Raw genomic sequence first — 57,357 nt, forward strand, 5'->3', positions numbered from 1 at the left:
GCAGCGGCACAGATTGCGCGACAGCTCGCGCCGGATCGTCTCGACGCTCGGGTGCGGGTCGCGATCGAGCAGCGCCTTGGCCGTCATGATCATGCCGTTCAGGCAATAGCCGCATTGCGCGGCCTGTTCTTCGATAAACGCCTGCTGCACCGGATGCAACGCGGCGCGCGTGCCCAGTCCTTCTAGCGTGGTGATTTCGCGGCCCAAGGCGACCTTCGCGGTCGTGACGCACGCGCGCGTCGGCATGCCGTCGAGCAACACGGTGCACGCGCCGCATTCGCCGAGCCCGCAGCCGAATTTCGGACCGTTCAGCGCGAGGTCGTTACGCAGCAGATAGAGCAGCGGCGTGTCGGCGTCGGCGCTGACGAGATGCGTAGCGCCATTCACATGCAGCAGAAGAGGCGCGGGGCGGTTCATGATTGTGCCGGCGTGGCGATGCAACACGTACTCACAGCACCACCGGCACTTCGGTAGCCGGCGGCGTATTGCGGCTGCGCCGGCAGCGGATCAGCCCGTCGATCATCACCAAGCCCACGCCGGGAATATCGCCGAGCTGCACGCTTTCGAGCAGCGTGTCGGCCGCCGTGTGTTGCGCGCGGTCCATGAACACGAGGTCCGCGGGGCGGCCCACTTCGATCAGCCCCTGGCGCAGGTTACGTTGACGCGCGGTGTTGCCCGTCGCGAAGCAGAAGGCGATTTCGGCGGGCACATCGGCAAGACTCGAAATCAGCGCGATCATGCGCAAGATGCCGAGCGGCTGCACGCCGGAGCCCGCCGGACTATCGGTGCCGAGAATGATCCGGTGCGGGCACTTCAGTTCGATCGCATGACGCGCGGTCAGCAAGGCGATCCGTTCGTTGCCGTTGTGGACGATCTCCAGCGCGCGGCTCGACTGCTCGCACAGATCGCAAACATGCCGGTATGAGAGCGACGTATGTCCGCCGTTGATGTGACCGATCACGTCCGCATCGGCGGCGAGCACTACATCGCGATCGATCAGACCCGAGCCGGGAATCGACGGCCCGCCCGTGTGAATCGTGCTCTGAATCCCGTACTTGCGTGCCCATGCGACCATTTGCGCGGCTTCCTCGCCGCCTTTCACGCTGCCGAGGCCGACTTCGCCGAGCAGTTTCACGCCCGCTTCCGAAAGCTCCTTGAAGTCCTCTTCGACCATGCCCTTCTCGATCACCGGCGCGCCCGCCATGACCTTCACGCCGCCGCCGACGCCCGCGCCGCGCATGCCTTCGAACGAACGTTGCGCGGTAATCGCGAGCGCTTTCACACCGAGCACGTCTTTCGGGCGGCCGGGCAAATGCACTTCGCCGGCGGAAATCATCGTGGTGACGCCGCCGTTCAGATTCGATTCGATCCAGCCCATCTGATTCTGGCGCGGCGTCCAGTCGCCGAATACGGGATGCACATGCGAGTCGATCAGGCCGGGCGCGACCGTCGTGCCTTTGCAATCGACCGTCGTGCGCGCGCCTTCGAGATCGCAGTCCTTTTCCTTGCCGACCGCGACGATCACGCCGTCGTCGATCACGAGCGTGTCGGCGTCGAGAATCGGCTGATCGATGTCGCCGGATAACAGCAGCCCGATATTCGTTACCGCGACCTTGCCCGACAAGCCTGTCAACGTTTCTGCTGCCATCTGCCTCTCCTTTCGCAACGACTGCCCGGCGCCCACGAAGTGCCACAGCGTGCACTTCGCGCGCGCCGATGGAAGGAATCACACGCTCAGATAAGCGCGCCTCACTGTTTCGTTCTGTGCGAGTTCGCCGATCGTGCCGGTGAAACGGATCTGCCCTTTTTCGAGCACATATGCGCGGTCGCTGACCAGCTCGGCGAAGTGCAGGTTCTGTTCGGACAACAGAATCGACAGCCCTTCGCGCTTGAGTTCGAGAATCATGTTGGCCATCTGTTCGACGATCACGGGCGCCACGCCTTCGGACGGTTCGTCGAGCAGCACCAGATACGGATTGCCCATCAGCGTGCGCGACACGGTGAGCATCTGCTGTTCGCCGCCGCTCATCTGCCCGCCCGGACGTTGCGGCATTTCGCCGAGGTTGGGAAAGAGGCGGAACAGCTTTTCCGGGGTCCATTGCGGCGCGCCGTCGCGCGGCGGCTGGCGGCCGGTGGCGAGGTTTTCCATCACGGTCAGATCCGCGAACACGCGCCGGTCCTCGGGCACGAAGCCCATGCCCATGCGAGCAATCTTGTACGGCGGCAGCGCCGCGATGTTCTGCCCGCGAAAACTCACTTCGCCCTGACGGCGTGGCAGCAAACCCATCACCGCTTTCATCGTGGTGGATTTGCCCGCGCCGTTGCGGCCCATCAGCGCCACGACTTCGCCGCGCCCGACTTCGAGACCGACGTCGAACAGAATATGCGCGCGGCCATAAAACGCGTTGAGGCCGGAGACTTTCAGCATCGGCTCGCTCATTGCAGCGCCCCTTGTCCCCGTTGGCCACCCGCCGCTTCATGCAGCGGCGCGTGCGGCTGGAAGGTCTTACCGGTGCCGAAATAGACTTCCTGCACGCGCGGGTCGTTGCGGATCGTGTCGGCGTCGCCCTCGGCGATCAGCTTGCCGCGCGCGAGCACGATCAGGCGATCGGCGTAGGCGAATACGACGTCCATGCTGTGCTCGGTAAACAGCACACCGATCTTGTGTTCGGTGACGAGGCGTTTGGTCAGCGCCATCAATTCATTGCGCTCCTTCGGCGCCATGCCGGCGGTCGGTTCGTCCATCAGCAGCAGCTTCGGACGATTGGCCAGCGCGATCGCGAGTTCGACGCGCTTCACATCGCCATAAGCGAGCACGCCGCAAGCGCGATTCGCGTCCGCGGCCATGCCCACCTGGTCGAGCAGCGCGAGGGCTTCATCGGCGTAGCGCGAGCCGGCGGGTTTCCATAGCCCGAAGGTTTTGCGTTCGCGCGAGACCAGCGCCATCTGCACGTTCTCGATCACGGTCATGGAATTGAAGGTCGCGGCGATCTGAAAAGTACGGCCCACGCCCAGACGCCAGATGTCGCGTGGACGCATGCCGACCAGTTCCTGACCGTCGAGACGGATCGAACCCGATGAAGGCGGCAACTGCCCATTGACCATGTTGAAACAGGTCGACTTGCCCGCGCCGTTCGGACCGAGCAAGGCGAGCAATTGGCCGGCTTCGAGATCGAACGAGACATCGTCGACCGCCTTGAGGCCACCGAACGATTTGGAGAGACCGGCGACACGCAGCAAGCTCATAGCCCCTCCTTGATCGCGGCGCGTTGGGAAGGCGAGAGAGCGCTCTTTTCCGCCTGATCGGCGCTGTCGTCGCCGAAGCGCTCGCGAATGAAGCCGACGATCCCCTGCGGAAACGCGATCACCAGCAGCAGGATCGCGAAGCCGAGCAGTGCCTGCCAATAGTCGGTTTGCCGGGCGACGGTGTCTTGCAGCCACGTGAACACGGCCGCGCCGACGATCGGCCCGGTGAGCGTTTGCAAGCCGCCGAGCAGCACCATCACGAGGCCGTCCACGGAACGGCTCACGCTGATCACTTCCGGCGAAATCGTGCCCTTGGAGAAGGCATACAACGACCCGGCAAGCCCGCAGAACAGCGACGCGATCACGAACGCGGCCCACTGCACGCGCTTCGCGTCGATACCGATCGCTTCTGCGCGCAGCACCGAATCACGCGACGCGCGCATCGCGTAACCCAACGGCGAGAACAGCATCTTGCGCAACAGCCATACGCCGACCACGGCGCAGACGAGCGTCACGTAGTAAAAGGCCACTGGCGAGGACAACCAGTTCGACGGCCACAAGCCGAGAATGCCGTTGCTGCCGCCCGTCACGTCGTCCCACTGGAACACGACCGACCAGACGATCTGCGCGAACGCCAACGTCAGCATCGCGAGATACACGCCGGACAGGCGCACGCAGAACCAGCCGAACACCAGCGCGCCGGCTACCGCCAAAAGCGGGCCGAGCAGCAAGGCGGCTTCCATCGGCAGATTCAGTACCTTGAGGAACAGCGCGGCGCCGTATGCGCCCAGCCCGAAGTACGCCGCATGGCCGAACGAGTGCATGCCGCCCGGTCCCATGATGAAGTGCAGGCTCGTGGCGAACAGCACGGCGATCAGGATCTCGACCAGCAGCACCGGCATATACGGAAACGAGTTGGCCGCCAACGGCGCAAGCACGAGCACCAGCAACGCCATCGCGGCCAGACACTTGACGCGCTTGCCCGCCGGACGCAAAGGGGTTTCCGGCGCCGCCATGCCACGCACCGCGGCGCTCGCGCGGCCCAGCAAACCCCACGGACGCACCACCAGTACGACGGCCATCACGACGAATTCAGCCACCAGGGTAAAGCGGCTCAACGACAACCCCACACCGAAGATCGTCACGTGACCGATGCCGATGCACAGCGCCTTGATCTCCGCGATGATCAGCGCGGCGATGAACGCCCCCGGAATCGACCCCATGCCGCCGACCACCACCACGACAAACGCGTTGCCGATCGTCTCCAGATCCAGCGACAGATTCGCCGACATGCGCGGCCCTTGCAACGCGCCGCCAAGACCGGCGAGAAACGCGCCGACGAAAAAAACGCCGGTAAACAACCACGCCTGATTGATGCCGAGCGCGCCGAGCATCTCGCGATCCTGCGTCGCGGCGCGCACCAGCGTGCCCCAGCGCGTGCGCGTCAGCGCATACCAGAGCAGCAGCAACACCACCGGCCCGATCACGATCAACGCGATATCGTAGGTCGGCAACGGATGGCCGAGGAAATCGACCGCGCCCGCCAGATGCGGCGCACGCGGCCCGAACAGGTCTTCCGGGCCCCACAGCCACAGCGCGGCATCGCGAAAAATCAGCACCAGCGCGAAGGTGGCGAGCAGATGAAACAACTCGGGCGCCTGATAGATGCGCCGCAGAACCACCATCTCGACCAGCGCGCCCAGCACCGCGACCGCCAGCGCCGCCGCCAGCACCGACAACCAGAAGCCGCCCGCCGTATGTCCGAAGCGGCTCGCGATGCTGTACGCGACATAGATGCCGAACATATAGAACGAGCCGTGCGCAAAGTTGACAATGCGCGTCACACCGAAGATCAGCGACAAACCGGCGGCGACGAGAAACAGCGTCGACGCGTCGGCGAGTCCGTTGACCAGCTGTACCAGCAAATTCGAAAGCATCGCGACCCTTGGCAGTTTGCCGAACAGCGAAGGCGCGGCTTAGGCGCATTCGACAGGATCGGCAGACATTGCAGCGCGTGCGGCACCATGCGCGCACGCGTCAACGGCAGGACAATACAATACGCCCGAAGAAAATCCCCTCGGGCACCGGCGAAAACGCCGAATGCAAACGCCTCAGCGCAAACCGTCTTCGCCCTTGATCTCGCTCACCTGCAAGCCGCCGATGCGCGGCAGTGGCCGCCCCGACGCCGTCACCGCGACGGCCACAACGATTTCGTTCGCACGCGGTGCGTCCGCTACGCGCGCTTCGATCGCATCGAAATGGCTGCGCACGAAGGCGGCGTCTTTGTGGCCGAGCGGCACGTCGATCGCGGTGCCGAGCGTACCCATCTTTTTCGCCGACGGCACCAGCGCCGCGCCCTTTTCGACTGCGACCCGCAGTGGCGCGCCGAGCTTGGGATGCAGAATCGCCGCCGCGTGTTCCAGTTCGCCCGCCTCGCCGACTATGGCGGCCTTGCCATAGCTTTGCGCCTCGCCCGGCGCGATGCCCAGCGCTTGAACGCACTTGTTGCCGAGCAACGCGCCCAACTCTTCGCCGGCTTCGATCAGCGCGTCGAGTCTGGCTTCATAACGGCCGGCGTAGGGATTATCGATCACCGCAATCGCAACCGCGCGGCGTGCGGGCGGCTCGATGGTCTGGCCCATCTCAATGCGTGTTTCATCCACTTGCACGACCAGCTTGCGAAGCTTGATTGCCATTTCGCTCTCCGAGTTTCGATGCCTGCTCTGCTTCGTTTCAATGCTTCAGCGCAAACCGTCCTTGCCCACGATCGCCTCTTTCGCCAGCCCGCCGACGCGCGCATGCACGCGCTGCCCGGTGCTCATCACGAGGATATACACCAACTCGTCCGCGGCGGGCGCGCCGGGCACGCGCACTTCGATCGCATCGAAATGGCTGCGCACGTAGCTCGCGTTGACATGCGTGAGCGGCACGTCGAGCGCGGTGGAAGGCGCGCCGACTTTCTTCGTCGACGGCACGATTGCGTTGGTGGGCACGCCGTTTTTCTCCAGCAACTCGCGCATCGCATAGCCGCCGGGAACATGCCACAACGCGCCATGCTCGAGTTCGCCGCGTGCGCCGACAATCGCGCCCTTGCCGTAACTCTCGATCGATGCATGCGGCACCGCCATCGCCGCCAGCAGCCGTTGCGCCATATCGAAGCCGATCGGCTTGAGCGCTTCCATCGCATCCTCGATTTTCGCTTCGTAACGGCCGGCGAACGGGTTCGTCATCACTGCGGCAATCGCGCCGCGCCTGAGCGGCTGCGCGGGCGCGGGGCCGAACTCGTGGAAGATATCTTCGACGTGCGTCAGCACGCGACGTATTTCGAACACGGAGCCTCCGTTTTAGTTTGCGCGCTCTGCGAGAGCAGACCGCTTGCGTCATGAATGCCGGCGACGCGCACCCGCCCTTGCAGGAATAGCGCGGCGCCTTCGATCAAGCCTTGGTCGAGCAGACGCCGCGCAGCTTCGACACCACGCGCCAGCGCGAGATCGATCAGAGGTTGCGGCAAGGACGGCACGTCGACTGTGACGAGCATATCGCCCAGGTCGCTGTCGTCTTTCAACGACGAAGCCGGACGCCGCAGAATACCCTCATGATCCAGATTGACCGCGTTGGCGATAACGGTTGCGGCGGCGTCGGCGGCGGCGGCGTTGCGCGCCAGCACCGTGACGCTGTCCGCGATACCGAGGCTGAAACTGCGGCCACGCCAGCCGCTCGTCGCGATGCCGCGAACGGCCAGGCCGGCGTCGAGCGTCAGATTGGCGTCGAGCGCGTGATCGCGCGGCAGCCGCACGGCTGAAAACGACGCCAGGTCCGCGAACACGCCGACGCGGTATTGCTGCCCTTCGGTCAGATACAACGCGATGTCGCCGCCATTGTTGATGAAGGCGCGCGAGATGCCTTCGCGTGCGAATGCGGTGACCAGCTCATCGGCAACACTGCCCGCGACGGCCGCCATCGGCGTGATGTAGCGCGCGCGGTGAGGATGGCACGCCGACCACATACGGCGGGCAACCGGGCCTTGAAATTCCGTATCGTTCAATGCGGCCGGCGGGGGAACAGGCTGCTTGAGCCGCTTCAGTTCACCCACCAGTTCCGACAGCACATCGACAAAGCGCGCCCAGCACGCCTCATACGCGGCCTGCACCGCCTGGGGCGTGCCGTCCGCGCTGAGGATCAGATCGATCGGCCCATGCTGCCAGTGCCAGCGGGTCGCATCGAGTCGGGTGCGGGTGGGGTTCATCGTGTCCGTTGCGTCGGTTTCGGCGTTGGTTTTTGCGTGAGTTGCGTTAGTGCCGTCCGCGTGGTCAGCCGAGCATCGGCGGCATGGCGGGCGGCCACGGGTTGTCGGGATTGCGCGCCAGCGTGCGGCGCGCGAGCGGCGCGCCTTCCGTATGTTCCGGCCCGTTCGCGAGCACGCTCTCCAGCGAACGCACCGCATCGAGATGGCCGCCGAGATCGCGATACGCATCGTACGTCATGGTGAATTCGATCGGCGCGACGATCGCGGGCGTCGGCACCGTGCCGAACGAACGGTCCGGCATGCGCGCGACATCGACCATCACGGTGATCCCGCCGCCCGGCCACACATAAGCCGGCGCGCCGCCGCAGGTCACGTTGACCAGCTTCTGCTTGATCGCGCGCGTAAGCAGCACGGGATTCTCCGTGGCGCCCGCTCGCAGACTGCCGCCCGCGCCGCCGAGAAACAGCACGGTGGCAAGCGACGGCTCGCAGTTCTCGCCGATCCGCTCGACCGTGCGGCGCACCGTATCCGGCATCGCCGCGATGCGCGGCACGAGATTCTGATCCAGTTCGTACCACTGCGCGTGTTCGCCGGTGGTCGACACCATCAATAAGCGCATGCCGGGTTTGGCGACGGCAGGGTCGAAGCCCTCGACAATCGCGAGCGGGTCCTGAATGTCCGTGCCGCCCCAGCCGGTGCCCGGATTCGCCACCTGAAAATAGCGGCCGGGCGTCGACTTGCGTCCGCGAATCTTCACACCTGAGCGCGTCATGCCGAGACACCGCCCGGCCTGATGTTCGGTGAGCACGCCGGTGATGTGGTCGTCGACGACCACCACTTCGTCGGCGTGACCGAACCATTGCTTCGCGAAGATGCCGATGGTCGCCGAGCCGCAGCCCACGCGCATGCGCTGTTCCTCGATGCCGTCGACGATCGGCGCCGCGCCCGCGCGAATCACGAGACTCGCGCCGCCGTCGATGCTCAGTTCCACTGCTTCTTTATTGCCGAGCGCGAGCATCATGTCGCACGTCACGCGGCCTTCCTTCTTGCTGCCGCCGGTCAAATGATGCACGCCGCCGAGACTCAGCATCTGCGAACCGTATTCCGCCGTCGTCACATGGCCGACAATCTCGCCGTGGCATCGCACGTTCGATTGCTCCGGCCCGAGGAAGCGGTCGGTGTCGATCTTCACCTTGAAACTGCAATAGCTGAAAATGCCTTCGGTGACGACCGTGATCATGTCGACGTCGTCGAGCTTCGAGGCGACGATAAAGGGCGCGGGTTTGTAGTCGGGATAAGTGGAGGATGCGCCGACGCCGGTCACGAACAACGCCTGTTCCGCAGCGGCGGGATAGCGCACTTCAGAAGACGCACCAAATTCGACCGCGGCATTCGCTTCTGACGTTGAAGATGAAGACGCGCGCGATAAAAACACCACCGGATCGACGCGAATCAACCGCCCGTCCGCATTCGCGTAACGATCGCACGCGCCGGTGCGCCCGTCGGATATCTGACACAGCACCGGGCAGGCATTGCATTCGATCTTGTTCGACGCCATCCGCTCGCTGCGCGGCGCGGCCTTCTCGAGCACGGTCGGACCCGGCGTCGAGGCGGTTTCGCCGTCGACGCTGTCCGCACCGAAATCGACCTTCGTATGTTCTGTCATGGTGGGGTTCCCATACGACGACATTACAATCGGTCCCGCTCCGGCTGACGAATAGTGCCTGTTTGCAGGTACTTTCGCGTGATCCGCCGATTTCCATGTTGCGGTCACTCACCGTTCGTGTAGTATCCGCTACACCAAACTCGTTAGAAATCTACTCGATCAATTTAGTCTGCGCAACGTGTTTACGGACGTGCGCGCGATTGGTGCAATGCGACATAGCCGCTTTGTTGATAGCTCGTCACGCTTCAATCTACGCCGTAGTGAATGATCGCGCAGCGCAGGCCGCAGCAGTCTGTGCGGGCTGTATGATGAAGGCGTGCTCCCGCCTGGCCGGCCGCGGCGCATGCCGTTCAACCTGACGCTAACAAGAGGTCCGAGACCGCCATGAGTCCCACCGCCGCCCGCAAACCGGGCGCTACCGGCATCCGTGCGAAACAGGCGCAGCACACGCGCGCCAAGATTCTGAAAGCGGCCATCAAGGTCTTTGCCAAGCAAGGCTATGCGAGCGGACGCGTGGAAAGTATTTCGAAGGCCGCGCGCTCGCACGACCGCATGATCTATTACTACTTCGGCAGCAAGGAACAGTTGTTCGTCGAAGTTCTCGAAACGATCTATACGCAATTCAACGAGGCGGAAAGCAAGCTCGATCTCGATCTGGACGATCCCGTGCACGGACTGGAACAGATGGTCGAATTCGTCTGGCAGTATTACCTTGATCATCCCGAGTTCGTCACGTTGCTGTCCAGCGAGAATCTGCACCAAGGCAAGCACGCAAAGAAATCGCTGAAGCTGAAGGAGATTTCCGGCTATGCGATATCGGTGGTGCAGAGGTTACTGGATGCAGGCCAGGCACGACAGGTGTTTCGTGCCGACGTCAAAGCGCGCGACGTGTACCTGATGATCGCGTCGCTCGGCTATTTTTATAACGCCAATCAATACACGCTGGGCGCGTTTCTCGGCGAGCCGTTGATGGACAAGGCATCGCTCGACCATTGGCGCGAGGTTATCAAGGACACGGTGTTGCGCGCGGTGCGGTCGGGTCTCCCGGTGCAGCCGGATGCGGCGGCGCTCGCCGTTGCGTTGAACGAGGCCAGCCACAATAGCGAGGCATGACCGTTCCGCCCCAAGATGGCGCTACACCTGAAAGTGATCTCTCAATACGCTTACGATGCGTTCGGACGCGTGGCCGTCACCGTAAGGCGACACGCCTCGCGCCATACGCTCGTATTCAGCCGGGTCGTCGAGCAGCCGTTGCGTGTTTGAGACGATGTCGGCGTATTCGGTGCCCACGAGCTTGACGACCCCGTGCGCCACCGCCTCCGGGCGCTCTGTCTCGCGCCGCAGCACGAGCACCGGTTTGCCGAGCGCGGGCGCCTCTTCCTGCACGCCACCGGAGTCGGTCAGGATCAGATAGGCCCGCTTCATCGCCGCAACGAACGGCAAATAGTCCAGCGGTTCGCACAGCGTGATCCGGGGATGGTTGTCGAGATGGGCGTATGCCGTCTCACGCACGTTCGGATTGGGGTGAACAGGATAGAGGACGTGAACGGCGGGATTGTTATCGGCGATCGTTTTGATTGCTCGAAGAATGTTCTGAAACGCCTCGCCGAAATTTTCGCGACGGTGCGATGTCACCAGAATCAGACGGCTGTCGCCGTTGAAAGGCGTTGCACCATCGCACCGTCCCGCCACATCCAGCAATGCGTCGATGACCGTGTTGCCGGTGACGAACACGCTCGCTGCATCGATGCCTTCCGTTAGGAGATTCCGTTTTGCGGTTTCCGTCGGTGCGAAATGCCAGCGTGCCAATCGGCTAGCGACCACACGATTCATTTCTTCCGGAAACGGATTCGACAGATCGCCTGTTCTCAGTCCAGCTTCGACATGCCCGACGGGCACGCGCCGGTAAAAGGATGCGAGCGCCGCCGTCAGTACGGTGGTCGTATCGCCCTGCGCGAGCAGCACGTCGGGCTGTTCGGCCGCAAGCACATCGTCGAGCCGAACCATGAGCCGCGAAGTCAGCATGGGTAGCGACTGATTGGGTTGCATGATATCGAGGTCGATATCGGCTTGAATCTCGAACAGATGCAACACCTGATCGAGCATGCCGCGATGCTGCGCCGTTGCCAGCACGCGGCAGTCCGCCCATTCTTCGCGCTGCAACCGTTTGACGAGCGGCGCCATTTTCACCGCTTCAGGACGCGTTCCGATAGTGACGATGATCTTACGTTTTTTCACAGCGTTTTCCGGTATGGGACTTGATAAAGGGTGGGCGACCGCGCGAGATGGCGGGTCTTTGCACGGTCAGGCTCTACCTGCTAACCGGCGGATCGCGCTTCTGAGCCGCCACGTCTTCGAGCGCAGCATGCTGTCCAGTTGCCTTTCGACCCCGTCCGCATGGGCTCGGACTTCGGCCAGCAGCGCCGCGCAATGTTCGCCTTCGATCTTCAATCTTTCGATGCACGCTTGAAGCGAAGCAATCTCCGTGGACAGAGCGCTGCATTCCTGGTTCGCTTTGTCGATTCTCCGGTTGCGTTCGGTGATCGCGCACTTCAATTCGCCGAGTGTCCGGTCCCGCTCGGAGAGCGCCTCTTGCGACCACGTCAGCTTTGCTTTGCCCGCATCGCGTTCTGCACAGACATCCCGCAGCGTCTGTTGTGTCGATTCGAGACGCGCGTTCGTCGCAGCTTGTTCGCTATGGATTTGAGCGAGCTGCGCCGCGAACTGCTCCCTCTCCGAGGCGTGCTGTTGGACAATGACTTGACTGCGCTCTCGCGCGAACGCCTCGTAGGTATCGTCGCCGACAAAGAAGTTGCGCAGATCGGGGCGAATGTCTCCGAGCGCGGGGAGCCGCGCGTAGACGAGCAATATCTGCTTTCCGTTCCAGTAATCGAGATTGATTTTCGCCGCGTCGACCACGCGGCAGGCCACCGCGGCGAATCCGGGCACCGGACAGACGGGGATATTGTCCAGGTCGAACGTGAAGAAATGTTCGGGAATCCGGTCATATTCCTGAAACGGCAGAAGCAGAACCAGAAAGCGCTTCGTATGCTCAGCAAGGCGTGCGACGACATCAAACGGACGGTCGAAATGTTCAAGCGTATTCGACGAAAAAATGACGTCGTAGTCGTCCAGGTTGTCGAAAGACTGTGCTTTGAAACGCCTATGCGGAAAAGAGGCCTGCGCCTTCCCGATCGCCACTTCCGAAATATCGACTCCGGTGATGGAGTTCACGCCAAGCCATTTGCTCAACTCGTCTACGCCCTGGCCCTCCGCACAACCCCAGTCGCAAATCGTCCAATGCTCGCGCAACACCAGGTCCTTGAACCAGTCCGGCATCAGCTTGGCCGCAAGCGTCGCGAAAAAGCGCGTTTGCCCATGTCCGCCGGCGGAGACCCAGTCCGTCGAGAAACGATGGTCCCAGTATTGCTTTGAGTTGATGTCTGTCATTACGCGGCCTGTTGGTCTGCTCATTCCACCGAATGCGCGGGCGTTCTCGATACGGTCAACGATGCCTAGTCGACAGTCAGCGTGCTTTCGATAACTTCGCGCCAGCGGTTTTCCCATTCTTTCTTCGCAAACGCCGCCGAAGAGTGGCGTCCGTGCGCGGCGAGTCTGGCGAGCCGGGTTCGATCGTCGGCCAGTTCTTCGATAGCGGCCGCGAGCTCGATATAGTCCGCACGGATCAGCTTGCCGTTGTAACCGTCAACGACCAGATTCGGCAGTCCGCCGACGTTGGTCGCGATGACCGCGTTATTGGTCGCCAGAGCCTCGATGCAGGACAAGGACGTTCCTTCCGAATACATGGTCGGCACCAGCACGATATGGCTGTCGACATAGGCTTTGTACATGTCCTCCATGTCGTATTCGATCCAGGTCACTCTGTGCGGGTGACGCGCCATGAATGCTTTCACCGCCTCCGCATCGCGGTCGATCGCCTGACCGCACAGAACGAGGCGAATGTCCGAGCGCCGCGAAAACAACAGGTCGAACGCGTTGATGGTCAGATAGAGACCCCGCGCTTCATAAAGCCGGCGCGGCAGGAGAACGCATAACTCCTCTGCCTGGAAGTTCTTCGGACGGCTCCTGAAAGACTCCAGATCGACGTAGTTCGGAACATACGTCAGCGTATTGGCGAGTGCCCAGTCGTAGGTTCGCACCCAGTTGATAAAGTTCGTATCGACACAGACACATCGGTCGCTGTTGCGCAGCGCGCGGAACAGTGTTTCATAACGTCCCCGGTCGAATGTTGCGAGGTTATTGGATGCGCCGTCCCAATGGATGCCGTGGTTGATCGAGATGACGCGCCTGTTTTTTCCGAGCGACGCGGCAAGTTCAGTCGGCGACGCGATAATGAGATCGACATCCGCGCAGAATTCGGCGTATTTGCTCGACATCATGTCGAAATCGAAGTTGTCCGCAGCCTTGATCCCGATGACCTTGACGCCTCGAAAGTCGCGCTCGAACGGCTCCCGCGCGTTCTGCAGCAGACGAACCTCGCACCCCATGCCATGGAGCACGACGGCGAGGTCATAGACGTAGCGTTCCGCGCCGCCCTTGTAGACGGTTTCGCCGTTCCAGTCGTAGAAGTTGACGTTGACGATGTCAACTTTCACTTTATGTCGCGCGGAAGCGGCCGTCAGCCTCGTCACGTTCCTGGCGTTGACCTGCCTCAGCAACGGCGCGTGAAGCACCGGCCAGGCGTGCGCGCGCGCAACCTGCGCGGACGCCTCGGTGTACGCGGTCGACCATTGGCCGCTGGCCAGTGCGTCGACGAAATCGATGCCCGAAGCGACGACAATGGCGTGTTCGTATTCTCTGATGGTCCGGGTCGGCGTGCCGATCACCGGCTTTCCCGCAGCAAGATACTCGAACAGCTTCAGCGGCGAAACAGGGTCGGTTTTCTCGCTGACAATGAACGGCACGATACCGATATCGATCCAGGCGAGATAGTGCTTCAGTTCGGCATACGGTTTGGGGCCGAGGTGAATAAAATTGTCGAACGTCTTCAAACGCGCCATGCGCTCCTGAACCTCGCCGCTATATTGCGGCTCGAAAGCGACAACAGGACCGACGAACAGCAGCACGATGTCGTTAAGTCGCACGATTTCGTCGAGCAGATCGAAATCGAGCAGTTCGGAAATTGCGCCGTGGTAGCCGACCACCCGCCGGTTCGCCACCATCTCGTACAACTTCGCCGGCACGTCGCATCGCTCGCGCTCGCCGTGAATGAAGTCTTCGGGATACACGCCGTTTTCCAGCAGCAGCGCATTGGTGACCTTCGCGCGATTCGCCTCGTACAGCCGATTCGACGAGAACAGGCAGACGTCCGCTATTTGCAGCAAGACCTCATGGTCGCAACGCATGACGTCGGAATAGTTTGCGAAGATGGTCAGGTCATCCAGAACATCGTAGATCGCCAATGCGGCACGGCAGATTTCGGCGACGTATTTGAAGCCCGGCCAGTGAAGATAAAGTGTGACCGGCTCGTCCTGGAAGTAGCCGAGAAAATCCTCGACCATATTGGAGACGTACAGGTTTTTTGACCTGGGCTGGATGACGGGATAAAGGCCGCCGAACTCCAGCATCACGCACAGATAGCCCGCCTTTGCAAACTCGGCCATGATGTGATCGGGACGCTGCTTGAGCGAAAGATCGTAGGCAACCGGGCACAGCACCACACCCCGGCGGTCTGGATGCGCCCTGAGAAGGCGGCCGATCTGGTGCCTTCTTTGTTTCGAGGGATCCTTGGCGTAGTTGCCAAAGTAGGCCGCCTGGGCGCGCGTATGCGCTTCGTAGTCTCCGCTGGCTACGGGCAGGACGTCATGCACGGGAACACCGGCAACAGCCGGCGTCTGCGTCTTGCCGCGCGCCGCCAACGCGTAAGCCGCGCTCGCAATGCGTCGCATTGGCGCGGTCAACTTCCAGGAAGTGCTTTCGAAAACTTCGCTAAGGGCGCCCTGCGCACGCTCGCGCGCGCGAACCTCGAGCAGCAGTTCGCTCGATACGTCGCTCAGCGAGCGCTTGAGACTGTGGATTTCCGACAGCGCGTCCGACAACCGTTTCGCCAGCGTGTACCGGTCTCTGCGCGCGAGACGCTGATCCTCCGCCATCTGCTGGTGTTGCGTGATGAGAGCATCCGCGTCGGGGAGCGAAGTGCCTAGTTTCGCGACCGATGTAAAGGTTTGTCTGCGCGTTGCGTTTTGCATTGCTTCTTGTCCGTCCATGGCCAACCTCTTGAGTCGCCGTTATTCCGATTGCCCTTTCTGATGCCGTCAGCGCGCGTCTACTGGCGTTTCTTCCACGCGTATGTGTTCTGTGATGTCGGGCAGGAAGAGCCCGTATCTATCGCTTTCAACATAGGAAGAGAAATAGCAGGCGCCCTCGATGTATTCGTAGTACTGCGGCACTGCCGTAGACCGGTCTTCGAGGGCCGCGACGAGCAGATACCGGCCCGTGTTGAGCTGGTTTCTCAGGCGAAACTCGATTTCGACCTCGCTACAGTCGAAATCGAAGTCGATGCTTTTCTCGTCGTGGGTCGTTCGGACGATCAGATCGGTGCCTTTCGTATCCTTGATGGAGAAAGCCACGCTCACCGCGCGGCGATCGATGCCTTCAGGAATCCGGATCGCCAAACGGACGATCATCGGCTCGAATGCCGTGAACACGCTCTGGCGCCGGCCGGCCGAGTCCAGAACCCAGGCCGACACGATCGATCCGATATGCGTGCCCCAATGGTTGATCGGTTCGTCACGGGCAGTCGAGGCGGCCGGCACCGCGCTTTCCGCGGTGTGAACGTTCTGCTTCGCTTCTTCATCGAGACCGGCCACGCTCTCTACCGATTGACTGGACGCCCCGATCGCTTCGCTTTCGCCGAGTCCCTCGGACATGAACTGCGTGTATTGCGCGGTAACGGCGAACGCGTTGCCTTCCAGCCGAACCCGTCCGCCATCGAGCCAGACGGCGCGCTCACACAAGGTTCGCACGGAGCCGACGTCATGCGACACGAAAAGAATCGTGACGCCGGATTCCTTGAGTTCCTTGATCTTGTTGAAGCATTTGGCCTGGAAGCGCGCGTCGCCCACGGCAAGCGCTTCGTCGATGATCAGGACCGCAGGCTCGACGTGAATGGCCACGGCAAACGCGAGCCGAACGTACATGCCGCTCGAATAAGTTTTGACCGGCTGATCGATGAAGTCGCCGATTTCCGCGAACTGCTCGATGCTGGCGAATTTCCGTTCAATCTGATCAGCCGTCATTCCCAGCATGGCCGCGTTCAGGTAGACGTTTTCCCGACCGGAAAACTCCAGATTGAAACCGGCTCCCAATTCGAGCAGTGCCGCCACGCGGCCGTTGATCGCGATATCGCCGTGGGTGGGGCGCAGCGTGCCGCAAATTATCTGCAAAAGCGTGGACTTGCCGGAGCCGTTGCGCCCGATGATACCGACCGTTTCGCCACGGTTGACCGAGAGCGACACGTTCCGAAGCGCCCAGAATTCGCGTGAATAGCCGGTGCGTTTTGGAAACACGATATGCTTGAGACGATCGAACGGCTTTTCGTAGATGTCGAAACGCTTCGAGGCATTTGTCACCTGAATCGTGGTTTCAGGCTTGCCGACTAGATTCATTTCCATGAGCATCGGCCTTTACACAACGTCCGCGAAACCTTCGCGGGTCTTCTGAAACCAGGCCAGACAGATCCATGCGAATCCGATGCTGCATGACAGATAGATCGCTATCCCCACGAAGTCAGGCAACTCGCCGGCGATCATGACCGCTCGTGCCTGCTCGATGATGAAAGTCAGCGGGTTGAGCAGAATGAGTGCCCTGAAAGCGGGCGTCAAAGTATCGAGCGCGTAGAAAACCGGCGAGAGGAACATCAACAGGGATGAAAGCAGCGTGGTGACATACGTCAGGTCACGCACGTAGACGCCAGTGGCGGCGAACAGCCAACCCACACCCACGCCGACAAAAGCGAGCGGCATTAAAAGCGCCGGCAAAAAGACGATCGTCCATTGAAGCTTCCCGTACACGCACAGCGCGAAGACAACCCAGACAGCAAAGCTGGTCAGGAAGTGAAAGGCCGCCGAGGCGACTGTTATCCAAGGCAGGATTTCGAGCGGAAAGACGACCTTCGTCACGTAGTTCGCGTTGGTCGTGATAATGGTCGGCGCTCTATTCAGGCACTCGGCGAAGAAATTGAAAAGAATCAGGCCGACGAACAGGATCACCGCGAACTGAAAACTATTGTCGGTTCCTGGCCAGCGCGATTTCAACAGCGTGCCGAAAACAACCGTGTACATGGCGAGCATGATCAACGGCTGAACGATGGACCAGGCCAGCCCCATTACCGACCCGCGATATCGGCTCAAGATATCCCGCCTGGTTAGCGCGACGATAAGCTGACGTTGCTGCCACGGAAGTAAAAAGAGATCACGAAAATGAGCGCGGGGATGAGATTCCTCGCGACCGTCGTGTTTATAGGTAAAGCTCATATTGGCAGATCGCCTTGAACAGCGCCGGCTGGTTTAACGGTGAACGAAGAGGCAAACCATGCGGCGTCAATGAACCTGCCGGGATCGCGCCGGTTGGAGCCCGCTCCACTGCTCCCGGAGAATCCTACGGACCAGCCAAACTCGCTCGAACGAGTGTCGCTATCTTGAAGGCGTCAGATTCACATCTGAAATGTGCAAAAGACTAATAACCCAAAGCACCACCACCATTCGTATTCTCAACGAATTGGGTCGGCTAAGATTTTAGAAAATGACGGCGCGCAAACAAGAAACGTCAGAAATGTTTGCAGGAAAATCCAACTTCCCTGTCGAATTTTCTGCAAAAACCGAGAGACGTGGAATGTGACCGATTCCCGCAGTGCGCGGCGTCCAGGTCGAACGCCGCCGGATATCAGGTATCCGTATCACAGCCCATTGCAGGCTGGATGAAATCAGACATCGTCGATGTTCAGAAGCAGCGTGCATTCGCACGCTGCCTGACGCGCCATCGCGATTGCATGCCTACGGCTGAGCTGCCGCTGCATCGTCTTCGCGGAACAGCTTATCCGCCAGGTGAAACGCCGAATTCGCCGCCGGCACACCGCAATAGATCGCGGTTTGCATTAGCACTTCCTTGATCTGCTCGCGCGTCACGCCGTTGTTCTTCGCGGCGCGCAGATGCAGTGCGAGTTCCTCGCTGCGATTGAGCGCGACCATCATCGCGATGGTCAGCAGGCTGCGCGTGTGGCGCGGCAAGCCGTCGCGCGTCCAGATTTCGCCCCACGCGTAACGGGTGATGAAATTCTGAAACTCTTCCGTCAACTCATTGCGGTTCGCAAGCGACCGGTCGACGTGCGCACTGCCCAGCACCGCGCGGCGCACACCGAGTCCGGCTTCGTAGCGATCTTCGTCGTTCATTTCTGCTCCGTCAGGAAGTCGATCACAGTCTTCGTGAAAGCGTCGGCTTTCTCGATGTTGGAAATGTGCGAGGCGTCCAGCTCCACGTAGCGCGCGCCGGAAATCGACTGCGCCAGTTCGCGCCCTTGCGCCGGCGTCGCGGCCAGATCGTGCGTGCCGCTGATCACCAGCGCCGGCACCTTGATGCCCGGCGCTTCAGGGCGCAGGTCGGCCGCGTCGATGGCGTCGCAATTCGACGCGTAGCCTTCCTTGTCGGTATGCACGAACACGTCGCGAATCAGGGCGAGCACCACCGGCTCGCGTTCGACGTAGTCAGCCGTGAACCAGCGCGGCAGCACGGCATCGGCGAGCGCGCGCATGCCTTCGGTGCGCGCTCTCGCGGCGCGCGGGATCCACACTTCAGGTGAACCGATGCGCGCCGCCGTATTGCACAGCACGACGCGTTCCAACCGGTTGCCGTGACGCGCCGCCAACGCAACGCCGGTCAGGCCGCCCATCGAAATTCCGCAGAAATGCGCCCGGGCGATCTTCAGCGTATCCATCAGGCCGAGCACGTCGCCGGTCAGTTGTTCGATCGTGTACGGGCCCTTCGGCGCTTCCGAATGGCCATGACCGCGCGTGTCGTAGCGCAGCACGCGAAAATGTTTCGACAGCGCCGTAACTTGCGGCGCCCACATGGACAGATCCGTGCCGAGCGAATTCGACAACACGATCCACGGCGCGTTGCCGTGACGGTCGCCGTCGATCCGATAGTGAAGCTCGGTGCCATTGACTGCGGCGTAAGGCATGCCGGTTACTCCCTGGAATGGTCGCGCTGCGAGCGCGTGGTGTGAAGTGCCAGCGCGGCGTCCACATAAGCGTGCGCCTGGCCGACGTATTGAGCCGGATCGAGCAGTTGCTTCAGGCGCTCGAGCGGAAGATGCGTGGTGACGGCCGGGTCCGCGGCGAGCACGTCGAACAGCGTCTGGCCGTCGCGGATCGCGGCTTTCGACGCGCGCTCCACCAGATGATGCGCGTCGAGCCGGCCGATGCTGTCGCCGAGCGCGAGCATCACCGCTTCGCCGAGAATCAGGCCATGCGTGACGTCGAGATTGGCGGCAAGGCGCGGCACGTTGACGTTCAACCCCGTTGCGATCTGTTCGATGTTGGCGAGCGCGCCGCCCGCGAGACGCGCGAGATCCGGCAGCGCGTCCCACTCGGCTTGCCAGCCGCCGAGCGCGCGTTCGTGCTCCTGCACCATGCCGGCGAATACCGTGGCGACCAGCCCCGGCGCACGCGTGGCGGCCGTCAGCACGGCGGCGCAACCGACCGGATTGCGCTTGTGCGGCATGGTCGACGAACCGCCCTTGCCGGCCGCGGCCGGCTCGGCGAGTTCGTCGATTTCGGTTTGCATCTGCAGCGAGATGTCGCGCGCGATCTTGCCGAGTGTGCCGATCAGCATGCCGAACATTGACGCCGTGTCGGCAATCCGATCGCGCTGCGTATGCCACGGCAGCGTTGGCACGGCAAGGCCCAGTTCTTTTGCGAGCGATTGCGTGACTTGCGGCGCGGCATCGCGCAGGCTCGCCAGCGTGCCCGCCGCGCCGCCGAATTGCAGCACCAGCACGCGCGCGCGCAACGCATCCAGTCGCTCGCGATGGCGCAGCAGCGCGTCGAGCCATTGCGCGAATTTCAGGCCGAGCGTGATGGGCAGCGCCTGCTGCAACCAGGTGCGGCCGATCATCGGCGTGGCGCGATGCGTGGCCGCGAGTTTCGCCACGGCGTCGCAAGTGGCTTGCAGGCTGTGGTCGAGCAGATCGAAGGTGTCGCGCAGTTGCAGCACCGTCGCCGTGTCGATGATGTCCTGGCTCGTGGCGCCCCAATGCACGTATTTCGATGCTTCCGCGTCCGCTGCTTTGACGCACGCGGTGAGTTGCTTGACGAGCGGAATCGCGAGATTGCCACCGAGCGCGGCGTCGCGTGCGAGTGCGTCGGCGTCGAGTTGGTCGGCCTGGCACGCGGCTTCGATCGCGGCCACCGCCGTTTGCGGAATCACTCGATGCGCGGCCGATGCGCGCGCGAGCGCCGCTTCCATGTCGAGCATCCGTTGCAGCGTGGCGCGCGGCGCCCAGATGTCGTTCATCGGCTGCGTGCCGCAAAGAAGTCCGGTGAGACGGGCGCTGGAGTCGAGCATGGTGACGTCGATGATCGAGGGTGTCGGAAGTGAAGTTCGCGCCGCGGCGACACTGGCCTAGGAGCCGGCATCGCCGCGGCGCGTTGCGGGCGCGTTAAGCCGCTTGCGTGCCGTCGATCAGCGGCACACCGGTCAGCTTGTGCAATGCGTCGAAATCGATATCCGAGAAAATCTCGCGCACCACGAGGCCCTTGTCGGTCACATCGATCATTGCCAGATCCGTATAGATACGGTTGACGCAACCCACGCCCGTCACCGGGTATGAGCATTCAGCGGCGATCTTGCTCTCGCCCTGCTTGGTCAGGTGCTCCATCATCACATACACCTGCTTCGCGCCGATCGCCAGATCCATCGCGCCGCCGACTGCCGGAATCGCATCGGGCGCACCAGTGTGCCAGTTTGCCAGATCGCCCTTGGCCGACACCTGGAAGGCGCCGAGCACGCAGAAATCCAGATGGCCGCCGCGCATCATCGCGAACGAATCCGCGTGGTGGAAGTATGCGCCGCCCTTGAGCAGCGTGACGTGCTGCTTGCCGGCGTTGATCAGTTCGTCGTCTTCCTCGCCTTTGGCGGGCGCCGGGCCCATGCCGAGCAGGCCGTTTTCGCTGTGCAGAAAGATTTCCTTGTCGGCGGCGAGGTGGTTGGCCACCAGCGTCGGCACGCCGATGCCGAGGTTGACGTACGCGCCTTCGGGGATATCCAGCGCAACGCGCTTGGCCATTTCATCGCGGGTCAGTTTTTTCATGTCGGTCTCCGAATCAGGCGGCAGCGTCGTGAGGATTGGGCATCGGGGCGTGGGCCGCTTGCGGCACTTCGATCACGCGCTGCACGAAAATGCCGGGCGTCACGATGTTTTCCGGATCGAGATCGCCGAGCGGCACGACTTGCGACACCTGCACGATCGCGGTTTTCGCCGCACTGGCCATGATCGGTCCAAAGTTCCGAGCCGTCTTGCGATACGTGAGATTGCCCCAGCGATCGGCCTTGTACGCCTTGATCAGCGCGAAGTCCGCATGCAGCGGCGCCTCCAGCACGTAATGCCGGCCGTCGATCAGACGGGTTTCCTTGCCTTCGGCGAGCTTGGTGCCGTAGCCGGTCGGCGTGAAAAAGCCGCCAATGCCCGCACCCGCCGCGCGAATGCGCTCCGCCAGATTGCCCTGCGGCACCAGTTCGAGTTCGAGTTCGCCAGCGCGATACAACGCGTCGAACACGTACGAATCGCTTTGGCGCGGAAACGAGCAGATGATCTTGCGTACGCGTTTGGCTTTGAGCAGCGCGGCGAGGCCGATATCGCCGTTACCGGCGTTGTTGTTGACGATGGTGAGTTCGCGCGCGCCCTGTTCGATCAGCGCGTCGATCAACTCCGACGGCATGCCGGCCGTGCCGAAGCCGCCGATCATGACGGTTGCGCCGTCGTTGACATCGGCGACCGCCGATTGAAGTGACTCGAAAATCTTGTTGATCATGTCGAATTTCCTTTGAAGGCGCTGCGTGCCGTCAGACTTGCTGCCGTGCGGGCAGGGCTTGAGCGGGACGGTCTCCGGCCAATGCTGGCGGCGGCTCGCCAAGTGCGATGCGAAGCTGGCGCCGTTGGTTTGCTCGCTTCAAATTTGTTCGTTGTATGAACATGGATTCGTTTAGCGAACGCTGAGGCGATTATGGTAGTCCATCGTGCAGGTTGTCAAGGCAGGGAATTCCCCTTAATCATAGGTTCTTGCTGCGTGACATGGCGGTTTGTTGTTGGCGTCGGCCGGTCGGGGCGAAGAGTCGCACTATCCAGACAGGAGATTATTGGGCTAACCTCTATTCACTTATCAAATACGCTTTCCGGCCCGCAGGTCATCGAGCATGTCTGAAACAAACCTGGATCTGAACCTGATCCCCTACCTCGTCGCGATGGAAGACACGCGCAATGTCAGCCGCGCGGCCGAGCAGCTCGGCGTCAGCCAGCCACGCGTGAGCACCGCGCTAGGCAAGTTGCGGGAGTACTTCGACGATCCGCTGTTCGTGCGCACGTCCAAAGGCATGGAGCCGACGCCGCGCGCGCTCGCCATCCTGCCCGCCGCGCGCGACGCGCTTTCGCGCATCGAGAAAGGCATGCTCGACGTGCAGGAATTCGACCCGGCCAGCAGCACCCATACGTTCTCCATCGCGCTCTCCGACGTCGGCGAGATCGTGTTTCTGCCGCGGCTGCTGCAACTGTTCGCTGAACGCGCGCCGTTTGCGAACCTGCGCTCGGTGACGGTCTCGCCGTCGCAGGTGGAACGCGGGCTCGAATCGGGCGACGTCGATCTGGCGATCGGCTATTTCCCCGACCTGGCGGGCAATAACTTCTTCCAGCAGCGTCTTTTCACCCATCGCTTCATCTGCCTGATGCGCGCGCAACATCCACTGGCGAAGGCGCCGCTCACGCTGGCGCAGTACGTGGCGTCGGGTCATGCCGTGGTGCGCGCGGAAGGACGCAGCCAGGAAGTGCTCGAGCAGTACCTGGAGAAGAAGCGCATCAAGCGCCGCGCCGTGCTCGAAACGCCTCACTTCATGAGCCTGCCGTTCATCCTCGCGCGCACCGATCTGCTCGCCACCGTGCCGCATGCGATCGGCTTCGCGTACGTGTCGGAGCATGCGTCGATCACGCTGGTCGAGCCGCCTTTGCCGCTGCCGCATTTCGATCTGCGCCAGCATTGGCATCGCAAGTTTCATAACGATCCGCGTGGCAGCTGGCTGCGCAGCGTGGTGGCCGAACTGTTCAACGACGCGCTGGACGAGTGGCCCAAATGAGCGGCGCCCTGACAGCACACAGGGACATCGGCACGACACGTTGCAAAACATGGAACAATGACCGCACTCATTGAACCCGCGCGCTCCGTACAGAGTCGACGCGCGATCCCGTAGGAGCGACGGATGACCAGTAGCAAGGCGAAGAAAACCAAACCGATAACCGCAACCGAGCGCCCGAGCCGCGAGGAAGCTGAAGCAGCGGTTCGCGTGCTGTTGCGTTGGGCCGGCGACGACCCGGCGCGTGAAGGCCTGATCGACACGCCGGCGCGCGTGGTGCGGTCCTATGAGGAGTTTTACGCGGGCTATCAGATCGACCCGCGCGAGATCCTCGCCCGCACCTTCTCCGAGGTGGACGGCTACGACGAAATGATCGTGCTGAAGGACATCCGCTTCGAAAGCTACTGCGAACATCACATGGTGCCGATCATCGGACGCGCGCACGTGGCGTATCTGCCGGGGCATCGCGTGGTCGGCATCTCCAAGCTGGCGCGGCTGGTCGATGCGTTCGCCAAACGCTTGCAGATCCAGGAAAAGATGACGGTGCAGATCGCCGACACCTTGAACGAAGTGCTGCAACCGGCAGGCGTCGGCGTAATTCTGGAAGCCGCGCACCAATGCATGTCCACGCGCGGCGTGCACAAGGCTGGCGTAACAATGGTCACCTCACGCATGCTCGGCACGTTCCGCACGGATCCGTCGACACGTCGCGAGTTTCTGTCGATCGTCGGCAATCCGGGCGTGATGGCGGTCGCCAATACCTAGACCCAGGTTGCGCGCAAGCGGGGCATGCCTGCCTCATGCCGCGCTCCGCCTCACGCGCAATTGGCCGAAAGTGGCCAGCAACACCGCGCCCAGCACGCACGCGACACCGGCCAGTTGCGCCGCACTGACGGACTCGCCCAACACCACGGCAGCCAACGCCACCGCGCTCACCGGCACGAGCGCGGTCATCAAGCCCGCTTCGGCGCCGCTCAACCGGGCGGCGCCCGCATACCAGAGCACGAAGCCCAGCACGGTCGGCACTAGCGCGTAATACAGCACGCCGCCGAGTGCGCTCGCATCGACCGGCAAGGCCCACGGCTTTTCGAAGCAGGCCGGCACGATCGCCACCACGAAACCGATGCCGCACATCAGCGCCGACAGCGGCAACGGCGCCACCGCCGTGCGCAGCTTGCGATTGAGCAGAATGAACAACGCCTCGCAGACGATCGCGAGAAACACCAGCGCGTTGCCCGCCAGCGAACTCGCCATACGCGGCGCGGTGAATTCGCCGGGATGCACGGTGTGCAAGGTGCACGCGAGCACGCCCGCAGTTGCCAGCAGGATCGCGCCGATCAACGCGGGCGCGGGGCGCTCGCCGAGCGCGAGCATGGCGACGCCGGCCGACACGGCGGGCAAGGTGCCGGCAATCACGCCGGCATCGGCAGCCGAGGCGAGTTTCATCCCGCTGATCAGCAACACCGTATAGCCGACGCTCCCCGCGCCCGCCTGGGCGATCACGAGCAACGTATCGCGCCGGTCCAGACGCGGCCAGCGCACGCCTCGCCAGCGCATCGCCAGCACGAACAGCGGAAAGGCAATCGCGAAGCGCAACGCGGTCGCGCTGAATGGCGGCAATCCGGCCGCGATGGATTTGCTGACCACCACCGTGCTGCCGACGCCGACCATCGCCAGCGCGCAAAACAGATATCCGGCATACCGCGAGTTCATGGTGCTGTCCTGTTGGTTGGATCGAGCACGCAGAGTAAAGGCACGACAAGCGGCGGTCTTGAACGAAATTGCAAAACAGGGCAAGTCAAAAAGCGAGTCAATGAACCAGGTCAACCCGCTCACGATGACGCCGTCAATGCTGGCCCGGCGGCAAATCCATCGAGTATCCTGAGCGAACGGAGCGCCGCTCACGTGGCAGCCGCCGGCAGGCCGCTCGGGTACACGCTTTGCAACCACCTGAAGAAAACCCCGGAAGCACGCCGGCTCAACCGCAAAAAAACAGGAGCTCCTCAATTGGTAGCATTTCCGTCTTCGGCGGTGTCGACCTGGGGCGGCGCGGTCGTGTTCCTCAACGTTCTGTTGACGCGCCTCGGCGTACCGATCCCCGCAGTGCCCATGCTGCTGTTCGCGGGCTCCGCGATTGCCGCCGGCACGCTGTCGTTCTGGCCGGTCCTCGGCGCCGCCGTGCTCGGCGCGCTGATCGGCGACGGCGCATGGTTCACGGCTGGCCGCCTGTATGGCCGCAAGCTGATCGCGGCACTAGGCCGGCTCTCGCCCGCCGTCGATTCAAGAGTGGACAAGGCGCGCGCGCTGTTCGAGCGCTTCGGTGTGCCGCTCGTGTCGATCTCGAAGTTCGTCCCCGGACTCGCGCTCGTCACCCCGCCGCTGATGGGTACGACCGCCGTCGACGTCCGCATCTATGCGGTCTGGGATTTCGCCGGCGCCCTCGCGTGGGCAGCCTTCTGGCTGCTAGGCGGCGCCGCGGCGGAACGGCAATTGCATATGCTGCTCGAATTCGTCAAAGCGCGTGGTGGCACAGTCATCGATATTTTGCTGGCCACCGCACTGCTCTATCTGGCCTTCCGTCTCGAGCAACGACGGCGCGAACGCCGCCGCTTCAGGGACGCCGCAGCGGCACAAGCGGCCGCCGACGGCTGGCGCCGGCTCGCGCCACCGCCCAAGGTGCTCGATGCCCGTCCGCAGGCGCCCTCGCTCGAAGCGCCGTGCCGCATTCCCGGCGCACTCGCGCTCGATCCGCATTCGCGGGAGCAGATCGACGGGGCGCTGCGGGCGCACGACATGGTGATCTACTGCATTTGCCCGGACAGCGCGACGGCGTTCGAAATCACGCAACGCATGCGTGATAACGGCTACACGCGGATTCGCGCGCTACGGGGCGGCCTCGATGCCTGGCAGCGGCGCGGCTTTCCGGTCGAACCGCTTGCCTTAGTCGAGGAGCCGGACACCACCGGCCGCGCGCCGGCATCGCGCGGCGAAGCGCTCGGGGCGATCACGTTGCGCGGTTTCGCGCCGCGCAGCACGCAAGGCGTCTGAGCCGGCACGATCACGTGCGACCTTCTCGCCGCCGTCGCCGCTTTACAACTTGCGCAGCAGTCCGGCCGCCGAACGCATCCGGCGCTTGCGCTCCTTGCCGAGCCAGTGAAGCGCCGCTTCAGGATCGCCGACGCCGGCGAGCAAGGTCGCATTGTCGCGCAGCAACATCTCACTTGCGACCACATCGTTCAGCGTACCGAAACGTTTCTGGATCTGCTTCAAACGTTTGAGGGTGCGTTTGCGGCCGCCACTCAGGACGGGTTCGAAAAACTCGAGCAGATAGCGCAGTTTCTTGCCTGCCTTCCTCACATTATGAAAGGCAATGTAATTGGAGCGCTTCGCACGCCGCGCGCGTTTTAACCGCTTCTTCAACGAGCGCTCTGAAGCGGCCACGCGTTGGTCCGCGAATTTTTCCAGCGGCATGCGTTCATGTGCGGTATTCAGTTCTTTGGACGCGCTGGACAAGGCTTCACGCAGCAGATGCTTGACGTCGGCGTTCGAGAGCGTCTCGCGGCTCGTCGTCAACGCGGCGCCGCGAGCGTCCTTGAGTTTGGGCGCTATTTCGCTCGCGCCGCTGCGTGCGCCGTTATCGTCGCGCGTCAGCAATTCGATCAGAATGTCCCAGTCGCGCGTTTTGCCGGCGGCCGTGGCGAGGTACTTATAGAGCGCCCGTTGCCGGGTGTTCTCGCCTTTCTCCAGCAAGGGCTCGAAGGCCCACCACAAAGAGCGCAAGCGCCGCAGCGACACACGCAATTTGTGCAGCGCTTCCGGTGACGGGTCTTCGCGCACCGCGTTGGCGTATTCAATCGCGTGATCGACGAGAGGCGCCGCATACGACGCGAAGGCCTCTTGAGCGGAGCGCGCTTTAATCGCGGGGTCGCTGTCGACGGATTGCTTCTCGCCTTTCGGATTATCGCGCTTCATCAAAGCCCCTTTGAGAACACCCTATCAACACAGTAGCAAAAAAAGCGCCCAACTAAAATTGACGTCACGATTGTGGCGCTTCGACGGGCCGCACGCATGATCCAACGCAAGCCTCGCTCGCCTCGCAGCGAGCATGGTCTTTTTCTGTGTTCGGCGACATCGCGACCACGGAGCGAGTATCTTTAACTGACGCGAGGCCGTTCGGCCGCGCACTGGCGCCGCAATCCAGATCGGCGCAAACACGAACAGCTTTCAGGAGGTTGGTATGCGAATACTGGTTGTCGGTGCAACAGGTCTGATCGGCGGCGAGGTGGTCAAGCTGCTCGCCGCCGAACACGACATCGTCACCGCGAGCCGCAAGGGTTCCGATCTTCACGTGGACCTGTCGAACAAGGCCAGCATTGAATCGATGTACCAGCAAGCCGGCAAGCTCGACGCGGTTGTCTGCACGGCGGGCGCAGCGAAGTTCGCCCCGCTCGCCTCGCTCTCCGACGAAGATTTCTCGTTCAGTCTTGCCAACAAGTTGATGGGCCAGGTCAATCTGGTGCGCTGCGGCGCGGCACACGTGTCGCAAGGCGCGTGCTTCACCCTGACGAGCGGTACGCTCGCGCAGCAGCCGATGGAAGGCAGCGCGGCCGTCAGCGTCGTGAATGCCGGCGTGGAAGCGTTCGCACGTTCGGCGGCGCTCGAACTGCGCGGCAAAGCCCGCGTGAACGTGGTCAGCCCGGGCTGGGTCGCCGAGACACTCGAGTCGATGGGCCGCGATCCGTCGCAAGGTGTGCCAGTTGCCTTGGTAGCGCAGGCCTACAAACGCAGCCTCGGTGGCGGCGCGAGCGGCGAAGTGATCTCCGCCTCATGACGGGTCGTACGGGCCAGGCCTTTTCGGACATCTGAGCATCCTCATCCGACAACCTGTAACCCGTACTCTGAAGGCGACGCGCCGCCAGTGGCCGCGCCCCTGCTCGCGCGCCACGACGGCGCAGCGCTGCGTCACGCCACTGTCATCATTACGACACACACGCCCCGCAGGATCGGAAACTCCCGACAAACTCCCTGGGGCTCACGTCATGCCGGAACTTTCGTATCCACAGCCAGGCACTGCTGCCGGAAAGGGGCGCAACATCAGCCTCGTCATTTTCCTCGCAGTGATTCTGGTGGGCGCGGTGTATTGCGCTGTGCACTTACTGGACGATCTGCAACCCGTTCGCGAAAGCTCGGTTCTGCCTTACGTGCTACTCGGCATTGCACTGTTGATCGCGCTGGGTTTTGAGTTCGTCAACGGCTTTCACGACACGGCCAACGCGGTCGCGACCGTGATCTACACGCATTCGCTTGCGCCGAACTTCGCCGTGGTGTGGTCCGGCAGCTGGAATTTTCTCGGCGTGTTGACGTCGAGCGGCGCGGTGGCTTTCGGCGTGCTGCAACTGCTGCCCGTCGAACTGATCCTGCAGGTCGGCAGCAGCGCCGGGTTCGCGATGGTGTTCGCCTTGCTGATCGCCGCGATCATCTGGAATCTCGGCACGTGGTGGTTCGGACTGCCGTCGTCGAGCTCGCACACGCTGATCGGCTCGATCATCGGCGTCGGCCTGATGAACCAGTTGATGCACGGCACCGACGGCACGAGCGGCGTGGACTGGAATCAGGCACTTGGCGTCGGCAAATCGTTACTGTTTTCGCCGCTGGTCGGTTTTCTCGCGGCAGGTTTGCTGTTGCTGATCCTGAAAGCCGTGGTGCGCATTCCCGCGCTGTATGCCGAACCCAAGGGCAAGGAGCCGCCGCCGTTCTGGATCCGCTGCCTGCTGATTCTGACCTGCACGGGCGTCTCGTTCGCGCATGGCTCGAACGACGGCCAGAAAGGCATGGGCCTCATCATGCTGATCCTGATCGGCACGGTGCCGACGGCCTATGCGCTGAACAAGGCGGTGACGCCCGCGGAAACGCAGACCTTCCTCGCCGTCGCGCACGAAACCTCGGCGACGCTCGCCAAGTACACCCAAGGCGCCACGCCCTCGGCCAATCCGCGCGCCGATGTCGAAGCGTACGTGCGCACGCACCAGTTGACGCCCGCCACCCTGCCGGCCTTGCAGCAGCTGACCGACCTCATTGCCGGCCAGGTCAGCAAGTCGGGCTCGATGGCGGCGGTGCCGCAAGGCATCGTCGATAACGTGCGCAACAACATGTACGTGGCCTCTGAAGCGATTCGCCTGATGGCCAAAAACAAGCAGCCGGCATTCTCGCCGGAGGACGCCAAAACGATCGGCAACTTCAAGACGCAAACCGACCACGCCACCAAATTCATTCCCACGTGGGTGAAGGTCGCGGTGGCAATCGCGCTGGGTCTCGGCACGATGGTGGGATGGAAGCGCATCGTCGTGACGGTCGGCGAAAAGATCGGCAAGCAGCATCTGACATACGGACAGGGTGCATCGGCTGAACTGGTGGCGATGCTCACGATCGGCGCGGCCGACATGTACGGCCTGCCGGTCTCCACGACGCACGTGCTGTCCTCGGGCGTGGCGGGCACGATGGCGGCCAATGGTTCCGGCCTGCAATGGGGCACGGTGCGCAGCCTGGTCCTTGCCTGGGTGCTGACGTTGCCGGTTTCGATCGCGCTGGCAGCCGGCTTGTACTGGGTGTTCCGGGCGGTGTTTTGAGTTCACGCGGCGGCCGGTTCCTCAACCGGCCGCCGCTTCTGAAAAAGGCATGAAAAAAGCGCGGCTCGTTCCGCGCTTTTTTATTTCACCGCACCGTACTTTCTCGCCGATCAGTACACCTCGGGCACAATCATCGAAGCCGGCACCGGCTGACGGCTGTACTCGTCGTGATAGACGCGAGCGGGCAATTCGATCTGCGAATGCTCGATCTCGTGATACGGCACCTGGCTCAGCAAGTGATTAATGCAGTTCAGGCGCGCGCGCTTCTTGTCGACCGCCTGCACGACCCACCACGGCGCTTCGGGAATGTGCGAGCGCTGCAGCATCACTTCCTTGGCCTGCGTATAGGCTTCCCAGCGGCGACGGCTTTCGAGGTCCATGGGACTCAGTTTCCACTGCTTCAGCGGGTCGTGAATGCGGTTCTGGAAGCGGATTTCCTGCTCTTCGTCGGTAATCGAAAACCAGTACTTGAGAATCTGCACGCCGCTGCGCGCCAGCATCTTTTCGAATTCCGGCACCGACCGGAAAAACTCTTCGTATTCTTCGTCGCTGCAAAAATTCATTACGCGTTCGACGCCCGCGCGGTTGTACCAGCTGCGATCGAACAGCACCATTTCGCCGCCGGCCGGCAGATGCGACACGTAGCGCTGGAAATACCATTGCGTGCGTTCGCGGTTATTCGGCGCCGGCAGCGCCGCCACGCGGCACACCCGCGGATTGAGCCGTTGCGTGATGCGTTTGATCGCGCCACCCTTGCCGGCGGCATCGCGCCCCTCGAAAATCACCACGAGGCGGTGGCCGGTCTGCACGATCCAGTCCTGAAGCTTGACGAGTTCGCCCTGCAAGCGGAACAGCTCGCGGAAGTACATCTTGCGCGCCTCGCGATGCTCGGCCGTGAAGCCCTCCGCGCCGTCGATGATGCGGTCGTCGACCTCCATCTCGAGTTCTTCGTCGTAGGCGTCGATCAGGTCTTCTTCGAAACGGCGCTGCCGCTCGGCCATCAATTCGGCTTCAGGTCTCGGATCCTGCTCTTTCATTGCGGCTCTCCTGGCAACGGAAATGGTTAGGCGCGCGGCGGCAAACACGACGCGGACGCGCTCGATTATCGAAGCGTCAGGTGTCAACCGTGTTACCACAGCGGCTGCGTGCCTTGTCAACTCCCATGATAGCGAGTTTCGCCCGGCCGCCCGGCGCTAGCGCAACGGTTTCGCGAAGCTGAGTTCGTGGCCGTCCGGATCGGTGATGTGGAAATAGCGCTCGCCCCACGGCGCGTCGGACGGTTCGAGCGACGGCTTCAGCCCGGCCGCCAGCGCTTTGCGATAGAGCGCGTCGACGTCGGAGACGTAGATGATCACGCGGCCCCACCAGGCGACCGGCGCGCGCGTATCGACGATCAGGTTCAGATACGAACCGCCGAACGCAAACGATGTAAAAGCCTCCTGCGGACCACCGAATTTCATCGGAAACCCGAGTGCTTCATAAAACAGCACGGCGCGCGGCATATCGCGGGTGGCGAGCGTGATGGCGCTGATCGATTCGATTTGCGGTTCCGTGGGCCGGCTCGACGAGGCTGATGTGGCGGCTGAGTTCATGGCGGCTCTCTCCTTGGCATGCCAGACGTGTCACCTGCCCAGCACGGTGCATGCCGTGGCTGTGGCTGTGGCTGTGGCTGTGGCTGTGGCTGTGGCTGTGGCTGTGGCTGTGGCTGTGGCTGTGGCTGTGGCTGCGGCTGCGGCTGCGGCTGTGGCTGTGGCTGTGGCGCTCACTGGCTTCGCAAAGTGTCTCACAGGGCGCGCCGCCGCGGCGCGCCTCGCGGCCACTTGAAAACCTTCGCGGCGCCCCGCATCTGCCATTCCGTTTATCCGGAGCATCGCTATGGGAAGCCGCCCACGCTTCGTCGATGACCTGTCGCGCGCCGCATCCGACGCCCCCGGGCCCGAGACACTCAAGCCTTTTTCCGACGACGCCCTGCTCGACGCCTATTCCCGCACCGTGATCGGCGCGCTGGAACGCGTCCAGCAAGCCGTCGCCTTCATTGCCGTCGAACGGCGCCTGCCCGGCGAGCCGTCCAGCCGCGGTTCGCGCGGCGGCACCGGCTCGGGTTTTCTGTTCACGCCCGACGGCTACCTGCTCACCAATAGTCATGTGGTGCACGGCGCCACCCACATCACCGTGACGCTCGCCGACGGCGCGAAATTCGACGCCGATCTGGTCGGCGACGACCCCGGCAGCGATCTGGCCGTCTTGCGGATCGGCTCGCCCGAGCCGCTGCCGCATGTCGAACTCGGCGAGTCGTCGAAGCTGCGCGTCGGGCAGATTGCGATCGCGGTCGGCAATCCGCTCGGCCTCGCGCAAACGGTCACAACCGGTGTCGTGTCGGCGCTCGGCCGCTCGCTACGTTCGAATTCGGGGCGCATGATCTACGACGTGATCCAGACCGACGCCGCGCTCAATCCCGGCAATTCGGGCGGTCCGCTGATCAATTCGGCGGGCCAGGTGATTGGCGTGAATACCGCGATCATTCCTGGCGCGCAAGCCATCTGTTTCGCCACCGCGATCGACACCGCCAAGTGGGTCATCATGCAGATCTTCGCGCATGGCCGCGTGCGGCGCGCGTATATCGGCGTGGCGGGCACCACCAGGCCGCTGTCGCGCCGCGTGCAGCGCTATTTCGGCTTGAGCTCGGAAAGCGGCGTACATGTCATGGAGATCGTCAAAGGCAGCCCCGCCGCGCTCGGCGGCCTGCGCACCGACGATACGATTATCGCGATCGATACGCAGGCCGTGCAGGATGTGGACAGTTTGCAGCGCACGCTCGACGCATCGCGCATTGACAGACCCGTCAATGTGACGGTGTTGCGCGGCGCGCAGCGGCTCGAATTGACGTTGACGCCGGTCGAGCAGGTTAGCTGAGGCAACAGCGGCGTGCATGTTCTGCGAGCACAAAAAAGCCTCGCGTTCGAACGAACGCGCGGCTTTCTCTTTCTGCTAGAAAGCCGCGCATCTCAACTCAAGATGCACTGCCCAATACCCCGCAATAAAAACGCTTACTGGATCACGCGCGTCACACCCCGGCCGCGCGGATCGGCCGCGGCTTCCGGCGTATCGCCGTTGATCTTGATCGCCTGGATATCGCCGCTGAAATCCTGCCCCTTCAGCGTGTAACCCTTGGCTTCGATCTGCTTGGCGAGTTCGCCGTCGATCGGCTTATACGGCTCCCAGAAGATCGTGTTGGGCGGCGACAACTGATGATGGAAACGCATCGCGGCGACAGCCTGCTGCAGCGGCATGTTGTAGTCGTAGACGTTATTGATCACCTGGAAGATCGACGTGAAGATGCGCGAGCCACCCGGCGTGCCGATCACGAGCGATACTTTGCCGTCCTTCGTCAGGATCGTCGGGCTCATCGAGGAGAGCGGCCGCTTCTTCGGTTCGATCGCGTTCGCGTCGCTGCCCACCACGCCGAACATATTCGCAACGCCCGGCTTCGCGGAGAAGTCGTCCATCTCGTCGTTCAGCACGATGCCCGTGCGGTCCGCCACCACACCCGAACCGAAATAGCCGTTGATGGTGTACGTGTTCGACACGGCGTTACCCCACTTGTCGATCACCGAGAAGTGCGTGGTTTCCGCTTTCTCCGGCATCGACGTGCCGAGGCCGGCCTGAATGCTCTTCGTGTCCGAAGGCGCATTCGGATTCACTTCGCCGGCGCGCCTGGCGATATATGCGTCGTCCGTCAATTGCGCGACCGGCACCTTGTAGAAGTCAGGATCGCCGAGGTATTGCGCGCGGTCGGCGAACACGCGCTTTTCGATTTCCGCGATCAGGTGCACGTATTGAGCGGAATTGGGCGTGACGTCCTTGAAGTCGGGCGCAAGGTCGGCCTTCATTTTCAGCAACTGCACGAGACCGATACCGCCCGAGCTCGGAGGCGGCGCCGTGTAGACGCGATAGCCGTTCCAGTCGGCCTGAATCGGCTCACGCCACACTGCTTTGTATTGCTGCAGATCGGCCTTGGTGATCAGACCGTGGCCGCGCATGGACGCCGCGATCAGATCAGCCGTCTTGCCCTGGTAGAAGTCTTTGACGCCCTGATCTGAAATGCGCTGCAATACAGCGGCCAGATCCGGCTGCTTGAAGTTGACGCCCTGCTTCAGATTGCCGAAGTAGGTGTCGAAATTGGTCTTGCCGGCGAACTCTTTCGCGGCATCGTCGCGGCGTTCCTGCAACTGCTGGCTGACCTCGAAACCATCGCGCGCGTAGTGGATGGCCGGCGCAAGCACCTGCTTCCACTTGAGCTTGCCGAAGCGGCGCTGCGCCTGCCACATGCCGTCCACGGTGCCCGGCACGCCGACCGCGCGGTAGCCGTACAGGCTCATGCCTTTGATGACTTCGCCCTTGTCGTCGAGATACATGTTCCGGGTCGCGGCCAGCGGCGCTCGCTCGCGATAGTCGAGGAAGTAGGGCTTGCCGTCGACATAGAGCGTCATGAAACCGCCGCCGCCGATGTTGCCCGCTTCCGGATACGTCACGGCAAGCGTGAAGGCAATGGCTACGGCTGCGTCGACGGCGTTGCCGCCTTCCTTGAAGATCTGCTCGGCGGCGTCGGCGCTGAACTTGTCCGCGACCGCGATGGCGGAGGCCGTGAGGACAGCCGGTTGGGCTTTCGCGGGCGGCTTGGCGATTGCCGGCGTGGCTTCGAGAAAGCCGGTGGAAACAGAGACGAGTGCGACCAGCGCGAATCCGCTGGCCGACGATTTAACGTTGCGGAACAACTTCATTGCATATCCCCCAAGACGACTCTTATCCGATGAATACAGATGTCTCGAGGGTTTATAACATGTGAACTACGCGCTTGCGAAGCCGCTAGATGTCGTAGGGTTCATGCTGCGGCACACAAAAAGACCGGTTGGACCGCGCCGGGAAGCGCGCGTCAAAACAGCCGGGACAGGCTTCTTCAACATGCGGCATGCCGCGCGGTACGGCGCTTTATGCGCGTCCGCGACTGCCGCGCGCAATCTCATCGCCGGCGTTGTGTGGCAGTCGAGCGGTAATCGGAATCGACATGAACGAGAACAGCCCGACCACCAGAAAAGCCGGCCAGAAATCAGAGAAAACAATGGTCGAATGACCCTGCACGTTATGCGAAATCTGCAGCACGATACCTGCGATCGTCACGCCGAGGCCCAGCGAAATTTGCTGGATCACGCTTGCGACACTCGTCGCGCGACCCACGTCGCGGCTCGGAATATCCGCGTATGCCAAAGTGTTCAACGACGTGAACTGCAGTGACGGAAAGAAACCGCCGAACAGCACGACGCACCAGATCAACCAATGCGGCGTGCCAGGAAAAAACAGACCGTAGACCGCGATGGCGAGGCCCGCGCAGCAAGCGTTGAACATCAGCACCGTGCGGAAACCGAAACGCTCGAGAATGCGCGACGCGGCCGCCTTCATGAAGATCGAGCCGAATGCGGACGCACAGGTAATCGACCCGGACTTGAACGCCGTCATGCCGAGGCCTTCCTGCAATGCAAGTGGCAACAGAAACGGCACCGCCCCGAGGCCGATGCGAAACAGCGAGCCACCCACCACGCTCGCGTGAAAACTCGGAATGCGCAGCAGCCGAAGATCGAGCACAGGCAATTCGACGCGGCTCGCGTACAGCACATACAGCGTCAGCAACACCACGCCGATCACGCACATGCCGACCGACACCGGGTTCGACACCAACTCGCCGCCCACTAGCGAGAGCCCCAGCATGAACAGCGACGCCCCGCTCGCGGACAAAAAGAAACCGGTCCAGTCGAGCCGGCCCGGATGCGCTTCGCGCACGTTGGCGATGTGTTTGTTCGCGAGCCAGATGCCCAGCAGGCCAATTGGAATGTTGATGAAAAAGATCAGACGCCAGTGCAGATACGTGGTGATGAAACCACCCAGCGGCGGCCCGACCACCGGTCCGAGCAAAGCCGGCACCGTTAGATAGTTGACTGCACGGATGAAATCGGACTTCGGCACAGAACGGAAAATGATGATGCGGCCCACCGGCACCATCATCGCGCCGCCGAGGCCTTGCACGAATCGCGCAACCACAAACGTGCCGAGCGACGTGGAAGCCGCGCACATCAGCGAGCCGGCCATGAAGACGCCGATCGCGGCGCGAAACACCGTGCGCGAACCGAAGCGATCAGCGACCCAGCCGCAGATTGGAATGAATACGCCGAGGCTGATGACATAAGCCGTGACGGCAAGCTTAAGGGTGATGGGGTCCTGGCCGAGATCGCGCGCCAGAACCGGCAGCGACGTCACGATGACCGTGCCGTCCACGTTTTCCATGAACATCGCACACGCGACGATCAGCGGAACAATGAAAGTGCCTAAAGCGAGAGGCATTGGCATGGCGACGGGTTGCAAGGCCGCCGGTGTAAAGCGTCGATTATGGCATCGCATCGGCAACAGATGTTGTTGCGCGAGGTCTTTTCATTCGGATAGACACGCATGGTTGAACGCGCAACCACGCAGCGTCGCAACGCGTGAGTGCGCGATCCGTCAACTTACGTAAACGCAAAAGCAAACGCAAAAAGGTTGAGCCGGCATTCAGCCGGCTCAACCTTCGATACGTCAGCGAACAGGCAGACGGATAACTTAACGCGATGCGCTGACCAACGGCTGCAGTTGCGGCAGGATCTCGGCGCTTGCGCGAGCCACATCGTTCGGGAAGTCGATTTCGATCCAGGGCGCGCCGGTGACGTCCGCGGTATCGAACACCTGGCTGCGCTCCAGCAGCAGATCGCGTACCGCTTCTTCGTGCGGCAGGTTGGCCCGGCCGCTGTCCACATAGCCGGCCACGATCTGCGCGAAGCGTTGCGCGGTTTCCTGCCGGAAGCGGAAGAACCCGACCGATTCACCGATCGTGTCGTACTCGAGATTCACCGCGAGCTGCTTGCGCAACTCGACCGGCACGCCGTCTTTCAGGCACAGCTTGACCGGTTCGTCGCCAGCTTCGAAATCACGGTCGATTAACAGGCGGTTGACCGTCTCGCCCGCCACCAAAGCAGCCAGAATGCGCTCGTCGTAAAGCACGTCGGCGTCCATCAACAGCACGTCGCCGCCGCGCGTCAACGCCTCGGCCACCGTGTGCACCGTCAGCACGCTGCCCAGGTCGTAACGCGTGTTCAGCACGGTTTCCACCTTGTGCGGCCAATTGATGCGCTCCAGTTCCGCCTGCACCGATTCCGGCTGAAAGCCGAGCGCCAGCACGACTTCAGTCACGCCGGCGGTTTCGAGCATTTGCAGATGCCGTTCGAGCAGGCTCATGCCGTCGAATTGCAACAGGCACTTCGGGAACTGAGCTTCCGGCGGTTGCTGAAGACGCAGGCCGAGGCCCGCAGCGAGGATGATGGCACGCATGCGCGGTCCTTTGAAAAAATACGGAGTTTAATCGACAACCGGCACGCGCCCTGTCGCGCGGCGCCGTTGCCAGCTTCGTTCGCTGAAGTGCAGAACCAGCAGACCCGGCAAGCCTAGCAGGATTTCGCGGGCGCGCTTGGCGAGCGACAAGGCCAAGGCCGCGTCCGGCGGCAAACCGACCAGCGGCGCGAGCAACAGATAGCCGCCTTCCTGCACGCCGAGCGAGCCGGGAATCATGAACGCCGCGCCGCGAATGGCCTGGCCCAGGCTTTCGAGCAACAACGCGTCGACCCAGTCGACCGGATGGCCGAGAAAGCGCAGCGCGAGCCACACTTCCACCGTGCCGACGATCCAGCCCACAAGACTCATGGCGAAGCTTGCCGCCACGCGGCCGCGTTCGCGATACATGGCCTGCACGGCGGCGTCGACAGCTTCGGCGCGCGTCATCAGCGAAGACCAGTCGCGCTTGCCGAAAACCTTGGAGACCATGCCGAGCAAGCGCCCGAACAGGCCGCGCCGCTGCGCATAGTAAAACCCGACGATCATCGCGCCCAGCACGCCGGTCGCGATCAGCGTGGCAGTCCGCAGATCGTGCAGCGCGCCGTGCGCTGCGTAAGCGCCGAACAGCAAAAGTCCGCCCAGCGCGAAGATGATTTGCGCGAGCGCCTGCGCGGTCGTGCTCACCGTGATCGCCGCGGCCGCATCGCGCATGCGCATGCCACGCTGGGACAGTTGCCGCACCATGACCACCGGTCCGCCGATCTGGCCGGCCGGCAGCAGGCTATTCACCGACTCGCCGATCCAGCGCGCGAACAGCGCGTCGCGCCATGTCAGATCGTGATGAATGCCGTCGCGACGAGGATGGAACAACACCGAGATCGCGCCGGCATCGAGAAGCACCGGCACGAGGTGGAACGCCGCGACGAGCGCGAGTCCCCAGCCAGCGGTAAGCAGTGTCGAAGCAACCGAGCCGAAACCCTGCCACGCGAGCAGGCCGACAAACAGCGCTGTCCCGATCGACAGCAGAATCAGGGCCGCGCGGCTCATGCGCGGTCCTTCCCGCGTTGGGTCATCTGGCGAAAAACCTGGCGGAAGCCGAAGTACGCAATTGCGTCCTTCATGTTCGAGATGAAGCGGCGCCACGGCCGCATATTCGGATCGGTGACGTATTCGAAAGTGAGCGACACGCGCATTTCGTTCGCGCCGGCGGGCGTGATGCGATGCCGCAACTTGTCGCCGTCGAAGAACACGAGGCCACCGGGCGGAATCTGCACCGAGCCCGGCTGATCCGCCACATCCGGATTACGCGTGTGGAGTTCGTAGTCGAGCCGGCACGACGATTCGTCGATCACGCCGAGCAGCAGCGTATAGCGGCGGCCGTCATAGTACGAAGTATCGTAGTGCCAGCCGATGTGGTCGCCTTGCCGCGTGTAGTAGTAAAGCGCGTACGCATGCGGATCGTCGGCGGGCGAAAGCTGGAGTTTGTCGCCGCTCAGTTGCTCCAGCCAGCCGATCAATTCCTTCGAGCGGTACAGTTCGGCGATGAACGGCGCGAGGCGGTCGATCGTATGACGGCTGACACTGCCGCCCTGCTTGTGGCCCGGCAGATAGTTGCGGTTCACCTCGTCGAGCAGCGAACGCGCGCTATGCACGAGCTGCGCCGTGACTTCGGGCGCGAGAAAGTCTTCCAGATAAAGAAACGCGCCCTGCTCCGCGAAATCCTTGCGCAGACGCGGGTTGTCGAACCCGCGCGTGCGGCTCGCGACCGCCCGGTCGGCATTCGGTGCGGGCGATGCAGCCGGCGAACGTTCTAACGGAACTGACGCGATCACGTCGTTTTCGGCCTGCGTACTCATTCGCTGGCCCACATTTGACGGGTTTCGGACGTACTGGCGGCAGCCGGCGCCGGGCTGGCGGCACGGCGCGCAACGCGCCAGTAGTCGACCACCACCCAGACCGCGAAAAGCGGCGCGCCGATCGACGCAACCACGACGAACGGCAAGACGACGCTAGTCAGTGTGACGATCGGCAGCAGATACAGGACGTCTTCAGTTTCGAAACCGCCGACGGAGGCCTGCTTAGTGCCTGCCTTGCCCGCCATTTCCTCGATGCGCATGCGCAGGAAGAAAATCAGCGCGATCGCTACGCCGGCCACCGCGCCGAGCACACCCGGCGCGATTTTCAAGCCCGCGATATGCGAGGCGCCCGCTCCGACACCCATGCCGACGAACAACATGACGGTCACGAGCGCGTCGCAAGCCAGGTCGTAAAAATGACCGATCCGGCTCGACTTGCCACTGATGCGCGCGAGTTCGCCGTCCGTGTGGTCAACGAAGTTCGACAGCACGATCAGGAAGGCGCCGGCATTAGCCCACGCGAACGCGCCGTGAGCGAGGCAGAGCGCGCCTGCCAGCCCGTTCAGGAGGCGCAGCGTGGTCAGATGGTTCGGGGTGACCCACGTGTTCACGAGCGGAGTCACGAGGCGGCGGGCGAGCCGCGCGTCCCATGTTCTGGGCGGCGGAACGTTAATTGGAGTTTCGGGTCGCGAATTCATAACCCGGAAATATATACGGGATCGCAAAAGATTGCTTTCTTCCCGTACGTTTCGTTAGGCGCCGTTGGTTCCCGATCCGTGCTGCCTGCGAAGCAAGATTTGCCGAATCGCGATAAAGTACAAACCAGTTGCGCCTGCCAAGGGTATGACTTCGATGCGCAACGTCTTTTCGGGTCTCGAGTCCACGCCACCGCCCGTTGCGAACACACTACATCGATTCAGGTGGCCGTCCACGCTTATGAAACGCTTTCTTTCGTCTGTACTCCTTGCTCTGGCAGCCACCGCGTTGCCGCTCGCCAGTTACGCCACCGCGCTCGACGCGCCGCTCGCCTGCAATGAAAGCGGCCATCAGTTCATTGCCGACCTCGCGGACCAACAGCTGATCGACCCGAAGCCCACGCGTGTGGAGAGCAACTCGATCAACGCCTTTTCGCCGACGTCCGGCGCGGATTTGACGGCATATGGCTTTCGGGTGTTCGCGGTGGTCGGCTACGAAAAAGACGACCCCATGTTCCGTGTCGGCGACGGCGAACCGGTCGCGCGTTCGGCCTACGGCGTCGTGGTGTTCGGCAGCGAGGCGAAAGTGCGGAACGCGATTGCCGGCACCGGCAGCACGGCGATCGTGCACCGCGTAGCGCCGCTGATTACGGCGATTTTTTGCAAGCGGAGTTGAGGCGGCAGGGGGCGGCAGGGCTTTGCGTGAATGACCGCTCGCCCCCGCCTTGGGCCTACAACTTAATCCCCGCCGGCTCCGCCGTCAGATACCCCACCGTCGCCCCGAAGCGGTCCTTATAGTTCGCCCGCACAAGCGGATCGAGCGTCGATTTGATCTTGTCGTGCAACGGACTTTCCCAGTCGCCGACGTGCTGAAAGTTGCTCATCACGTAAGTCCAGCCGTTGATTTCATCGACCGCGTGCAGGCCCGTTGATTCGGCGCCGGCCGGACATGAAAGCACGCGCGCGAGCGTCTTCGTGTCGACGTTGTACGCCCACAGAAAGTTGTTCACGTGCATGCCGCTGTCCTCGCCGATAAAGAGCGTGCGCAGCTTCTCCGAGAACTTGAGGTTGTCCGGGTTGGCAATGCGCTCGGGATTCGCGGTGTTGCCGAGCGCGTCGGCCGTCGGCAGATCCTCGCCGACCAGCGCCGCGGGCGCGGCCATGTCCACCGGCACCCATTCGCTGTTGATCGCGGCGCCGCCGCGGTCGCGCTGGCCGCCCTTCATGTTCAGCGCGTAGACCGCGCCGGCGCTGATTGTCTTATCGACGGCCACGTCGGTGGATGCGGCATTGCCGCGCACCATCGACTTCTCGATACGCGACATCGCCGAATAAAGCACCTTGTCCTTGATATTGACCGTCGTGCCTTCGAGCTTGGTGAAGCCCATGCTGCCGCCGGCCAGCGCCGCATAGCGATGCGTCTCGAGGAACGTTGCCGCCTGCGTCATGCCGGGCTTGACGCGCACCCAGTTGAACGTGCCGTTGTAGTTGATCTTCGTGTAGGCCGGATCGAGCGGATCTTTGGTCGCGACGTCCATGATGTCGCTGGCGCGCAGCTGATTGGCGAGCGCCTCGATTTCGTCGCTGGCCGCGTGGCCCAGCTTGATCCACGACAGCGTGGCCGCGCCCGCGCCGCTCGCCGACACCTGCGTCCACTTCGCGACGTATAACGTGCCCGCCGACAGATCGGCTTCGCGATCCGCGATGAACATGAACAGGCCGCCATTGGTGGCGTCGTCGCCCATCAGGACGGTGCGCTTGTCCGGCATCACCTGAATCAGTTCGTGCGAAATGCGGCCAAGGCAGTAGTGCTTTTTGATCGTGCCGGTGCCGTCCGGATTCACGGTGACTTCCGGCAGATGCCCGTAGTGATACGGGTTCGCGGTGGTTTCATCGCCATACAAGCTGCGGCTGAAGCCCTTGAACTGGCTGTTGCTGGCGATCGTGGTGGCGTCCGGCTCGTACTCTTCACTCGACAGATGCGTATTCCACGGCGACAGGCTCGCGCCGCAGGTGATCCACAAGCCATGGGCCTTCGATGTATCGACGTTCGAGTAGCCCGCCAGCGTGAGCTTGCCGGTAGCCGGGTCCTGGTCGAGCGTGAGCACGGCGATCGGCGACGGCAACTGGCCGTACATCGAGACCAGACTCTGATCGCGCGTGGTGTATTCGAACTGCACCACGGCGAATACCGCGTTGCCCTTGAGGCCCTTCACCGTGGGATTGTCGAGGCGGATCAGCGAGCTGCCGTCCGGGCAATCCGAGTAGAACTGGCGCTCCTTGCCCGCCACCGATTTATCGACGATCGGCTGATTGTTGATGTCGAAATAGCCGCCGGCAAGAATCGTCCCGCCCTTCACGTTCGGCACGTTGTCGCCGGTGACGAAGAACGGCTGATACGCCAGCTTGAACGCGCGGCTGCTGCCGTCGCTCAGTTGTACCGTCAAGGTCGAGCCGACTGTGGTCTTCGCCATGGCGGCGGGGTCGGCCAGCGTCGGCGCGGCCATGCTGGCGAACGCCGCGGAGACGAAGTTGGCAACCGGTTTGACGGGCGTCGCCAGCTCGTCGCTGCCGCCGCAAGCGGTCAGCATGGAGGCGGTGGCGAGTCCGCCGAGCGGCAGCATCGGCGCGCCCATGAGAAGTTTCAGGGCCTTGCGGCGGGAAAGGTCGAGCGGCTCTGCCATGTTGTCGTGATCCAGTGTTTGGGTAGCGTGGGTGAATGCACAGCCGGCACGCACTCAGACCCAAACCACATGGTTCACGCTCGCGCCGCTATGACGCGAGGATTCTATGAAGCGAATATGAAAGTATATTGACAGGCTTTAGTAATTTAAATCCAAGCCGTCGACAGACGACGCCGGCGAGCCCCGGAGCCTGCCGCCGGCCGCAGCGGCGCGGCTTTTAACCCGGACGACGAAACTCGTTCTCGACCCACGCCGCCGCACTTGCCTTGCTGAGCTTGAAGTTAGGCGCGACCTGCACTTGCGCGAGCTGCTCGCCGAATGTATCGAGCGCGGTCAGCAATGCATAGGGCTCATCTTCGTCGGGAACGATGTCGAGCGTGATGTCGAGTTCGTCGTTGCCGTCCGCGCTCGCCACCCGCACTTCCTTATGCAGCTGCGCGCGCAGTTGCTGCTCATGGCGCCGCAGCACTTCCGACGCCGTCTTCACCAGCGTGTTGAACGCCGACGTGTCCAGCGGCTTCGGATCCTTCTTGTTGCGGCCCATGGTCCACGGACCGACGAGCGCGGGTTCCGCTTCGCCGTCCTTGATCATGGCGACGGCCCAGCCTTCGTCGTCTTCATTCTTGATGACGCGCGCGGTCCAGCCGTCGTCGCGCCACAGACGCGCTTCATGCACGGTTTCGCCCAGTTCGGACGCGCCTTCCGTCGTGAGATCTTCAGCGGTGTCGGACGATGGAAGGGGTAGATCGGTCATTGCAGGTTCACTCACGTTCGCGGGGGCGGAAACACATCTCAAGCGCGCAATTCTACCCGCCCCGCTCACGGCGGATGCGGCCCTCTGACGAACGGACAAGCCGCGGCAATCGCAACCGCAACCGCAATCGAAATAATCTATTTCCGCATTTGCGAGAACTTATAAACCGACCATAAAAACACATAAAAGACGCGGCCCGAAGGCCGCGCATAAAAATGAAAAAGACACCCTTGGTCAAGGGGCGAGACGAATTGTAAAACCGTAATTCAATGAGATAGATCCGGGAAATTGAAAGAGTGCATTGCGGGAAACAGAATAGATCGACTAAATATCTCAAAATAGACACCAACCCATACTGCCAATGGCTTGCGGCAAGTCGTCGCGATCCGGCAACAATACGATGTTGACACGGCCCGCATGAATTCATCGTCAAATTGATTTTTCCTTTACTTATCCATACTTAAACAATTCCTCATTCGCTATTACGAATTAGAAAAATCATTGTTGTGCCATCCGCAATTAAAGATACGAATAGCAGGAATACACTTCGCAGCGGATCGTCAGGCCGCCGGCGTAATTGGCGGTGAGCACTCGAATGCGATTCCCTATGCACTGTTTCGGAGCTATCTAACCATGAAAAAAACCCTCATCGCAGGCGTCCTCAGCGCGGTTGCCATTAGCGCTCATGCCCAGAGCAGCGTCACCTTGTACGGCACGCTGGACGCCGGCCTCGTCTACTCGAATAACCAGGGTGGCCATAGCAACTGGCAACAAGGCAGCGGCTCGGCGTCGGACACCTACTTCGGCCTGCGTGGCAGCGAAGACCTCGGCGGCGGCCTGCATGCGATTTTTACGTTGGAGAGCGGCTTCAACCTGAATAACGGCCAGGACACGGAAAGCAACACGATGTTCAACCGTCAGGCGTTCGTCGGTCTGAAGAGCGATCAGTACGGTGCGCTGACGCTCGGCCGCCAATACGATTCCGTGGTCGACTACCTGGCGCCGCTGTCCGAAGCAGGCGCCGGCTACGGCAACAACCTCGCGGCGCACCCGCTCGATAACGACAACCTCGACAACTCGTTCTCGATCAAGAACGCCGTCAAGTACACGAGCGCGAACTACGCGGGGCTGAAGTTCGGCGGTCTGTACGGTTTCAGCAACTCGGCCGGTGATTTCTCCAACAACCGCGCATGGAGCGTCGGCGCTTCGTATGACAACGGGCCGTTGAGCGTTGCCGCCGCTTACCTGCAACTGAACCAATCCGGCAGTTCGAACCTGAGCGGCGCGGTGTCGCAAGGCGACGGCACCGCGGCGGTCGCGGCCAATCTGCAACGCACGTACGGCGCGGGTATCAACTACACGTACGGTCCGGCAACGGTCGGTTTCGTCTATACGCATACGCAGCTCGACGGCATCACTGGCGTGGACGTCGGCGGTACGACGCTGCCTGGCGTCGCCGGCACCAACCTGCACCTTGACAACTACGAAGTGAACGGCCGCTATGCGCTCACGCCGGCACTGAGCCTCGCGGCCTCGTATACGTTCACCGACGGCAAGATGTCCGGCTCGAATGGCTCGGGCGATCCGAAGTGGCACACGGTGTCTCTGCAAGGCGACTACTCGCTGAGCAAGCGCACCGACGTGTACGTGGAAGGCGTGTATCAGCATGCCTCGGGCGAACTCGGCAACTTCGGTTCGAACGTTGCGGCGATCAATACGCTCGCGCCGTCGTCGAACGGCAATCAGGTGGCGGCAGCAGTCGGCTTGCGTCACCGCTTCTAAGTATTTTCAGTTGATGCCTGCGGAGCGAATGATTCGATTCGCGGCGCACACAACCCGCGCGTGACACGCTCACGTCGCGGGTTTTATGACTTTACGTTTAGACACAATGCCGATCGCCACGGATAGTGACGAGGCGTGAACCCGATGGGTATACTGAGCCCGGCTGCCTTCCTTGCCGCAACGTTGCAACGTTGCGATGCCGTTGCGGTTGAACGGCGGCTTCGTCGCGAAGCATGACGTTGCGCTCTATCGCGTTGCGCTTCGCCCGCGCCCCAAGTTCCCGCGTACGACCGGGGACGCCGACGATCGGACCATGAAAAGACTTCTCCTGCTTGCCCCCGCAGCCGCCGCGCTCGCTGCCCTCGCCGGCTGCGGCTCTTCCAGCGGCCCAGCCCGCGACGCATCCCTGCCGATGATATACGTGTCTTCGCAACGCGCCCCCGCCTATGTCGCCGATTGCCTCGAAAGCCGATTGTCACGTGTGCGCACGTCGCACGTCGGCGGCGCGACGGAGATCGCCGTCGGCTCCGATTCGAACAACTCGTATTTCGTAACGCTGACGCCGTCGAATGCCGGCTCGGTCATCAAGGTGATGCATCCTGCCAACGCGCCGGACGATCCGCCGGAACCGGAAATGCGCTTCGATATTGCACGTTGCGCGACGTGAGCTTCGGCCACACACTTGCGATCTGAAGGTACGCCGACGCGCGATTTTTTTAACTCGCGTGCCGGCTATTTTTTTATCCGCGCATCTGCGAACATAGCCGCCCTCTGTTCCTGAAGCGGCGCTCTGCCGTAAGTTTCGATGGCATCCAGCAAAGCACATCACGCTACCGGTTTTGCGGCCGGCGTCATCGCGGCGGTGATCGTCGCGCGCATCGGCGGCGGCGGTTCATTTCATGTCGGCGTGTTGTTGAGTTTCGTCACAGGTGTGATTGGGAGCACGGCGCCGGACTGGCTGGAGGTCGCGTGGTGGTCGCGCGCGCGGCGTCTGTGGATCACGCATCGCACGCTGACGCATTGGGGCGTGGGATGGCTCGCGTTGCTCGCGGTGTCGTATCACTGGCTTGGGCATTCGCTCTATGCCGCGCCGGCGTTCGGATTCGCCTGTGGCGGCCTGATGCATCTGTTCGCCGATTGGCCGAATCCATTAGGCGTGCCATGGATTGCCGGGCGGCACTCGTTGAATCTCTGGAATAGCGGCCACTGCGATCTGATCGTCGTGGCGGCTTCGTGGGCGGCAGCGTGGTTTATCGGGCAGCACGTCTGGTTGCATGGCGTGCACGGCGCGGCCTTGCTCCAGCATTTGCGGATCGGCTGAACCTCAGCGCAGCGCAGCCGCGTAGTTGGCGGGCGTTACGCCGAGCAGACGCACGAACGCGCGCGTCATATGACTCTGATCGGCAAAGCCCGCTGCGGCAGCCGCATCGGCAAGCGTCGCGCCCCGCGCGATCCATTGTCTGGCGAGCACCACGCGACGCTGCATTCGGTACGCGTGCGGCGGCAGGCCCATTTCATGCGCGAAACCGCGCAACAACTGGAAACGGCTCATGCCGGTGTCGGCGGCGAGATCGGCCAGCGTGAGAGGTGAAGAAGGGTCGTCGTCGATGCGTGCCTTTGCTCGCGCAATCGGACCCGACGCATCCGTCGACCGAGAGCGTGCTGGCCGCGTCGCATGAACGCGCACGACGTGCCCAAGCAGTTCGAGCAACGCCTCCTCGCGCGCCAGATCGTCCGGCACGATAGGCGCTTCCACCGCGACAGCGAACAGCCGCTCGAACAAACGCTTCAGCAAAGGATCGTGCGCGACCGGCTGCGTGAGTTCGAGCTCGCGCGCCGCCGCGCCGGTCAGCTCGCTCGCGGCCGTGACGAGCATCGACGGTTCGAAATACAACATGCGCCACGCGCGTCCGCGTTCGTCGAGCGGACTGCCGTCGTGCACTTCTCCGGGATTGACCATGATCGCGTCGTTGGCGCGCGCTTCGACGAGCCCACGTCCGCTCGCCGACCGATGCCCGCCGCTCACAATTACACCGACGCCGAAACGGTCGTGCGAGTGACGCGGAAACGCATGCGCCGTCTCGGCCACCGTGGCTTCGACGCCGCCGATCGCGCAGCGAGGCATATGGACGCGGCCGCGCGGCATGGTCCTCGTTTAGCAGCTAAAAAGACGTTCGCGCATCGGCACACGCGGCGATTCGCAAGCCGGGCCGCCGTGCATCACCGCCGCCAGTTGTCGGCACGCTCGCCTTTGCATGAGGACACGCGGCCACGCGCGAACCCGGCCGCGTATCACTGCCGCCCCTCGTCGGACCGCTCGCCCTCGCGGATCTTGCCTTGCGACACACTGCTGCCCGGCGGCACACTGTGCGTGAGCCACACATTGCCGCCGATCACCGAGCCGCGGCCGATCGTCACGCGCCCGAGAATCGTCGCACCGGCGTAGATCACGACGTCGTCCTCGACGATCGGATGGCGCGCGTTGCCCTTGACGAGCGTGCCGTCGAGGTCTGCGGCGAAACTCTTCGCGCCGAGCGTCACGGCCTGATACACGCGCACGCGTTCGCCGATGATCGCCGTCTCGCCGATCACGACACCCGTGCCATGGTCGATAAAGAAGCTCGGCCCGATCGTCGCGCCCGGGTGAATGTCGATTCCGGTTGCCGAGTGCGCGATCTCGTTGATGAAACGCGCCAGCAACGGCACACCCAGGCGATGCAGCGCATGTGCGAGGCGATGATGCGTCATCGCCCACACGCCCGGATAGCAAAGCAGAATTTCGGTGATGTGCTGCGCGGCCGGATCACCGGTGAAAGCCGCCTGAATGTCGCTGACCAGCAATGCGCGGATGCCCGGCAATTGCGTGCCGAATTCACGCGCGATGCCGAATGCGCGCGCCTGCAAATCGGCGTCCGGCGTTTCGCCGAACTCCGGCAAAAAACGCAGGGCGCGGCGAATCTGTTCCGCGAGCAGCCGGAGCGTGCTTTCAAGCGTATGGCCGACGTAATAGTCGACGGTCTCGTCGGTCAGATCGGGCGCGCCGTAATGCGTGGGAAACAGCGCCGCGCGCAGGCCGGCGACGATGTTGATCACCGCTTCGCGCGACGGCAACTCGCGAATGCCGAGCGGATGCCGCGTGCGATGGAGTTGTTCACGCGACGCGCGCAAGTCGGCGACGATCTGTTCGAGGCCCCAGTTCTGGGTAGGCACGTTAGGCATAAAAGGACAGCGCCGCGCGGGAGCACGGTTCGAAGTGATTATGCCGAGAGATTACCGCGTTTTGCCGCGGCTCGCGCAGCCCTGCTCGACGGCGGAGCCTACGCGCTATGACCCGCCGGAGGCGTGCTTAGATGGTCACGCTGCTTGCGTCGATCCAGCGCACGGCCCAATCGCGCGCATGGGCGATGGCGGCCGCTTCCTCTCGAAAGCGCAAGTCGGTGGGAAAAAAGCGATTGGCGACCAGTTCGCCGTCGCTCGAGCGGGAGATGACTACGTAGGGTTGCCAAGTGCCATCGCCCGCGCGCGCGGGTGCGCAATTTAGCAAATAGCCGCGATGTGTGAATGCAGCATCGAAGTGCATGTGTCACCCGCCCTGACGGCCCCGTAAAATGTTTTGAGTGGCGCGCAGACGGTGCTGCCGGCCATCAAGAAATAGCCGGGCCGAATGTCTTCCAATTTAACCGCGCTTCGCTCGTCGGAGTAAGATCATACTCTGTAGAAAATACGCGTCCATTAAAAAAATCGAAAAGAATCGCGGACGCCATCGCCAGCCGAATACCTCACTCGCCACCGCGCATGCAACCGCGGACAAAGCGCAATGAAGGCAGGTGAATCAGGATTTATGCGAGGCGGAACGGGTTTTGCTGCATGTCACACCATGTCCTCTTCAAAGGAGAATGCATGATGAACAGCGATATCAACAAGCCAGCGAACGCGACACAACCGGCGGCCACGAGCCGCAAGAACACCGCGGAATTGCACAACGACCGCACCCACGACAGCACCGTGGACACCGACGGCAAAAACCTCGAAGCCGCACGCATAGCGGGTCACAGCCCCATCTCGCCCGACGAAATCACCACCAGCAATGCGACCCTCACGAACAGCGTGCCCGAGTCGCTCGACGGCATGGCCGGCTTCGACAGCCGGGTTGGCGGCAATCATCTGCTGCTCGCGCTCGAACCAGGCTACACGGTGATCGACAAAGGCATGGTCGCGCCGCAGGGCGCGTATTCGGCGGATCATCTATACGACGATCCGCGGCCTGTCGGCAGCCGGCAGGACCGCGGCCGCATTCATTACGCCCTTAATCATTTGCGCCCTACCAGGCTGATCGAATTACATCGGGTGAAATAAACATTCGCGCAGTCTTCACATTTGCCTGCGCGTTTGAATTCTCGCGCGGGCCCTAATTAATCCGTGTATTGCGAAGCGCGCACCGTTTGATTCGCGGTGCGCGCTTTTACTTCGATTAGAAACTCAGGGTTGCAGGACCTGCGCGTGGACGAGGCTGTTTCCCTCTGCCAAACATCGGCAGAATCGACTGCACGTCAACCTTCAACGGAGCAGCAGATGAAAAAGATCGTCGTGATCGGCGCCACCGGCACGCTGGGCCAGGCGGTGAGCGCGGAACTGAAGGCGCGCCATGAAGTGATCGAAGTGGGCGCGACGCGCGGGCAATACCACGTCGACAGCACCGACCCGGCAAGCGTCGAGCGGCTCTTTCGCGAGATCGGCAAAGTGGATGGCGTTGTGACCGCGACCGGCAGGGTGTATTTCGGTCCGTTGCCCGAGATGAGCATCGAACAATTCTGGGTCGGCCTGCGCGACAAGCTGATGGGCCAGATCAACGTGGTGTTCGCGGCTCAGCAGTATGTGAACGACGGCGGCTCGTTTACGCTGACAAGCGGCATCCTCGCTGACGAACCCATTTTGCAAGGCGCGAGCGCGACTACCGTCAATCTGGCACTCGAAGGTTTCGTGCGCGGCGCGGCGATCGAATTGCCGCGCGGCATTCGCATCAACCTGGTGAGCCCGACCGTGCTCACCGAAGCGATGGATGCTTATGCGCCCTACTTCCGCGGCTTCGAGCCGGTAACGGCGCAACGCGCGGCAATGGCTTATCTGCGCAGCGTGGAAGGTGCGCAGACTGGCCGCGTGTATCGCGTCGGCTATTGAAGTGAAGCATTCCCGCGATGCGCTTGAGCCGCATCGCGCCTTCTCTGCGGGTTGGAGCCGCTCCGCAGCGGCCGTTTCACGCTCCAGCCGGCCCTCGTCGACTCAGTGAATCTCCGGCTCGCCCGTGTTGTTCGCGACGTCCACATCCGGAGCGGCCTGCGCGCCGCCGCGTTGCAGAAAATCGAAATCGCAGCCTTGATTCGCCTGCATCACATGCACCTGATGCATCGCGCCGTAGCCGCGCGTGAAACGCGGCGCCGGCTTGACCCACGCGGCCTTGCGCCGCGCGAGTTCATCATCCGTCACCAGCAGGTTGAGTTTGCGTCGCGGCACGTCGAGCTCGATCATGTCGCCGCTCTCCACCAACGCAAACGGCCCGCCGATGAACGACTCCGGCGCGACATGCAGCACGCACGCGCCGTAACTCGTCCCGCTCATCCGCGCATCGGATATACGCACCATGTCGCGCACGCCTTTCTGCAGCAATTTTCGCGGGATGGGTAATTGCCCCCATTCAGGCATCCCTGGAGCGCCGACCGGTCCCGCATGCTGAAGCACGATCACACTGTTCTCGTCGACGTCGAGCGCGTCGTCGTCGATGCGCGCGGCCATGTCGTTGTAGTCCTTGAACACCACCGCGCGGCCGGTATGCACGAGCAGATGCGGTTCGGCGGCGCCCGGTTTGATCACTGCGCCGTCGGGCGCGATGTTGCCGCGTAGCACCGCGAGCCCGCTGTTGGGCAGCAGCGGCTTGTCACGCCGGCGGATCACGTCGTCGTTGAAAATTTCCGCGCCTTCCAGATTCTCTCCGAGCGTGCGGCCGTTGACGGTTTTCTGCGAACGGTCGATCAGCTCGCCTAATTCGGCGAGCAACGCCCGCAAACCACCCGCATAGAAAAAGTCCTCCATCAGATACGCACCGGTCGGACGAACATTCGCCAGCACCGGCGTGTGGCGCGAGATGTCGTCGTAGCGATCGAGCGTCAACTCGATGCCGGCGCGGCGCGCGAGCGCGATCATGTGCACGATCGCGTTGGTCGAACCGGACAGCGCGAGGCACGTGGTCACGGCGTTATCGATCGAACCCGCGGTGAGCAGATCGGAGGGCTTGAGGTCCTCCCACACCATCTCGACAATGCGCATGCCGGTTTTCGCCGCCATCTGCGCATGACGGGAATCCGCCGCGGGAATCGACGCGAAACCGGGCAGCGTGAAGCCGAGCGCTTCAGCCGCGCTCGTCATGGTCGACGCGGTGCCCATGGTCATGCAGTGCCCCGGCGAGCGCGCAATGCCGCCTTCCAGGCCTTGCCAGTCGTCTTGCGTGATCGTGCCCGCGCGCAATTCGGCCCAATATTTCCAGACGTCGGAACCGGAGCCGAGCGTCGTGCCGTTCCAGTTCCCGCGCAGCATCGGGCCGGCGGGCAGAAAGATCGCTGGCAGGTCCATCGAGATCGCGCCCATCAGCAAAGCGGGCGTGGTCTTGTCGCAGCCGCCCATCAGCACCACGCCGTCCGCCGGATAGGAGCGCAGCGTTTCTTCGGCTTCCATGGCGAGGAAGTTGCGATACAGCATCGTGGTGGGCTTCTGGAACGGCTCGGAGAGCGTCTGCACCGGCAGTTCGACCGGAAAGCCGCCGGCCTGCCAGATGCCGCGCTTTACTTCCTCGACACGCTGCTTGAAGTGCGTGTGGCACGCGTTGATCTCGCTCCACGTGTTGAGAATCGCAATGACCGGTTTGCCGGCGTATTCCTCGCGGTCGTAGCCCATTTGCGCGGTGCGCGAACGGTGGCCAAACGAGCGCAGATCGTTCACGCCGTACCAGCGATGGCTGCGCAGTTCTTCAGGTTTCTTTCTCTTCGTCAACGTCAGCTCCACGATGTCTTTCGCCGTACCCCGAAGGGGACTTCCTTCAGCGCTTCTGTTCCTTCACGCGCGACACGATCTGCGTCGGGCTCACGAATTGCAGTGCGATCAGCACCCAGATCAGCGTGATCGCCATGTAGATCATCGCCATCGCATCGATCGATTGCGGCGCGCGCACGCCGGTTGAAAAGACAGCGTAGTACAGCGCGACCACGAGCGTTTGCGTCGCGGGGCCCGCTGTGAAAAAAGTCAGCTCGAACATGCCGATGGTGCGCACCAGCACCAGCAAGCCCGCCGCCAGCATGCCGGGCACGAGCAACGGCAGCAGCACATAGCGGAAATAGCGGAACGTGTTGGCGCCGAAAATACGCGCCGCCGCTTCGAGATTCGGATCGATCTGTTCGATGAAGGGCGTCATGACGAGAATCACGAACGGCAGCGCGGGCACCAGGTTGGCCAGAATCACGCCGCTCAGCGTGCCGGCCAGACCGACCTTGTACATCACCGTCGCCATGGGAATGCCGTACGTGACGGGCGGCACCATCAGCGGCAACAAAAAGATCAGCATCGCGATGCGCTTGCCCGGAAATTGCACACGCGCGAGCGCATACGCCGCCGGTACGCCGAGCAGGACCGACAGCAGCACGACTGCGCCGACTACCTCGACGGTCACCCACAATACGCTCGCCAACTGGAAGTCGCTCCACGCCTGCGCATACCAATGCAGCGTGAAGCCTTGCGGCAGCAAGGTGCCGAACCAGCGCGTCGCGATCGAATTGACCGCCACGGTCGCGATCAGCAGCACCACGTTGACGAGGAAGAACACCATCGCGCCCCACACCAGCACGCGCCAGACGCGGCCTGGCACGCTGGTGCGCTGCCGGGTGCGACCGGCGCGCTTATCCGGCTCGCGCGCACCGTCGTCGTGATCCTTTGATGCCGGCGCGGACCACGAAGGCTGCGCCGCGCGATGATCGGTCGTCATCAGCCTTTGCCTCCGGTGGCCGGACCGCTGTAGAAGAAGCGGCGCGCGCCGAGCAGTGCGGCAACCACCAGCAACTGCACGAAGCCCATGACCATCGCGATCGCGGACGCCAGCGAATAGTCGTAACTTTCGAACGCGGCTTCGGCGGCGGCGATCGACATCACGCGCGTCGGCCCGGCCGGCGCGCCGAGCAGCACCGCCGACGGAAATACCGAAAACGCCTGCACGAACGACAGACACGCCGCCATCGTCAACCCCGGAACCAGCAGCGGCAGATAGATGCGGCGAAACTGCTGCCACGGACTCGCGCCGAGCGTCGCGGCCGCGGCCGCGAGCGTCGGGTCGATGCCGGTCACGTACGACAGCGTCAACAAAAACGCAAACGGAAAGCCCGACACGATCAGTGAAATCAGCACGCCCCAGAAGTTATGCGTGAGGCGCACTTCGCGCGTATAGAGATGCAGGCCGTGGAGCGCCTGCGGAAACCAGCCGTTCGGGCCGAAGTACGTGAGCATGCCGTCGGCGATCAACACGGTGCCGAGGGTTACGGGAATCACCAGCAGCGTCGTGACGAACTTCTGATAGCGCGAGTAGCGGCGCAGCGCGAATGCCACCGGCACCGAGACGCCGACGTTGATCAGCGTGGCCGGCACCGAGAGCTTGAGCGTGACGAAGATCGTCGGCCACATCGACGTGTCGGTGAAGAAGGCCAGATAGTTGGCCCAGAGGCCGCCGCCGTTCATCGGCCGGAACGACAGCACCAGACCGTACGCGAACGGATAGATGAACAATGCGACGATGAACAGCAACGCCGGCGCGACGAGCCACGCCTTGGCGTCGCGTGGCGCGAGCGGCGGCGACAGCGTGGGCGTGTTCATGCCGTCTCCGCGTCGTAGACGAGTGTGCGCGACGGCGGCACGCGCAAGCTGATTCGCTCGCCCTCTTCGAATTCTCCACCGACGCGCGCCCAGATATCGCCGAACGCCGTTTTCACGCGCAGCAGCGAATCGCGGCCGCCGTATTCGACGGTCGTCACCAACGCATCGAAGGCATTCTCCGCGCCGGGCACGGCGCGCTCCATATCCTCGGGACGCAGCGCGACGCTCACGCGTTTGCTGTTGAAGCCGGCCATTGGCGTGCCAAGCAGACGCACACCGTTCGCGCTCACCAGCACGCCTTCGCCCTGCGTGCCTTCGAGTTCGAACTCGGCCACGTTGCGATAGCCCATGAAGCGCGCGACGTGCAGATTCTGCGGCCGCGTATAGACCTCTTTCGGCGTGGCGACTTGCTGCACCACGCCTTCCCTCATCACGACGATCCGATCGGCCATGGACAGCGCCTCGTCCTGATCGTGCGTCACGTAAAGCGTCGCGCGCTCGAGCTGGCTATGGATGCGGCGAATCTCCGCGCGCATTTCGATGCGTAGCTTGGTGTCGAGATTCGACAGCGGTTCGTCCATCAGGATCAGCGGCGGCTCGATCACGATCGCGCGCGCAATCGCGACGCGTTGCTGCTGGCCGCCGGACAGTTGTCCAGGCAGCTTGCGCTCGTGCCCGACGAGTTGCACGAGTTGCAACGCTTCGCGCACCCGGCGCACAGCTTCGCTCTTGCCGATGCCGCGCATCTTCAAACCAAAGCCGACGTTGTCGAGCACGCTCATATGCGGAAACAGCGCGTAGTTCTGAAACACCATGCCGAAGCCGCGCTTCTCCGGCGGCAACACGTCGATGCGTTTGTCGTCGAGCCAGATGCCGCCGCTGCTCAACGCCTGCAATCCGGCGATGCAATTGAGCGCCGTCGATTTGCCGCAACCGGACGGTCCCAGCAATGCGATGAACTCGCCACGCTGGATGGTCAGATCGAGTCCCCGCAGCGCCGCGATCGCCTGGCCTTCCGCATTCGTGAAACTGCGGCTCACCGAGTCGAGCCGCAACTGTTCAAAGTGATGCTTCATGGCGGTTTCCTGATACGCGCGAGGCGTACGCCGTCATAGATCACGTGAGGATCGAGACGGCATGCGTGCGTGCACTGCGGGAGCGGAGGCTACTTGGTCTTCTGCGCGCCGACCTCGGTGTCCCATTTCTTGAAAGCCGCGACCATCGCCGCGGCATTCAGCGGCAATACGTGCGGACGCTCGGCCAGCAGCTTCGCGTACTCCGGCCGGCCGTATTTCTTCAGCACGTCCTGGCTGTGCGCGGGCGCCTGCTCGACGCTCACGCCCTTGATCGCCGGGCCGGGATAGAAATAACCGTCGTCATAGGTCATGGCCTGCTGCGCCGGCTCGAGCATGAAGTTCATCAGCTTGTAGAGCACGTCGAGTTTTTCCTTCGGCACGCCTTTCGGAATCACCATGTAGTGCGCGTCGTTCACCCACGTCATGTTGTCGAACGCCTGCACGCGGAATTCGGCCGGCACGATGCCGAGCGCGCGCGGATTGATGTCCCAGCCTGTCACGGTGACGGTCATGTCGCGCGTGCCTTCGCCGAGCTCCTTCATCACCGCCGAGGTGCCGCCCGGATAGTAAGGAATGCAATCGTTCAGTTGCTTCAGAAAGGCCCACGTCTTGTCCCATCCGTGAATCGGATCCTGCGGATCCTTGTCGCCGAGCACGTACGGCAAGCCCATCAGGAACGTGCGGCCCGGACCGGAATTCGCCGGCCGTGCATAGATCAGTTTGTCCGGATGCGCCTTGCACCATTGCAGCAATTGTTCGGGCGTCTTCGGCGGGTCGCTGACCTTGGCGGGGTTGTATTCGAGCAGCGGGCCGGCAGGCATGTACGCGACTTCGAGCCCGTAGCCTTGCGCGAGATCCTGCATCTTGCGCGGACCCGGCGCGTATTTGTCGAGCACGCCGGGGAACGCCGCCGCGTTCTCGGGCAGCAGCTTCATCCATAGACCCTGTTCGATGCCCGCGGCGAGCGCGTCGGTGCCGGTCAGCACGAGATCGATATCGGAGCGGCCCGCGGCCTGCATCGCCTTGATCTTGCCGGGCAGTTGCGGCGCAGGCGCATTCGTGAAGGTGAGATTGCCGACGAGGTTTGGATACTTCGCCTTGAAGGCCTCGAAGCCTTTTTGCGTGAGTTGAAGGTCGCCGGCCACGTCGACGATATTGAGCGTGACCGGGTCGGCCGCGTGCGCGGCGGATGCGAAAGCGGCGCTCGCCGCGAGACATACGGACACCAGCCTGAGCGCCAACCTGTCTGAAACAGTCATTGCGTCTCCTCGCTTCCTGGTATGGAAATCCGCCGGTCGAATGCGCTGCTGGCGGTGTCTTTCTACCAATGGAACATAGCGAAGCGGGACAGCTGATGTCAAGCCAATACTCGTGGCGGCAACCGGCCCCCGAAAACCGCGGTTTTCCTGATGAATCCTTGCCGCTCAATGGCTTGCGCGCTGCATCCGAGGGCAAACCCGAAGTCGAACACGTACTCTGACGACGACTTGTCCGGCAACTAGCCGCCTTGCACGCCTTGCGTGTTCACGTAGAGCGAATAAAGTCCGTGGCTTGCCGCCATGAACAGCCGGTTGCGATGCCGCCCGCCGAAACATACATTCGCGCAGCGCTCCGGCAGCGCAATGTGGCCGAGCGGCTCGCCTTGCGACGTGAAGACGCGCACGCCGTCGAGTTCATCGGTGCCCATGCCCCAGCCGCACCACAGATTGCCGTGGACATCGACGCGAAAGCCGTCCGGCGTGCCCGGACCGGCGTCGATCAGCACGCGGTTGTTCGACAGCGCGCCGCCGTTGTTGTCGACGTCGAACGCACGGATTTTGCGGCGTGGCTCGCCGCGCGATTCGACGATATACAACACCGACTCGTCCGGCGAGAACGCCAGACCGTTGGGGCCGAGCACGTCGTCGGCGACGACGGTGACTTCGCCCGATTGGCCGTCGACGCGGTACACGCATGCCGGCAATTCCGACTCCTGCCGCTCGCCCTCATAGAAACTGTCGATGCCGAAGGTCGGATCGCTGAACCAGATCGAGCCGTCCGATTTCACGACCACG

General features: G+C 62.7%; 53 protein-coding genes (2 of these 53 only partly in view). 13 read left to right on the plus strand and 40 right to left on the minus strand.

All coding sequences use genetic code 11. The features are described 5' to 3' along the window. The 9 genes from B0G82_RS23500 to B0G82_RS23540 form a co-directional block, all read right to left on the minus strand. Positions 1–417, minus strand: partial view of a (2Fe-2S)-binding protein gene (locus B0G82_RS23500; RefSeq protein WP_116145930.1) — the 5' portion only. Its footprint begins 102 nt before the window's first position; only the first 417 of its 519 coding nucleotides appear in the window; its start codon is at positions 415–417; its stop codon lies beyond the left edge, outside the window. A 31-nt stretch (positions 418–448) separates the two neighbouring features. After that, positions 449–1,648, minus strand: coding sequence for an amidohydrolase family protein (locus B0G82_RS23505; RefSeq protein ID WP_121309213.1), 1,200 nt, complete (start codon positions 1,646–1,648; stop codon positions 449–451). Positions 1,649–1,726: 78 nt separating this feature from the next. Then, positions 1,727–2,440 (minus strand): ABC transporter ATP-binding protein, encoded by a 714-nt coding sequence (locus B0G82_RS23510; RefSeq protein WP_121309214.1) that lies wholly within the window; start codon positions 2,438–2,440, stop codon positions 1,727–1,729. Further along, positions 2,437–3,246, minus strand: coding sequence for an ABC transporter ATP-binding protein (locus tag B0G82_RS23515; RefSeq protein WP_121309215.1), 810 nt, complete (start codon positions 3,244–3,246; stop codon positions 2,437–2,439). The genes B0G82_RS23510 and B0G82_RS23515 overlap by 4 nt, the downstream gene beginning before the upstream one ends. Beyond that, positions 3,243–5,183, minus strand: a complete 1,941-nt coding sequence (locus tag B0G82_RS23520) for an ABC transporter permease (protein WP_121309216.1) — start codon at positions 5,181–5,183, stop codon at positions 3,243–3,245. The genes B0G82_RS23515 and B0G82_RS23520 overlap by 4 nt, the downstream gene beginning before the upstream one ends. Positions 5,184–5,357: 174 nt before the next feature. Then, entirely contained in the window at positions 5,358–5,942 is a 585-nt protein-coding gene (locus B0G82_RS23525) for an amino acid synthesis family protein (protein WP_121309217.1), read from the minus strand. A 45-nt stretch (positions 5,943–5,987) separates the two neighbouring features. Next, positions 5,988–6,578 (minus strand): amino acid synthesis family protein, encoded by a 591-nt coding sequence (locus B0G82_RS23530; protein WP_121309218.1) that lies wholly within the window; start codon positions 6,576–6,578, stop codon positions 5,988–5,990. Continuing rightward, a complete protein-coding gene (locus B0G82_RS23535; RefSeq protein ID WP_121309219.1) occupies positions 6,554–7,492 on the minus strand; it encodes a UPF0280 family protein in 939 nt (312 codons plus the stop codon). Before B0G82_RS23535 ends, B0G82_RS23530 begins: the two co-directional genes overlap by 25 nt. Positions 7,493–7,556: 64 nt before the next feature. Then, complete coding sequence (locus B0G82_RS23540; protein ID WP_121309220.1) at positions 7,557–9,158, minus strand: 6-hydroxynicotinate reductase; 1,602 nt, start codon at positions 9,156–9,158, stop codon at positions 7,557–7,559. A 384-nt stretch (positions 9,159–9,542) separates the two neighbouring features. On the opposite strand from B0G82_RS23540, the gene B0G82_RS23545 reads away from it, so the two are divergent. Then, positions 9,543–10,271 carry a TetR family transcriptional regulator gene (locus B0G82_RS23545; RefSeq protein ID WP_121309221.1) on the plus strand — a complete coding sequence of 243 codons (729 nt, stop codon included), beginning with the start codon at positions 9,543–9,545 and terminating at the stop codon, positions 10,269–10,271. A 21-nt stretch (positions 10,272–10,292) separates the two neighbouring features. Here the strand turns inward: B0G82_RS23545 and wecB are convergent, their stop codons facing one another. The 10 genes from wecB to B0G82_RS23595 form a co-directional block, all read right to left on the minus strand. Then, positions 10,293–11,396: a UDP-N-acetylglucosamine 2-epimerase (non-hydrolyzing) gene (wecB, locus tag B0G82_RS23550; protein ID WP_121309222.1), complete on the minus strand. Its 1,104-nt coding sequence runs from the start codon at positions 11,394–11,396 to the stop codon at positions 10,293–10,295. Between the two features lie 66 nt (positions 11,397–11,462). After that, positions 11,463–12,608 (minus strand): class I SAM-dependent methyltransferase, encoded by a 1,146-nt coding sequence (locus B0G82_RS23555; RefSeq protein WP_121309223.1) that lies wholly within the window; start codon positions 12,606–12,608, stop codon positions 11,463–11,465. Between the two features lie 65 nt (positions 12,609–12,673). Continuing rightward, positions 12,674–15,367: a glycosyltransferase gene (locus tag B0G82_RS23560; protein WP_241974806.1), complete on the minus strand. Its 2,694-nt coding sequence runs from the start codon at positions 15,365–15,367 to the stop codon at positions 12,674–12,676. Positions 15,368–15,433: 66 nt separating this feature from the next. Beyond that, on the minus strand, positions 15,434–16,792 hold the full coding sequence (locus B0G82_RS23565) for an ABC transporter ATP-binding protein (RefSeq protein WP_241974808.1): 1,359 nt from the start codon (positions 16,790–16,792) through the stop codon (positions 15,434–15,436). A 12-nt stretch (positions 16,793–16,804) separates the two neighbouring features. Beyond that, complete coding sequence (locus B0G82_RS23570) at positions 16,805–17,653, minus strand: ABC transporter permease (RefSeq protein WP_121309226.1); 849 nt, start codon at positions 17,651–17,653, stop codon at positions 16,805–16,807. A 519-nt stretch (positions 17,654–18,172) separates the two neighbouring features. Continuing rightward, complete coding sequence (gene pcaC, locus B0G82_RS23575; RefSeq protein WP_116145954.1) at positions 18,173–18,568, minus strand: 4-carboxymuconolactone decarboxylase; 396 nt, start codon at positions 18,566–18,568, stop codon at positions 18,173–18,175. Further along, the gene (gene pcaD, locus B0G82_RS23580; protein WP_121309227.1) at positions 18,565–19,356 is read right to left on the minus strand and encodes a 3-oxoadipate enol-lactonase; all 792 of its coding nucleotides are present in this window, start codon (positions 19,354–19,356) and stop codon (positions 18,565–18,567) included. Before pcaD ends, pcaC begins: the two co-directional genes overlap by 4 nt. A 5-nt stretch (positions 19,357–19,361) precedes the next feature. Then, positions 19,362–20,741: a 3-carboxy-cis,cis-muconate cycloisomerase gene (locus B0G82_RS23585; RefSeq protein WP_121309228.1), complete on the minus strand. Its 1,380-nt coding sequence runs from the start codon at positions 20,739–20,741 to the stop codon at positions 19,362–19,364. A gap of 94 nt (positions 20,742–20,835) precedes the next feature. Further along, a complete protein-coding gene (locus B0G82_RS23590; RefSeq protein WP_116145957.1) occupies positions 20,836–21,486 on the minus strand; it encodes a 3-oxoacid CoA-transferase subunit B in 651 nt (216 codons plus the stop codon). Positions 21,487–21,499: 13 nt separating this feature from the next. Next, on the minus strand, positions 21,500–22,207 hold the full coding sequence (locus B0G82_RS23595) for a 3-oxoacid CoA-transferase subunit A (RefSeq protein WP_121309229.1): 708 nt from the start codon (positions 22,205–22,207) through the stop codon (positions 21,500–21,502). A 382-nt stretch (positions 22,208–22,589) separates the two neighbouring features. Here B0G82_RS23595 and B0G82_RS23600 point away from each other — a divergent pair, with 382 nt between their 5' ends. Then, positions 22,590–23,519: a LysR family transcriptional regulator gene (locus B0G82_RS23600; RefSeq protein WP_121309230.1), complete on the plus strand. Its 930-nt coding sequence runs from the start codon at positions 22,590–22,592 to the stop codon at positions 23,517–23,519. A 123-nt stretch (positions 23,520–23,642) separates the two neighbouring features. Continuing rightward, the gene (gene folE / locus B0G82_RS23605; protein ID WP_121309231.1) at positions 23,643–24,281 is read left to right on the plus strand and encodes a GTP cyclohydrolase I FolE; all 639 of its coding nucleotides are present in this window, start codon (positions 23,643–23,645) and stop codon (positions 24,279–24,281) included. Between the two features lie 33 nt (positions 24,282–24,314). On the opposite strand, the gene B0G82_RS23610 is transcribed toward folE, so the two are convergent. Then, on the minus strand, positions 24,315–25,229 hold the full coding sequence (locus tag B0G82_RS23610; RefSeq protein ID WP_121309232.1) for a DMT family transporter: 915 nt from the start codon (positions 25,227–25,229) through the stop codon (positions 24,315–24,317). Positions 25,230–25,523: 294 nt separating this feature from the next. Here B0G82_RS23610 and B0G82_RS23615 point away from each other — a divergent pair, with 294 nt between their 5' ends. Beyond that, the gene (locus B0G82_RS23615; RefSeq protein WP_121309233.1) at positions 25,524–26,564 is read left to right on the plus strand and encodes a VTT domain-containing protein; all 1,041 of its coding nucleotides are present in this window, start codon (positions 25,524–25,526) and stop codon (positions 26,562–26,564) included. Positions 26,565–26,606: 42 nt separating this feature from the next. Here B0G82_RS23615 and B0G82_RS23620 read toward each other — a convergent pair whose 3' ends face one another. After that, positions 26,607–27,488, minus strand: coding sequence for a CHAD domain-containing protein (locus B0G82_RS23620; protein WP_121309234.1), 882 nt, complete (start codon positions 27,486–27,488; stop codon positions 26,607–26,609). A 229-nt stretch (positions 27,489–27,717) separates the two neighbouring features. Between B0G82_RS23620 and B0G82_RS23625 the strand changes: the two genes are divergently transcribed. Both B0G82_RS23625 and B0G82_RS23630 read left to right on the plus strand, forming a co-directional pair. Then, positions 27,718–28,347 (plus strand): short chain dehydrogenase, encoded by a 630-nt coding sequence (locus B0G82_RS23625; RefSeq protein ID WP_258875785.1) that lies wholly within the window; start codon positions 27,718–27,720, stop codon positions 28,345–28,347. A 208-nt stretch (positions 28,348–28,555) separates the two neighbouring features. Next, on the plus strand, positions 28,556–30,142 hold the full coding sequence (locus tag B0G82_RS23630; protein WP_121309235.1) for an inorganic phosphate transporter: 1,587 nt from the start codon (positions 28,556–28,558) through the stop codon (positions 30,140–30,142). Between the two features lie 110 nt (positions 30,143–30,252). Here the strand turns inward: B0G82_RS23630 and ppk2 are convergent, their stop codons facing one another. After that, positions 30,253–31,179 (minus strand): polyphosphate kinase 2, encoded by a 927-nt coding sequence (gene ppk2, locus B0G82_RS23635; RefSeq protein ID WP_116123167.1) that lies wholly within the window; start codon positions 31,177–31,179, stop codon positions 30,253–30,255. A 156-nt stretch (positions 31,180–31,335) separates the two neighbouring features. Beyond that, positions 31,336–31,734: a VOC family protein gene (locus B0G82_RS23640; RefSeq protein WP_106276851.1), complete on the minus strand. Its 399-nt coding sequence runs from the start codon at positions 31,732–31,734 to the stop codon at positions 31,336–31,338. 283 nt (positions 31,735–32,017) lie between these two features. On the opposite strand from B0G82_RS23640, the gene B0G82_RS23650 reads away from it, so the two are divergent. Beyond that, positions 32,018–33,055 carry a trypsin-like peptidase domain-containing protein gene (locus tag B0G82_RS23650; protein WP_121309237.1) on the plus strand — a complete coding sequence of 346 codons (1,038 nt, stop codon included), beginning with the start codon at positions 32,018–32,020 and terminating at the stop codon, positions 33,053–33,055. Positions 33,056–33,189: 134 nt separating this feature from the next. Here the strand turns inward: B0G82_RS23650 and ggt are convergent, their stop codons facing one another. The 6 genes from ggt to B0G82_RS23680 all read right to left on the minus strand — a co-directional run bounded on the left by ggt (position 33,190) and on the right by B0G82_RS23680 (position 40,106). Continuing rightward, positions 33,190–34,923 (minus strand): gamma-glutamyltransferase, encoded by a 1,734-nt coding sequence (gene ggt / locus B0G82_RS23655; protein ID WP_121309238.1) that lies wholly within the window; start codon positions 34,921–34,923, stop codon positions 33,190–33,192. 208 nt (positions 34,924–35,131) lie between these two features. Beyond that, a complete protein-coding gene (locus B0G82_RS23660) occupies positions 35,132–36,535 on the minus strand; it encodes an MFS transporter (RefSeq protein WP_121309239.1) in 1,404 nt (467 codons plus the stop codon). Positions 36,536–36,787: 252 nt separating this feature from the next. Next, positions 36,788–37,552 carry a phosphocholine cytidylyltransferase family protein gene (locus B0G82_RS23665; RefSeq protein WP_106276841.1) on the minus strand — a complete coding sequence of 255 codons (765 nt, stop codon included), beginning with the start codon at positions 37,550–37,552 and terminating at the stop codon, positions 36,788–36,790. Between the two features lie 27 nt (positions 37,553–37,579). Further along, entirely contained in the window at positions 37,580–38,599 is a 1,020-nt protein-coding gene (locus tag B0G82_RS23670; RefSeq protein WP_116145976.1) for a lysylphosphatidylglycerol synthase domain-containing protein, read from the minus strand. Continuing rightward, the gene (locus B0G82_RS23675) at positions 38,596–39,408 is read right to left on the minus strand and encodes a 2OG-Fe(II) oxygenase (protein WP_116123162.1); all 813 of its coding nucleotides are present in this window, start codon (positions 39,406–39,408) and stop codon (positions 38,596–38,598) included. Before B0G82_RS23675 ends, B0G82_RS23670 begins: the two co-directional genes overlap by 4 nt. Beyond that, the gene (locus B0G82_RS23680) at positions 39,405–40,106 is read right to left on the minus strand and encodes a CDP-alcohol phosphatidyltransferase family protein (RefSeq protein ID WP_121309240.1); all 702 of its coding nucleotides are present in this window, start codon (positions 40,104–40,106) and stop codon (positions 39,405–39,407) included. Before B0G82_RS23680 ends, B0G82_RS23675 begins: the two co-directional genes overlap by 4 nt. 238 nt (positions 40,107–40,344) lie before the next feature. On the opposite strand from B0G82_RS23680, the gene B0G82_RS23685 reads away from it, so the two are divergent. Beyond that, on the plus strand, positions 40,345–40,779 hold the full coding sequence (locus B0G82_RS23685) for a hypothetical protein (RefSeq protein WP_121309241.1): 435 nt from the start codon (positions 40,345–40,347) through the stop codon (positions 40,777–40,779). A 55-nt stretch (positions 40,780–40,834) separates the two neighbouring features. Here the strand turns inward: B0G82_RS23685 and B0G82_RS23690 are convergent, their stop codons facing one another. Together B0G82_RS23690 and B0G82_RS23695 are read right to left on the minus strand one after the other, a co-directional pair. Then, positions 40,835–42,787 (minus strand): alkaline phosphatase PhoX, encoded by a 1,953-nt coding sequence (locus tag B0G82_RS23690; RefSeq protein ID WP_121309242.1) that lies wholly within the window; start codon positions 42,785–42,787, stop codon positions 40,835–40,837. A gap of 217 nt (positions 42,788–43,004) precedes the next feature. Continuing rightward, the gene (locus B0G82_RS23695; RefSeq protein WP_012426185.1) at positions 43,005–43,541 is read right to left on the minus strand and encodes a hypothetical protein; all 537 of its coding nucleotides are present in this window, start codon (positions 43,539–43,541) and stop codon (positions 43,005–43,007) included. Positions 43,542–44,174: 633 nt separating this feature from the next. Here B0G82_RS23695 and B0G82_RS23700 point away from each other — a divergent pair. From B0G82_RS23700 to B0G82_RS23710, 3 genes are all read left to right on the plus strand, one after another. After that, positions 44,175–45,323, plus strand: a complete 1,149-nt coding sequence (locus B0G82_RS23700; protein WP_106276824.1) for a porin — start codon at positions 44,175–44,177, stop codon at positions 45,321–45,323. 196 nt (positions 45,324–45,519) lie between these two features. Then, the gene (locus B0G82_RS23705; RefSeq protein WP_121309243.1) at positions 45,520–45,990 is read left to right on the plus strand and encodes a hypothetical protein; all 471 of its coding nucleotides are present in this window, start codon (positions 45,520–45,522) and stop codon (positions 45,988–45,990) included. Positions 45,991–46,128: 138 nt separating this feature from the next. Continuing rightward, positions 46,129–46,644 (plus strand): metal-dependent hydrolase, encoded by a 516-nt coding sequence (locus B0G82_RS23710; RefSeq protein WP_121309244.1) that lies wholly within the window; start codon positions 46,129–46,131, stop codon positions 46,642–46,644. Positions 46,645–46,647: 3 nt separating this feature from the next. On the opposite strand, the gene B0G82_RS23715 is transcribed toward B0G82_RS23710, so the two are convergent. From B0G82_RS23715 to B0G82_RS23725, 3 genes are all read right to left on the minus strand, one after another. After that, complete coding sequence (locus B0G82_RS23715; protein ID WP_121309245.1) at positions 46,648–47,469, minus strand: AraC family transcriptional regulator; 822 nt, start codon at positions 47,467–47,469, stop codon at positions 46,648–46,650. 146 nt (positions 47,470–47,615) lie between these two features. After that, on the minus strand, positions 47,616–48,542 hold the full coding sequence (gene epsC / locus B0G82_RS23720; protein ID WP_106276820.1) for a serine O-acetyltransferase EpsC: 927 nt from the start codon (positions 48,540–48,542) through the stop codon (positions 47,616–47,618). A 127-nt stretch (positions 48,543–48,669) separates the two neighbouring features. Beyond that, positions 48,670–48,903: a hypothetical protein gene (locus B0G82_RS23725; protein ID WP_121309246.1), complete on the minus strand. Its 234-nt coding sequence runs from the start codon at positions 48,901–48,903 to the stop codon at positions 48,670–48,672. A gap of 323 nt (positions 48,904–49,226) precedes the next feature. Here B0G82_RS23725 and B0G82_RS23730 point away from each other — a divergent pair, with 323 nt between their 5' ends. Continuing rightward, positions 49,227–49,679, plus strand: a complete 453-nt coding sequence (locus B0G82_RS23730) for a DUF3005 domain-containing protein (RefSeq protein ID WP_106277646.1) — start codon at positions 49,227–49,229, stop codon at positions 49,677–49,679. 216 nt (positions 49,680–49,895) lie between these two features. After that, a complete protein-coding gene (locus B0G82_RS23735) occupies positions 49,896–50,501 on the plus strand; it encodes a short chain dehydrogenase (protein WP_121309247.1) in 606 nt (201 codons plus the stop codon). A gap of 102 nt (positions 50,502–50,603) precedes the next feature. Here the strand turns inward: B0G82_RS23735 and araD are convergent, their stop codons facing one another. The 6 genes from araD to B0G82_RS23765 all read right to left on the minus strand — a co-directional run. Then, positions 50,604–52,364, minus strand: a complete 1,761-nt coding sequence (araD, locus tag B0G82_RS23740; protein WP_121310799.1) for an L-arabinonate dehydratase — start codon at positions 52,362–52,364, stop codon at positions 50,604–50,606. Positions 52,365–52,410: 46 nt separating this feature from the next. Continuing rightward, positions 52,411–53,349 (minus strand): ABC transporter permease, encoded by a 939-nt coding sequence (locus B0G82_RS23745; protein WP_121309248.1) that lies wholly within the window; start codon positions 53,347–53,349, stop codon positions 52,411–52,413. After that, the gene (locus B0G82_RS23750; RefSeq protein WP_116123150.1) at positions 53,349–54,227 is read right to left on the minus strand and encodes a sugar ABC transporter permease; all 879 of its coding nucleotides are present in this window, start codon (positions 54,225–54,227) and stop codon (positions 53,349–53,351) included. Before B0G82_RS23750 ends, B0G82_RS23745 begins: the two co-directional genes overlap by 1 nt. Then, positions 54,224–55,303 (minus strand): ABC transporter ATP-binding protein, encoded by a 1,080-nt coding sequence (locus B0G82_RS23755; RefSeq protein ID WP_121309249.1) that lies wholly within the window; start codon positions 55,301–55,303, stop codon positions 54,224–54,226. Before B0G82_RS23755 ends, B0G82_RS23750 begins: the two co-directional genes overlap by 4 nt. A gap of 89 nt (positions 55,304–55,392) precedes the next feature. Next, positions 55,393–56,562 (minus strand): extracellular solute-binding protein, encoded by a 1,170-nt coding sequence (locus tag B0G82_RS23760; RefSeq protein WP_121309250.1) that lies wholly within the window; start codon positions 56,560–56,562, stop codon positions 55,393–55,395. 239 nt (positions 56,563–56,801) lie between these two features. Then, positions 56,802–57,357 carry the 3' portion of an SMP-30/gluconolactonase/LRE family protein gene (locus tag B0G82_RS23765; RefSeq protein WP_121309251.1) on the minus strand. The gene runs 386 nt beyond the window's last position, so the window shows 556 of its 942 coding nt (coding positions 387–942); the start codon falls outside the window, past its right edge — the gene reads right to left on this strand; the stop codon is at positions 56,802–56,804.

The organism is Paraburkholderia sp. BL17N1 (genome assembly GCF_003634175.1).
Taxonomy (GTDB): Bacteria; Pseudomonadota; Gammaproteobacteria; order Burkholderiales; family Burkholderiaceae; genus Paraburkholderia.

Coding starts and splice junctions, on each gene's coding strand:
- B0G82_RS23590 (WP_116145957.1), bottom strand. CDS start 21,486: ATGAAAAAACTGACCCGCGATGAAATGGCCAAGCGCGTTGCGCTGGAT.
- B0G82_RS23735 (WP_121309247.1), top strand. CDS start 49,896: ATGAAAAAGATCGTCGTGATCGGCGCCACCGGCACGCTGGGCCAGGCG.
- B0G82_RS23585 (WP_121309228.1), bottom strand. CDS start 20,741: ATGCTCGACTCCAGCGCCCGTCTCACCGGACTTCTTTGCGGCACGCAG.
- B0G82_RS23565 (WP_241974808.1), bottom strand. CDS start 16,792: ATGGAAATGAATCTAGTCGGCAAGCCTGAAACCACGATTCAGGTGACA.
- B0G82_RS23695 (WP_012426185.1), bottom strand. CDS start 43,541: ATGACCGATCTACCCCTTCCATCGTCCGACACCGCTGAAGATCTCACG.
- pcaC (WP_116145954.1), bottom strand. CDS start 18,568: ATGAACGACGAAGATCGCTACGAAGCCGGACTCGGTGTGCGCCGCGCG.
- B0G82_RS23715 (WP_121309245.1), bottom strand. CDS start 47,469: ATGCCGCGCGGCCGCGTCCATATGCCTCGCTGCGCGATCGGCGGCGTC.
- B0G82_RS23690 (WP_121309242.1), bottom strand. CDS start 42,787: ATGGCAGAGCCGCTCGACCTTTCCCGCCGCAAGGCCCTGAAACTTCTC.
- B0G82_RS23525 (WP_121309217.1), bottom strand. CDS start 5,942: ATGGCAATCAAGCTTCGCAAGCTGGTCGTGCAAGTGGATGAAACACGC.
- B0G82_RS23650 (WP_121309237.1), top strand. CDS start 32,018: ATGGGAAGCCGCCCACGCTTCGTCGATGACCTGTCGCGCGCCGCATCC.
- B0G82_RS23685 (WP_121309241.1), top strand. CDS start 40,345: ATGAAACGCTTTCTTTCGTCTGTACTCCTTGCTCTGGCAGCCACCGCG.
- B0G82_RS23670 (WP_116145976.1), bottom strand. CDS start 38,599: ATGAGCCGCGCGGCCCTGATTCTGCTGTCGATCGGGACAGCGCTGTTT.
- B0G82_RS23705 (WP_121309243.1), top strand. CDS start 45,520: ATGCCGTTGCGGTTGAACGGCGGCTTCGTCGCGAAGCATGACGTTGCG.
- B0G82_RS23610 (WP_121309232.1), bottom strand. CDS start 25,229: ATGAACTCGCGGTATGCCGGATATCTGTTTTGCGCGCTGGCGATGGTC.
- B0G82_RS23665 (WP_106276841.1), bottom strand. CDS start 37,552: ATGCGTGCCATCATCCTCGCTGCGGGCCTCGGCCTGCGTCTTCAGCAA.
- B0G82_RS23545 (WP_121309221.1), top strand. CDS start 9,543: ATGAGTCCCACCGCCGCCCGCAAACCGGGCGCTACCGGCATCCGTGCG.
- B0G82_RS23620 (WP_121309234.1), bottom strand. CDS start 27,488: ATGAAGCGCGATAATCCGAAAGGCGAGAAGCAATCCGTCGACAGCGAC.
- epsC (WP_106276820.1), bottom strand. CDS start 48,542: ATGCCTAACGTGCCTACCCAGAACTGGGGCCTCGAACAGATCGTCGCC.
- pcaD (WP_121309227.1), bottom strand. CDS start 19,356: ATGCCTTACGCCGCAGTCAATGGCACCGAGCTTCACTATCGGATCGAC.
- B0G82_RS23750 (WP_116123150.1), bottom strand. CDS start 54,227: ATGAACACGCCCACGCTGTCGCCGCCGCTCGCGCCACGCGACGCCAAG.
- B0G82_RS23560 (WP_241974806.1), bottom strand. CDS start 15,367: ATGCAAAACGCAACGCGCAGACAAACCTTTACATCGGTCGCGAAACTA.
- B0G82_RS23745 (WP_121309248.1), bottom strand. CDS start 53,349: ATGACGACCGATCATCGCGCGGCGCAGCCTTCGTGGTCCGCGCCGGCA.
- B0G82_RS23535 (WP_121309219.1), bottom strand. CDS start 7,492: ATGAACCCCACCCGCACCCGACTCGATGCGACCCGCTGGCACTGGCAG.
- B0G82_RS23710 (WP_121309244.1), top strand. CDS start 46,129: ATGGCATCCAGCAAAGCACATCACGCTACCGGTTTTGCGGCCGGCGTC.
- ggt (WP_121309238.1), bottom strand. CDS start 34,923: ATGAAGTTGTTCCGCAACGTTAAATCGTCGGCCAGCGGATTCGCGCTG.
- ppk2 (WP_116123167.1), bottom strand. CDS start 31,179: ATGAAAGAGCAGGATCCGAGACCTGAAGCCGAATTGATGGCCGAGCGG.
- B0G82_RS23640 (WP_106276851.1), bottom strand. CDS start 31,734: ATGAACTCAGCCGCCACATCAGCCTCGTCGAGCCGGCCCACGGAACCG.
- B0G82_RS23595 (WP_121309229.1), bottom strand. CDS start 22,207: ATGATCAACAAGATTTTCGAGTCACTTCAATCGGCGGTCGCCGATGTC.
- B0G82_RS23675 (WP_116123162.1), bottom strand. CDS start 39,408: ATGAGTACGCAGGCCGAAAACGACGTGATCGCGTCAGTTCCGTTAGAA.
- B0G82_RS23520 (WP_121309216.1), bottom strand. CDS start 5,183: ATGCTTTCGAATTTGCTGGTACAGCTGGTCAACGGACTCGCCGACGCG.
- B0G82_RS23570 (WP_121309226.1), bottom strand. CDS start 17,653: ATGAGCTTTACCTATAAACACGACGGTCGCGAGGAATCTCATCCCCGC.
- B0G82_RS23510 (WP_121309214.1), bottom strand. CDS start 2,440: ATGAGCGAGCCGATGCTGAAAGTCTCCGGCCTCAACGCGTTTTATGGC.
- B0G82_RS23755 (WP_121309249.1), bottom strand. CDS start 55,303: ATGAAGCATCACTTTGAACAGTTGCGGCTCGACTCGGTGAGCCGCAGT.
- B0G82_RS23760 (WP_121309250.1), bottom strand. CDS start 56,562: ATGACTGTTTCAGACAGGTTGGCGCTCAGGCTGGTGTCCGTATGTCTC.
- B0G82_RS23660 (WP_121309239.1), bottom strand. CDS start 36,535: ATGCCTCTCGCTTTAGGCACTTTCATTGTTCCGCTGATCGTCGCGTGT.
- B0G82_RS23680 (WP_121309240.1), bottom strand. CDS start 40,106: ATGAATTCGCGACCCGAAACTCCAATTAACGTTCCGCCGCCCAGAACA.
- folE (WP_121309231.1), top strand. CDS start 23,643: ATGACCAGTAGCAAGGCGAAGAAAACCAAACCGATAACCGCAACCGAG.
- B0G82_RS23725 (WP_121309246.1), bottom strand. CDS start 48,903: ATGCACTTCGATGCTGCATTCACACATCGCGGCTATTTGCTAAATTGC.
- B0G82_RS23730 (WP_106277646.1), top strand. CDS start 49,227: ATGAACAGCGATATCAACAAGCCAGCGAACGCGACACAACCGGCGGCC.
- B0G82_RS23630 (WP_121309235.1), top strand. CDS start 28,556: ATGCCGGAACTTTCGTATCCACAGCCAGGCACTGCTGCCGGAAAGGGG.
- B0G82_RS23515 (WP_121309215.1), bottom strand. CDS start 3,246: ATGAGCTTGCTGCGTGTCGCCGGTCTCTCCAAATCGTTCGGTGGCCTC.
- B0G82_RS23505 (WP_121309213.1), bottom strand. CDS start 1,648: ATGGCAGCAGAAACGTTGACAGGCTTGTCGGGCAAGGTCGCGGTAACG.
- B0G82_RS23700 (WP_106276824.1), top strand. CDS start 44,175: ATGAAAAAAACCCTCATCGCAGGCGTCCTCAGCGCGGTTGCCATTAGC.
- B0G82_RS23540 (WP_121309220.1), bottom strand. CDS start 9,158: ATGACAGAACATACGAAGGTCGATTTCGGTGCGGACAGCGTCGACGGC.
- B0G82_RS23600 (WP_121309230.1), top strand. CDS start 22,590: ATGTCTGAAACAAACCTGGATCTGAACCTGATCCCCTACCTCGTCGCG.
- B0G82_RS23555 (WP_121309223.1), bottom strand. CDS start 12,608: ATGACAGACATCAACTCAAAGCAATACTGGGACCATCGTTTCTCGACG.